Source organism: Phenylobacterium sp. (assembly GCF_037189685.1).
GTDB lineage: Bacteria > Pseudomonadota > Alphaproteobacteria > Caulobacterales > Caulobacteraceae > Phenylobacterium.
Genome location: NZ_JBBCIT010000009.1, coordinates 1 through 54,327, shown reverse-complemented (window position 1 = coordinate 54,327; position 54,327 = coordinate 1). Strand labels below are relative to the sequence as shown.

Below are 54,327 nucleotides of genomic sequence, written 5' to 3'. Positions count from 1 at the left end.
TGACGCAGGTCGGCGTTCACCCGGACTTCGGTCACGGTCACCGACACGCCGGCCAGCACCGGATCGTTGATCTCCTCCTCGCGGAAGATCTCGACGAGGGCGTGGCGCACCAGTTCGCCGGCGCGCAGCTGCCGCTGCGACGGGCCCTTGGGCGCCGCGCGGCCTTGGGATTGGGGTCGTTTCATGGGGGTCCGGCCTCGAGACCTGGCGGACGGATCGGACGCCCGCTCAGGGAAGCGGCGGCTTCTAGTCGCGCGGGGGCCGGGTGTCCAGCCCGCGGGGGCCTCAAGCGTTCGTCCGCTCCCGGAAGAACGCGATCACCCGCTGCTCGGCCGCCTTCGTCGGCCCGTCCTCCCTGAGGTGCAGGGTCAGCACCGAATGCGGGGGGATGAACGCCGGGGCCGCGTCGGCGTCGTCGAGTTCGATGGCCTCGAACCGGTCGCCCAGCTCGCGGCGGTAGGTCTCGAAGCGGGCGTCCGGGACCAGCTTGTCGCTCCGGAACCGCAGGCCGATCACCGACAGGTCCTCGGCCGCCAGCCGGCCCTTCACGCACGACAGCTCCTCGCGGGAGACGCCGATCGTCGGCGACCCCTTCCGGCCGACCGGAAGCGACGGCTGCGAGAGCACCGGCGCCACGACGCTGGGATCGGTCATCATCGCCAGGGCGAAGCCGCCCGTGAAGCACATGCCCACCGCGCCCACGCCCCGGCCCCCGCACTCGGCGTGGGCCTGGCGCGCCAGCGCGCGGAGCCAGTCGACGACCGGGCTCGACCGGTCCCCGCGCCAGACGAGGAATTCGCGCCGCATGCACAGCACGCCCACCATCGTCGCCGTGGTGTAGGCGCGGTCCACCGGCTTACCGGGCTTTCCGAACAGGCTGGGGCAGAAGACGGTCATGCCCGCCGCGGCCACCCGGTCGGCGAACCGGATCACCTGGGGGTGCAGCCCCGGCATCTCGTGCATGACGACCACCGCCGGCCCGGCGCCGCGCCGGTAGACCGGGAAGGTCCGCCCCTCGTGCGTGAAGTCGAACCTCGTATAGGCGCCGAGCGCCGCCTCGTGTCCCATGCCCCGCTCCCTCTCGTCGGCGGGAGCTTAAGCGGATCAGCCGGGCAGGCGCAGCATGGAAAGATCGCCCTCGAAGCCCGAGAGGCGCCAGCGGCCCTCCGGCGACTCGGTGAAATAGAGCAGGCAGGGCCCGCCCTTCTTCGACATGGCGCAGACCCGGCCGTCCGGAACGCGCTTCAGCAGCGTGGACACGGCCATCGGCCCGGGGATCTTCGCGTCGCGCCGGTAGCCGTAGTATTCCGCCACCGCCCGGAAGACGTCCGGCCGCAGGAAGGCGTCGCCGGCCAGGTCGGCCAGGGCGGGCGCCAGAAGGGCCGTCAGGGCGGCGGGCGCCCGCGGGTCGCGCCGGGCTTCGGCCACCAGCCGGGCCTGGACCTCCTGCTTCAGCGCGCGCTTGTCCACGAGGGCGTCGAACGTGGCCCGGTCGCCGTCCCGGATCGAGATCAGCAGGGCGTGGACGTCGGAGGCGGCGTCCAGCTTCTGCACCGTGGCGCAGGCCGAAAGACAGAAGGCCAGAAGGCCGATCAGCACCGCGCGCATGCGTCTCTCCTCATCCTGAAGCTCACGACTGCCAGCCTGAACGCCGCAACCCGAACCGCGGATGAATGGCCTTCGGAATCCGCTCGTCCCCGGTGAGTTCCTATGGCCGACAGGGGGCTCCAACCGATTGGAATTGCCCTTATCACTTCATCTTACACGTGCCACTCATGCCGTATGACTCTCAGTGCTGATCCCGATGTCTCAGCCGGCCGAGCGCGCTGGCAGCATCCGGTCATGGTCACGAGAGACGAGCTCGAACGCCGTTGTCGCGGTGCGATCCTGGCGGGGGTCGAGTTCGACGATCTCCTTCAACGATCGCTGATCCCGACAGACCGGTCAGGGCTTCTCGAGATCACCGGCACACACTCTCTGTTGCTCAGCCTCAACCTCATCGAACGCCTCGACGATGAGATGCATGGCTTCAGCAGGGCGCGCCGAAAACCAGGTGAGAGCGCCATGATGCTGGCCTGCCTGGCGGATCGCAAGACGCTCGGCGCAGCGCTCGACCGCATGGTTCGGTATCTGGCCTTCAGGCAGTCGGCCTTGAGCGCGAAGGTGACGACGTCCAGGCGCTGGATCGACTTCAAGATTGCGGCGCAGGTGCGACGTGATGAAGACTCCAGCGTGCTCGAGGAGAGCCACGCGCAGTTCATTTTCCAGGCGATAAGCTGGTTCACGGGTCAGGCCGCCCCTCTCGTTCACCTGCAGACTCATAGGGCTGACCATCCCCTGCTTGGTCGTCGCCATCCCCTGCTCGGCGTCCCGCTCGTTCTCGGGCGGACGACGGCCCTGCGTTTCCCGATTTCAGCCTATAACCTCCCGAGGCGAACGGTGATCGCGGACAATCCTGTCCTTGAGGCCGTGGACCTCTGGATGAGCGGCGCGCCGGTTGCCTGGCCGCTGGCCCGACGCGACAGCCGCAATGCAGAGATCCTCAGTTCGGCGATCGCCCGGCTTCAAAGCTCTCAAGACAGCCTGGATACGATCGCGGAGAGCCTGGGCTACGCCGAGCCGCGCAGCCTCCGCCGCCTCATCAAGAACAAGACCGGGAAGAGCCCCTCGGAATGGAGAGCCTTGTCGGGCGAAACCCGCGAAAGCATGGGGGCGCTGCTGCATGCCCGTACTCGGGCGCGCGAAATGCTCGCGAGATTGATCTTCTGACGGCGAAAACGGACCGCGTCGCGCGCCAGAAACGGACCTTCCCACCCAGACCGCCGTCAATAGGTTCCCCCGGCAAACAAAAACGGGGGAAACCGAATGAGCCTTCGCCATGCCTCTGCGCGTATTCGGCTGCGCCAACTGCTCGCGACAAGCTCGGCGCTTGTCATGATGTTTGGGGCAGAGACTGCTCGGAGCCAGACGACACAGGAAACCAGCCTCGAAGAACTGGTTGTCACCGCGCAGCGACGTCAGGAGTCCCTGCGCGAGACGCCCGTCGCCGTTTCCGCCTTCGAGGGCGCAACCCTGCAAACGCGCGGCGTGAACAATCTCTCCGACATGAAGGCGATGATCCCGAGCGTGCAGATCGGCGAGAGTCTGTCCGAGACGCGCGTCGCGATCCGCGGCGTCGGCAGCCAGAGCAATCTGCTCGGCGCTTCGCCGGCTGTCGCTTACCACGTCAACGGTGTCTACCTGGAGCGGACGGGTGTCGCCGCGGCCGCCTTCTTCGACGTCGACCGGGTGGAGATCCTGCGCGGCCCGCAAGGCACGCTCTTCGGCCGCAACGCTACGGGCGGCAGCATCAACATCATCACCAACCGCGCCACGCCTGAGTTCGGCGGCTATGGCGCCGTGACGTTGGGGGCCGAGCCCTTCCACTACGGTGTCGACGCCGTCGTGAATGGCGGGCTCGACGCGGACGGCGCGCTCTCGGGCCGGATCGGTGTCCAGCGCCTCTACAACGAGGGCTACACGAAGAACCTGAGCAATGGCGGCCGGCTCGACGACGCCGACAGCTTCACGTTGCGCGCCCAGCTACGATTCAAGCCTAACGATCGGTTCGAAGCCGGCCTGATGGCGGACTACCAGCGGCAGAATACGGCGGGACCGGCCCATTGGCTCAACGGCGGGCCGGACTTTGCGATCACCCCAGCGGAACGCCTCGGCGGGACGCGGCCCGATCGGTCCCGACGCGCCGTCTTCGCGAACCAAGGTTTCAACGACAAGACCTTCCAGGGCTTGACCTTCGATGCGGCCCTGTCGACGGACCTCGGCGATTTCGAATTCCTTGCGGCCGCGCACAAGACGCATGTCGACCTGCGCGTTGACGGCGACGGCACCGAGGTGCTGTTCACGCTCACGGAGTACGATCAAACTGGAAAGCAATACTTCTCGGAACTCATCTTCCGGCCGAACCTCGGTGAGAAGTTCAACGTCCTGGCCGGCGTAAATGCTTTCCACGAACAAGCCAGCCAGCTGATCAGGGTTCCAATCCCGGGCATAAGTCTGAACCGCATCACGATCATCGATGCGGATGTTCCGACCTATGCCTATGCCGCCTTCGCGCACGGCGTTTTCTCGATCGATGACCACTGGGATGTGTTCGCCGGCGTCCGCTACTCCTTCGACAGGAAGACGATCGACGAGTCGAACAACTTCCTCGGCACGGGCGACAATCGAGCGAGCTGGGACGCCGTCACCTATCAGGTGGGGACGTCCTACGATCTCAGCCGCGACCTCAGCGCTTACGCAAGCTATTCGACCGGGTTCAAGGCCGGCGGATTCCAGGCCGGAAGCTTCACGGCGCCTTTCAACCCCGAGACCAACAAGAACCTCGAGGCCGGCCTGAAGGGCTTCTATTTCGATCGCCGGCTCGAGCTGAACATCGCGGCGTTCCGATCCTCGTACCAGGACCTGCAGGTCAATCAGGTCCGGGGCGTCGCCGCCTTCATCGACAACGCGGCCGAGGCGACGATCAAGGGCGTCGAGGTCGAAGGGCAACTGATGCTGCCCCACGGTTTCCGGGCCGAGACGACGGTCTCCCTGCTCGACGCCAGGTTCAAGGAGTTCACCACAACCGACTCGGCGCGCCCGGCATTGGGCGAACTCGACCTCAAGGGCAATCGGCTGCCCAAGGCGCCAAAGGTCGCCGCCGCCGTGGGGCTCTCGCACAGCTCGGAGCTGGAGGCTGGAAAGCTGACCCTTGGCCTGCGCTACAACTGGCAGGACAAGATCTACTTCACCGAGTTCAACTTGCCCGTCGTGTCGCAAGGCAGCGTGGGGCGCTGGGATATTACGGCCGACTTCAAGTCGGCGGACGGCCGATGGACGGCGGCCGTCTATGCCTTGAACCTGACGAACGAGCTCGTCTTCAACAACGTCAACGTGGTTTCGGCGACGCTCGGATCGGCGGCGCTGGCGAACCTGGACGCCGGGCGAAAGATCGGCGTGTCCCTACGTCGCGATTTCTGAGGGCTCGTGATGCGCTTCAGACAAACCGGCGTAGCCGCGATCGCTGCATGGGCCCTGGCGGCCGGCGCGCATGCAGCGCCCTCGCCCGCGGAAGCCTGCAACACGCTCAACGGCGCCGCCGTCAGCGCGCGGGAGATCGGCCTGCCCACGAAAGGGGCCAAGGTCGTCTCCACCGAGTTGATCGGCCCCGGCTTCGATGGCGCGGCGCTCCACCCCGAATACTGCCGCGTGCTCGGGACCATCGATCCGATCGACGCGACTGCGCCTTCCATTCGGTTCGAGCTCGATCTCCCGAGCGCCTGGAACGGAAAGTCGCTGATGATGGGCGGCGGCGGCTTCGACGGAGCCATCCCCCCCGTCAGCGGCGCCTATCTCTATCAGCCGCCCGCGGCGGTCGTTACGCCGCTTCTGCGCGGCTATGCGACCTTCGGCAGCGATTCAGGGCATCAGGCGCGGCCCGAGCTTGCGCCCATACCCGCCGTGGACGGCGCCTTCGCCGCGAACGACGAAGCCCTCCGGAACTGGGCCGGCGACGCGCTGAAGAAGACCTCCGACGCGGCGCAGCATCTCATACGGCTTCGCTACGGGCAGTCGCCCTGGCGTCGGTACTTCGTCGGCGGCTCGAACGGAGGACGTCAGGCGCTCCGTTTGCTGGAGCGTTGGCCGGCGGATGTCGATGGCGCCGTCGCCGCCTACCCCTTCCGGAACGCCGTCGAGAACGCCTTGGCCTACGGCGCGTTCAGCGAAGCCCTCGCGGCGCCCGGCGGGTACCTCGATCCCGCGCGGCAGGCCCTTGTCCAGCAGTCCGTCGTTGCGGCCTGCGACGCCGACGACGGCCTCGCCGACGGCCTGATCTCCAATCTCGGGGCCTGTCGCTTCGACGTCGCGACCTTGGCCTGCCCCGAGGGCGTCGATCGCGCCGACTGCTTGACGCCTCCCCAGCTCGAAGCCTTGCGGCGATACGAGGCGCCGCTCGCATATCGCGTCGGCGCCAGGACGATCACCTATCCGGGCGTTGCGATTTCCGGTGGCGCGGACCTGCGCGGCGCGCAGCAACTGAACGTGCGACCGCCCTCCTCGCCGCCGCAACTCGGCATGCCGACGTTCAGCTGGTTCTGGGACGGGTTCGCCCGATACGCGATCGCACGCGACGAAACGGCGAACGCGCTGCAGATCGCTGCGCAGATCGCATCCGGAAGACGCTATGGCCCCCGCGTGGCGGAACTCGCCGAACTGATCAATGTCGATGCGACGGACTTGTCGGCGTTCCGCGCCCGCTCCGGCAAGCTGATCATCTACCACGGCGCTGCCGACGCCCTGGTCAGCTTCCGCGGTACGGTCGAGTACTGGCGCGAGCTGGAAGCGCGGATGGGCCGCGAGAACGTTAGGACGTTCGCCCGCTTCTACGTGGCGCCCGGCTTCGGTCACGGCGACGGCGGCGCAAACGCCTTCGATCCACAATGGGATCCGCTCTCCCTCCTGGAGCTGTGGTCGGAACGGGGCGTAGCGCCTTCAACACCCACCGCGATCGACAAGGCGCCAGGAAGCACAGACCGCAGCCGCCCGCTCTGCGAATATCCGACATGGCCCCGGTTCGAGGGTGGAAACCCGAACGCCGCGGCGAGTTTCCGTTGCGTGGACACTTCTTCGACCGCGCCCTGAGCTGTCGGCCATGTCGCGATGGACGCCTGCGAACCTGGCCTGCGCAAGATAACAGCGGGAAGGGGGGCCAGCGTCTGCGGCGTTCCTCCCTCGGGCGCCTTTCGTGCGGGCGGTTTTTGCGCCGCCCCGCGCCTCTTCCCTGAAAGTCCCGACGATCACGCCGTCCAGACGTCGCCGTCCCGGGCCTCGACGGGCCAGGGCGTCAGGCGGTCGCCCGCGCAGGGACCGGCCACGCAGGCGCCGTCCATCTCGAACAGCGCGCCGTGCCCCGCGCAGAGGATATGACAGCCGTCGCGCGTCAGGTAGCGGTCGTCCAGCGCGCTGAGGGGCCAGCCGGCGTGGGGACAGGAGTCCACGAAGCCGCGGACCGTGTCGCCCCGGCGCACGACGAAGCCCGCGAACAGCTTCTGGCCCTCGCGGAAGCGGAACCCGCGCGCGCCCGGATCGGCGATCTCGGCCAGGGCGCAGAGGCGCAGGCCGGGCGCGGGCCGCGCGGGATTGGCGTCAGAGCTGGCCAACCGTCGCCCGGAACGGCCGGATCTCCACGCGCTCCCACAGGCCCGCCTTGGTGTAGGGGTCCTCGGCGTTGAACTTCCGGGCTTCCGCGATGTCGTCGGCCTCCAGGATCAGCAGCGAGCCCGCCATGTCGCCGCTTTCGGACAGGATCGGGCCGCCCACCTTGATGCTTGGGCCATAGCCGCGGGCGAAGGCCAGGTGGGCCTCCCGGGTGGCCATGCGCAGGTCCAGCGAGTCGGGCTTGTCCACGCAGAGCAGGACGAAGTGCGGCATCAGTTTTCCTCTCGAAGGGGGCGGGACAGCAGGTCGCGGATCGCCTCGTCCACCTGGACCTCGCCGGCCAGGATGGCGGCCACGGCCTCGCAAATGGGCGTCTCCACGCCGAGTTTCGCGGCGAGCTGGCGGACGGCCGGGGCCGAGGCGACCCCCTCGGCCACCGACAGCTTGCCGGCCAGGGCCTCGGCCAGCGTCGGGCCGCGGCCCAGGGCCAGGCCGACGCTCATGTTGCGCGACTGGGGGCTGGAGCAGGTGAGCACCAGGTCGCCCAGGCCGCAGAGCCCGGCCACCGTCTCGGCCTCGCCGCCCAGGGCGACGGCCAGGCGGGTGAGTTCGGAGAAGCCGCGGGTGATCAGCGCCGCATGCGCCGAGCGGCCGAGATCCCGGCCCTCGACGATGCCGCAGGCGATGGCCAGCACGTTCTTCACCGCGCCGCCGATCTCGGCGCCGATGAGGTCGTCGGCGAAATAGGGCCGGAACGCGGGCGTGGCGATCGCCTCGCCCAGCGCCTCGGCGCAGACCATGTCCGCGCAGGCCAGGGTGACGGCGCTGGGCAGGCCACGCGCCACCTCGCCGGCGAAGCTGGGGCCGGCGAGGACGGCGGCGCGGGCCTGGGGGATGGTCTCGGCCAGGACGTCGGTCATCAGCTTCAGCGAGCCCTGCTCGACGCCCTTCGAGCACAGGACGATGGGCGTCCCCGGGCGGACGCGCCCGGCGAACGCCGACAGCGTGGCGCGCATGTGCTGGGCGGGCGGCACGGCCAGGACGAAGTCGGCGGCGCCCAGGTCGGCCAGGTCGCCCGTGGCGCGGATCGAAGGCTCGAGGCCCACGCCGGGCAGGAATGGCGGGTTCTCGTGACGGGTGTTGATCGCCTGGGTCACCTCGGGCTCGCGCGCCCAGAGCAGGACGTCCCGGCCCGCGCGGGCGCACACCTGGGCGAGCGCCGTGCCCCACGCGCCGCCGCCGATGACGCCGACCGATTGCAGCGGGCCTGATGTCATGCCTTCGCGCCTTTCCGGCCGGCTCTGTGGGTCGGCGCCGCCGCCGCGGCGGCCGCGTCGAGGGGCCAGCGCGGCCGGGCGACGGCGTCCAGCGGATCGGACAGGCCCAGGGCCAGCCGCTCGGCGCCGGCCAGGGCGATCATGGCGGCGTTGTCGGTGCAGTAGGCGAGCGGCGGCGCGGCGAAGCCGAAGCCGCACGACCGGGCGACGGCCTCCAGCTCGGCGCGCACCGTCCCGTTGGCCGCCACGCCGCCGGCGACCACGAAGCGCAGGCCCCCACGGGTCCCCCCGCCGGTCCCCGCGCCGGCGTGTTCGCGGGCGTAGAGGTCCATCGCCCGCGCCGTCTTCTCCGCGAGCTGACCGGCGATGGCGGCCTGGACCGCGGCGGCGAGGTCACGGCGTTGGATGTCGGTGGTCGCCCCCTCGGCCAGCCGGGCGGCGGCGGTCTTGAGGCCCGAGAACGAGAAGTCGCAGTCCTTGCGGCCCAGCAGCATGCGCGGCAGCGCGTAGGCCTGGGCGTCGCCGCCCTCGGCCAGCCGCTCCAGCGCCGGCCCGCCGGGATAGGGCAGGCCCAGGGCCTTGGCGATCTTGTCGAACGCCTCGCCCGCCGCGTCGTCGATGGTGGAGCCCAGGCGGCGGCAGGCGCCCACGCCCTCGACGCTCAGCAACTGGCAATGCCCGCCCGACACCAGCAGCAGCAGGAAGGGATAGGGGATGTCGGCGCCCAGGCGGGCCGAGACGGCATGGCCCTCCAGGTGGTTCACCGCCACCAGCGGCAGGCCCCGCGCCAGGGCCACGGCCTTGCCGAACGACAGGCCGACCATGACGCCGCCCACCAGCCCCGGCCCCGCCGTCGCCGCGACGCCGGTCAGGCCGCCATAGCCGACGCCGGCCTGGGCCAGCGCCGCCTCGGCGATCGCCTCGATGCTCTCCACATGGGCGCGGGCGGCGATCTCGGGCACCACGCCGCCGAAGGGGGCATGGGCGGCGATCTGCGACCCCACGACGGAACTCAGCACCTCGGACCGGCCGTCCGCGCCCAGCCGCACCACCGCCGCGGCGGTCTCGTCGCAGCTCGTTTCGAGGCCGAGGACGATCTGGTCGGAAGGAGGCGTCACGGTCATCCGGTTGCCGGGGATGGCCCGCTCCTGTAGCAGGCCGCTTCAACTCGTGTCCGAGGTAGACTGCCGACCGTGCCCACGCAACCGCCCGGCCTGAAACGTCCGATCCGCATCGGCGCCCGTGGCTCGAAGCTCAGCCTGACGCAGACGGGCCATGTCCGGCGCCTGATCGCCGCGGCCCTGGGCGCCGATCCCGCCGACCCGCTCCAGGTCGAGGCCGTGACCGAGATCGTGGTCATCACCACCACGGGCGACCGGGTCCAGGACCGCCGGCTGCTGGAGATCGGCGGCAAGGGTCTCTTCACCCAGGAGATCGAGGAAGCGCTCGCGGACGGCCGCATCGACTGCGCGGTCCACTCGCTGAAGGACATGCCCGCCGAACTGCCCGAGGGCCTGTGCATCGCCGCCATCCCCGAGCGCGAGGACCCGCGCGACGCCTTCCTCAGCCGCGGCCCCGAGCGCCTGGAGGACCTGCCGCAGGGCGCGCGCCTGGGCACCGCCAGCCTGCGCCGCCAGGCCCAGTCGCTGAACCGCCGGCCCGACCTCGACGTCCGGATGCTGCGCGGCAACGTGGACACCCGCCTGGCGCGGCTCGAAGCGGGCGACGCCGACGCGATCCTGCTGGCCTATGCGGGCCTGCGCCGGCTGGGCCTGGGCCACCTGCCCAGGAGCCTGATCGACCCGCGTGAGGTCCCGCCGGCGCCGGGGCAGGGCGCCCTGGCGATCGAGGCGCGCACGGCCGATCGCGACCTGCCCTGGCTCGCCGCCCTGCGCTGCGAGGCCACCACCCTGCGGGTCACCGCCGAGCGGGGCGCGCTGGCCGCCCTGGAGGGGTCGTGCAAGACGCCCATCGGCGCCCACGCCTGGTTCGAGGGCGACCGGCTGGAGTTGGTGGTCGAGGCGCTCTCGCCCGGCGGGACCGACCGCTTCCGTCGCGCGGGCGCCGTGGACGCGCCGGGCCTGGAGGCCGCCCACGGCCTCGGCATGGCGCTGGGGGCGTCGATCAAGGCCGAGGCGGGCGACGCCATCGTGCTCTGACGCCTGCAGCGTTCCGCATTCCGCATCCTCCCGCGTTCGGCTAACACGCCCAGACCATGGCGGCCCGTCGGCAGAAAATCTGGATCACGCGCGCCCAGCCCGGCGCCGACGTCACCGCCGGGCGGGTCCGGGCGCTGGGCCACGACGCCGTCGTCGCGCCCCTGCTGGCGGTGCGCGCCCTGCCCGACGTGCGGGTCGACCTGGACGGCGTCGCCGCCCTCGCCTTCACCAGCGCCAACGGCGTGCGGGCTTTCGCCGATCTGAGCGGCGAGCGGTCGCTGAAGGTGTTCGCCGTGGGCGCCGCCACCGCCCAGGCCGCCCGCCAGGCCGGCTTCCGCTCGGTCCTGTCGGCCGACGGCGACGTCGAGGCCCTGGCCGACGGGATCGCCGGCCGCCGGGCCGAGCTGCGCGGCGTCGTCCTGCATCCGGGCGCGGCCGAGCCGGCCGGGGACCTCGCCGGCTCCCTGGAGCGGCACGGCGTGCAGGCCCGCCGTCTCGTCCTGTACGAGACGACGCCCGTCGACCTGCCGGCGTCCGAGATCCAGGCGCTGCTGCGGAGCGACGCGGTGCTGCTGCACTCGCCACGGGCCGCCCAGGTCCTCGCGGGCCACCTGAAGGCCACGCCCGCCCCCGACCTGCGAGCCCTCGGCCTGTCCAGGGCGGTGATCCGGCCCCTGGCGCGCGTCCGCCTGGCCGCGCGCGCCTGTCCGCCCTTTCCGCTGGAGGCGGCGTTGCTCAACCTCATCGACCGACGGCCCTGAGAGATGCCGGGCCCGCGGATCGTCTATCTCACGCCCTACGCCCAGGTTCTGTCGGGCGGCGCGAAGATGGTCTACCGGCACGTCGAGGCGTTGAACGCGATGGGGTTCGACGCGGTGGTCCGGCGGCCGGCGCACGTCGACCCGCCCGGCTGGTTCCGCCACGAGGCCCGCAGCGAGGACATGACGTCCCCGCTCCGCCCCGACGACATCCTCGTGCTGCCCGAGGATTCGCCCGAAGCGCTCATCCGGTGCGCGCCCCTGCCCAACCGCAAGGTCATCTTCTGTCAGAGCCTCGTGGCCATGCCGGCCTTCTGGTCGTCCGCCGTGCCGCGCGAGATCCAGGCGCGGTACCGCACGTTCCTGACGGGCAGCGAGGGCATGGCGGGCTTCGTGGCCCGCCACTTCGACTACGACATGATCTCGGTGGTGCCGGTGTTCGCCGACGAACGGCTGTTCCGGCCCGGCCCGAAGGCGAAGCTGATCGCCTGTTCGCCGCGCAAGCGCGCCTATGAGCAGCGGGCCATCCGCTACATGTTCGACCGCCTGCACCCCGACGCCGCCGCGTGGCGCTGGGAGATCCTGGAGACCGAGACCGAAGCCCGGACCGCCGAGGTGATGAGCCGTGCGTCGGTCTTCCTCAGCCTGGCGCGGATGGAGGCCACCTGCCTGACCAACCTGGAGGCCATGGCCAGCGAGTGCCTGATGACCGGCTTCACGGGCATCGGCCCCCGCGAGTACACGAGCCCCGTCAACGGCGTCTGGGTGGACGAGGACGACTGCGAAGCCGCCGCCCATGCGCTGTCCCGGGCCTGCGCCCTCGCCGACGCCGGAGGCGGCGCCGCGGCGCTGATGCGCCACGCCGCCCGGACGACGGCCGCGCGCTGGACCCACGCCGGCTTTCTCGAACGGCTCGCATCGTTCTGGCGCGACCGGATGGGCGTGACCGCATGACGCCGCGCTGGCGCCTTTGCAAATCGAGGCCTTGCGGTTAAAAGCCCGCGTCCCCGGACAGGAGCCGCCTTAGCTCAGCCGGTAGAGCGGCGCATTCGTAATGCGTAGGTCAGGTGTTCGAGTCACCTAGGCGGCACCACTCCTCCCACACTCCACGGGTTCAATGCCGGCGGCGCGGGCGGGCCGGGTCACGCCCGGTGGCGGTCCGGGTTCACGGATTTGTCCGAGCCGGCCGGCCTGGAGGGCCTCGCGCCGATGCGGGGCTCGAGTCCGTTTCCGGAGGGATCGACGATCCCTCCGGCGCCGGTTCGTGTGCACGCGGCCGCGCAGAGTCTGCGCCTTCAGCTCCCGACCGCATGGGGTCGGGGAGACCGTCAGCTCCGGCCGTTCAACGGCGTTCGCTGCCCCAGGCGTAGGCCGCGGTGAGCCGCACCTCGCGCTTGTCGCCCCATACCGAGCGATTGGTGTCGCGGATGGCCTCGTAGGTCCTGTCGAACAGGTTTTCGGCCGACAGCTCCAGCCGCCAGGTGTCGTTCGTGGCGCCGATGGCGCCGCGGGCGAGGCTGATGTTCGAGGCCTTCACCTGGTTGTTGAAGTTGATGAAGCCGGTGAAGCCCCCGCGCTCGGCGCGGTAGGAGAGCGCGGCGAAGGCGCGCCAGTCCCCGGCGACGGGCCGTTCCCAGTAGAGCTGGCCGGTGACCATCCACTCGGGGATGTTCTCGATGGTGAGGCCCTTGTAGGGGCCGCTGGTCACCTCGCCCTGGATCCAGTTCACCGCCAGCGTTCCCGACAGCAGTGAGCCGTCCGACCAGCTCTGCGAGCCCGAGGCCTCGAAGTCGACGCCGTAGCTCTCGGCCGAGCCGGCGTTGTTGCGATAGGCGCGCGAGACCAGGTCCGGGCCGAAGTCCACCAGACCCACCAGCAGCTTGCCGTAGCGGTTGTAGAAGCCGCTGGCGGCGAAGGCGACGCGTCCCACCTCCCACTTGGCGCCCGCCTCGTAGGCCGTGGCGGTCTCCTGGCCGAAGGTCGGCGGGATGCCCAGGTCGAAGACCGAGTTGCCGTTGAAGCCGCCGGCGCGCTGTCCGCGGGCCACGGAGGCGAACACGCGGAAGGTGGGGCCGACCGCGTAGCGCAGAGCCAGCGACGGGGTGAAGCTCTTGAAGGTGTCCTCGATTAGCGCCCGGCCCTCGGTGCAGGCGGGGCCGAGGGCCGGCGCCTGGAACGGCGTCTGGTAGGGGCAGGCGACGGCGCCGGACATCCGGCGCACCACGTAGTTGTCGAAGTCCTTGTCGGATTCGCCGTACCGCAGCCCGACATCGACGGTGAAGGCCTCGGTGACGCGCGCGTTCACGGCGGCGAACACCCCCCAGGTCTTTTCCTTCTCGATGGAGACGGTGTTGTTGTTGAGGGTAGGGCTGGGGGCGAGGTTGGCCGCCGAGACCGTCCGGCCGTCGCTGAGGACGAACGAGCGCGATTCCTTGCGGACGACGTTGGCGCCCACCTGGATGTCGACCCGCTCGCTGAGCGAGGTCTCGTAGCGCAGGTCCTCGCTGTAGATCTCGGTGCGGTCGTAGAAGATCAGCACGCACGACAGCGTACCGCACGAGGCCGGGAAGGCCGGCCCGAATCCGGGAGCCGAGCGGTCCGCGTCCTGAGACCAGTTGGTGTCGCGCAACCGGTAGAGAGAGGTCGAGGTGATCCGGCCCTTGCCGGTGTCGTACCGGATCTCGGTCAGCCAGTTGTTGAGGTCGCGATTGACGTCGTTCGACGCATTGTTGGCGTAGAGGAACGGGCCGTCCGTGTCCGCGGGGAAGGCTTGCGCCGGCGGCAGAGTGCGGTCGTTCACCTGGTTGGTGGTGTTGACGAAGTTCGAGGTCGAGCGTTCGTCAGAGCGGTCGTACGCCGAAAAGACCGACAGTGCCTCGGTGGGCGCCCACTGCGCCGAGACGCGGAAGCCCTCGTACTTCTCCCGGTCGCCGTAGTCCTGGGTAAAGCGGTTGTAGAAGAAGCCCTTGCCCTTATCGACCACCTGGCCGCCGACCCGCAAGGCGAAGGTGTCGCTGAGCGGAAGGTTGCCGATCACGTCGATCGCCGTGCGCTCGATCTTGGGCGAGTATGTGGTCCGCACCAGGAAGCCGGGCTCGGCGCGGGGCCGGACGCTGATGGCCTGCATCACGCCCCCCACGGCGTTCACGCCGTACAGCGACCCCTGCGGCCCGCGGATCACCTCGACCCGCTGCAGGTCGAAGAGGTCCGCGCGCGTATAGACCCGGCCGCCCAGGTTGCCGCCGGTGATGCTGGCGCCGTCGCGCAGGACCGCGACCGGCGAGTCGGCGTTGTTGGTCCGGGTGGTGCCCGCGCCCGCGCCGCGGATGTTGTTCTCGGCGTTGATCGTGCGCGCGTTGGCCAGGCCCACGCCGGGCAGCATGTAGGACAGGTCGGCCACATCCTTGACCCCGCCGCGCTGCCGAAGGGCGTCGGCTGTCACGGCGCTGACGGCGGCGGGGACGTCGCGCAGGGCTTCCTCGCGCCGGCGGGCGGTCACCACCAGTTCTTCCAGATCGGACGCGGCCGCCTGCGCCATCACTTCGCCGCTGACAGTCGCAGACAGGATCGCGGCCATCGTCACGGTCCCGAGAAGACGGGTCTTGTTCATGTGGTTCCTCCCCCTTGACTTTCGGGAAGGCGTAGGGGCTTGCTCGCTTATTGTCAATAATCTACAAAATAGGGATGGAAGCGGGGATGACGGGTATCGTGAGGCGCGCGGTGCTGGCGGCCGCGGCGTTCGCGCCGGCGGCGGGCGCGCGAGCATGGCCGCGGGCGCGTTTCCAGGATGTCGATTCCTTTCTCGAGCGCCTCGTGTCCGGGCGGCGGGTGGCGGGGGCGGCGATCCGCGTGGCCCGCCGCGGCGAGGTGCTGTATCGCCGCAGCCTCGGCCTGGCCGACGTCGCCCACGTCGCGCCTCTGGCGGACGATGCGATCTACCGCGCCTACTCGATGACCAAGCCGGTCGCGGCCGCGGCGATGCTGCAACTCGCCGAGGACGGGCGTCTCGACCTCGATGCGCCGATCGCGAAGCTCGTCCCGGAACTGGCCCACCTCAGCGTGCTCCGAGCCCCCGGCGCCGGGCTCTCCGATGTGCGGCCGGCGGCGCAGCCGGTCACTGTCCGGCGCCTGCTCACCCATACAGGGGGCTTCACCAACAACTGGAGCGGCGGTCCCGTGGCGGCCCGCTACACCGAACTGGGGCTGATCGGCGGCGCGTGGTTCCGAGCCGGCGGTCCCGACGGGCTGCCGGACTTCGCGGCGCGGCTGGCCCAGGCGCCCCTCATGTTCGAGCCGGGACGTGAATGGGCCTATAGCCTGGCCTTCGACCTCTGCGGGCTTGTGGTCGAACGCGCCACGGGCCGCAGCTTCGGCGAGCATCTGCAGCGCCGGGTGTTCGAACCCCTGGGCATGTTCGACACCGGCTTCCACGTCCTCCCGGCTTCGGCGGGACGCCTGACGTCGGTCTATACCCGGAAGGACGGCCGGCTGGTGCTGCACGAGGCCGCCGATGGGTCGCCGTTCCTCTCGCCCCCGCGGGCGGAATCCGGCGCCTCGGGGCTGGTCACGACGCTGGAGGACTACGGCCGGTTCGCCGACATGATCGCCGGCGGGGGGCGGCGGGGCGCCGCCGTGGTCCTGCACGCCGACAGCGTACGGCAGATGACGACGGCGCAAGTTCCCGAGGCCGTCCTGGGCGACGCCCTCGTCCGCTTCTCAGGAGTCGGCTCGGGGGCCTCGGGTGCAGGCCTGGGCTTCGGGCTGGGCGGTTCGGTGGTGGTGGATCCGGGCGCGGCGGGGACCCCCGGCCGGGCGGGCGACTATTCCTGGGGCGGCGCGGCCAGCACCACCTTCTTCGCCTCGCCCGATCTCGGCCTGTCGGCGGTGCTCATGACCCAGCTTTTCCCCTCGGGCCAGATCCCGCTGCACGACGGCCTGAAGGCGGCCGTGTTCGCCGACCTCGGCCTTTCGGCCGCGGCGTGAGCGGCGCGGCCGGCCATTCCTCCCCGAGAGCCTGGGGTCGCCGCGGTCGCCAGCCGGCGGCGGCCCCGTCCTTTCGGCCCACCTTTCCGGCTTCAGTCTGGATTGCACGGGACACCGCAACGGTATGACTTCGACGACTCGCCAGACCGGCCTGACCCCGCTTCCGCTCTTCCTGTTCCTGATGTTCCTGACCTCGACGGCCAACATGGCCGACCGCCAGGTCATCGGGATCGTGGCCGAGCAGATCAAGCTGGAGTTCGGGCTCAGCGACACGATGCTCAGCCTGATCAGCGGCACGGCCTTCGCCCTGGTCTATCCGCCGCTGGGCCTGCCGCTGGCCTGGCTGGCCGACCGTCGGAATCGCCGGAATCTTCTAGTGGGCTGCCTCAGCTTCTGGAGCGCCGCGACGGTCGCCTGCGGGTTCGCGCCCGGGTTCTGGACCCTGTTCCTCGCCCGGATGGGAGTCGCGGTGGGCGAGGCGGGATACGCCCCCTGCACGCATTCGCTGATCGCCGACTACACGTCGGCCGAGCGCCGCGCACGGGCGTTCTCGGTCCTGCTTCTGGGAATATCGGCGGGTGGGCTCTTCGCCTCCACCGTGGGCGGCTTTGCGGCCGAACACTACGGCTGGCGTGCGGCTTTCGTGGCGGTGGGTCTCCCGGGCCTTCTCACCGCGATCGCGATCCTCTGGTTCGTGAAGGAGCCGCTGCGACAGCAGGCCCACGTCGCGCCGCCGCCCGCGCTGGCCACCCTGAAGCGCCTTCTGTCGACGCCGGCCTTCACCTTCTGCATCACGGGATCGGCGGTCCACCTGATGGTGACCTACGCGAAGGCGGCCTGGGCGGTGGCGTTCTTCATGCGCGTCCACGGGCTCAGCGTCAGCGAAGCGGCGATCCTCGTCGGCTCGGTGGGCGCGGTGGCCGGGGCGATCGGGACCGTCGCGGGCGGGTTCATCGGCGACCGGCTGGCCGTCATCGATCGCCGCTGGCTGGCCTGGTGGCCCGCGATCACCGTCCTGCTGGGCTTTGCGGTCGGGGCGCCGGCCTTCCTGACGGGGAACCTGTTCTTCGCCGTCGCGGGCGTCTCGTTGTCGGTGTTCCTGAACGCGCTCTACCAGCCGTCCACCTACGCCCTGGTGCAGACTGTCGCCCAGCCGCGCGAGCGGGCCACCGCAGCGGCGCTGATGATCTTCATCCAGAACATCACCGGCCTGGGCCTGGGCCCGCTGCTCACCGGCCTCCTCAGCGACCGCCTGGCCCCCGTCTACGGCGTGCAGTCGCTGGGCTACGCCCTGGCGGCGGTGTTCGCGCTGAACATCGTGGCGGCGGTTCTCTACTTTTTCTCCGGCCGGGCGTTCGGGCGGGGCTGAGTAGCCGGCCGATGTCGATGATCGACACCGATCGGCCAAGCTTGATTGTCATTAATTTACATAACGAACCAGGGAGGGTTGGATGAACAGGTGGACTTTGGGGCTGGGGGTGTCGGCTCTGGCGGTCCTCGCGGCTGGGAACGGCGCGTGGGCGCAGAACGCGGCGACCGACGTCGAGGAGGTCGTGGTCACCGGCACCTTCCTGGCCGGGACGCCCGAAGGCGGGGCCCAGTCGGTCGACGTCATCACCGCCCAGGAGCTGGAGCAGCGTGGCGCGCCCACGATGGTCGAACTCATCAAGACGATCGGGGCGTCCCAGAGCGTGGTGGGAGAGAGCAACCGGTTCCTCGGCGGCACGGCCGGCGCAGCGACGGTCAACCTGCGCGGCTTCGGCGCGGCGCGGACGCTGGTGCTCTTCAACAGCCGGCGGCTGGCCTATGCGCCCAGCGCCGCGCCTTCGGTCTCCAGCGCGGTCGACATCAACCTCATTCCGCAGGCGGCCATCGGCCGGATCGAAGTGCTGCGCGAAGGGGCGGCGGCGACCTACGGGTCCGAAGCCGTCGGCGGGGTGGTGAACTTCCTCTCCCGCCGGGACCTCGAAGGTCTGGAGCTCGACGCGAGCTACGGGTTCATCCGGGGATCCAACGGCGACTACAGCGTCAACGGCGCCTATGGCTGGCGGAATGACCGGGGCAACCTGCTCCTGACCGCCGGCTATCGCCGCCGCAGCGAGCTGTGGCTCATCGATCGCGACGAATGGTCCATGCAGCCGCCCACCACCAACGCGGCGGGCTGGTCGACGGCCTCGACGCCGGGCGTCTTCCTGACGGGTACGGCGGCGCAACTGGCCAGCGGCGCGTTCGCCACCTCGTTCCTGGACAACGGCTGCGTGGAACTGGGCGGCGTGCTGGCCAACCCCGCCTCGCCGGCGGCCGGGTGCCGCTATCACCCGACGATCAGCGACAACCTCGTCAATGACGAGCATCACTATCAGCTCTATGGCGAGGTGAACTTCGACCTGGCCGACGACCTGGAATTCCACGGCGAGGCGATGTGGGTGCGCCGCGTCGTGCCGCACGAGCGGGTCATGGCGGCCAGCTCCACCACGCAGTTCCCGTCGCCGATCGCGGCGTCGGGCGGTTCGCCGGGCGGCGGCACCTCGCCCTATCCCGCGGTGGGTCTGAACCAGCAGTCGCGCTTCTATGTGCCGAACACCAACCCCGGCCTCGTGGCGTTCCTGGCCCAGAACTGTCCGGGCCTGGGCGCGGCCGTCTGCACGAACGCCGCCGCCAACGGGGTGGTGGCCTCGCCCACCCTGTGGCGGCCGTTGGGATTCGGCGGCAATCCGCTGACGGGCGGTGCGGCGCTTCAGAGGCGCCAGGCCGAGGCGTTCCGGGTGGCCGGCAGCTTCAAGGGCCGCCTGCCCATCCTCAACGCGAAATGGGATGCGGGCGTCACCTACATGCGCGCCGAGGGCTATGCCGAGAACGGTCCCGGCACGTCGGTCAGCCGCCTGCAGCTGGCGTTGAGGGGCCTGGGCGGGCCGGGCTGCAACCCCGCGACGGGGACGCCGGGCGTCGGCCCGTGCCAGTACTTCAACCCGTTCGCCAACGCCTATCCGGGCAATCCGATCACGGGCGAGCGCAATCCGTTCCATGCGCCGGCCGCCGCCAACTCGGCCGAGGTGTGGGGCTGGATCGAGGAGAACACTTTCGTCGAGTCCGTGAACCAGCTCTTCACCGCCGACGCCGTGCTGTCGGGCGAGGCGCCGATCACGCTGCCGGGCGGCGCCGTCGCCTGGGCGGTGGGCGGCCAGTGGCGCTATGACTCGACGCTTCTGCGATCGTCGGCGGACCTGGGCGCCACGCCGTGCGTGGACAGTCTTCCCTACGGCGACGGCCTGCCGCTCTGCACCGGCGGCACCGGACCGTTCACCTTCGTCTCGGCCTCGACGCCGATCGACGTGGACCGCAGGGTGGCCGCAGGCTTCGCCGAGCTGAGGATCCCGCTCACGACCGACTTCGAGATCACCGGCGCGGTCCGTCACGAGCGCTTCGGCGGCGCGTTCGGGTCGACCACCAACCCGAAGCTTTCGGCCCGCTGGCAGGCGACGCCGTGGCTGGCGGTCCGGGGATCGGTGGGTACGACGTTCCGTGCGCCGGACCAGACGGCGCTGTCGCCCAGGTCGACCCGCGGCGTGTCGCTGTTCACCCTGCCCGGCGTGGGCGCGCTGTATCGCACCGTGGACGTGGCGGGGAATCCCGGCCTCACGCCGGAGAAGGCGACGACCTATAATGCCGGTCTGGTGGTGCGGGCGGGCGGCTTCTCAGCCACGGTGGACTACTACAAGATCGCCTTCCGCAACGAACTGACCAACGAGGTCGCGGGCCGGGTGGTCTCGACGATGTTCCCGGGAACGTCTCCGGCCACCTGGGGCTGTGCGAACGCTGTCCTGCGGGCGCGCTTCACGTTCTCGGACGATGGCGACCCGACCACCGACGACTGCACGCCGGCCAAGCTGCTGGGCGTCCGCACCAACCTGATCAACGGTCCCGACGTGGACACCTCGGGCGTCGACTTCAACCTGCGCTACGACATGCCGTTCGCTGACGGCGAACTGTCGTTTGCGGCCGAGGGAACCTACCTGATCGCCTACAAGCGGGGGGATGTGGTCGCGCCGGAGGGCTTCCTCATCACCCCGGCGGCCAATCGCGCGGGGACCAGCGAACTGCTGAACGCCTTCTATTCCTATCCCCGCCTGAAGCTGATCGGCAGCATCAACTACAATCGCGGCGACCATAACCTGCGGTGGGTCACGCGCTTCCAGGAGGGGACCGACAACCTCGTGACCGGCGCGCCCACACTCCGGACAAAGGACGAAATCCAGCACGACCTGATCTATGCGGGGATGATCGGCTGGGACACGCGGGTCACCATCGCGGTGAAGAACATCCTCGACAGCAATCCGCCGTTCGCACGCAGCCAGTACAATTACGACTACACTCAGGGCAGCCCGCTCGGGCGGGTGGTCGAGATCGGCCTGCGTCGGCGCTTCTGACCTGCCGGGGTGACGTCCGGCGCCGGTCGATCGGGCGCCGACGGCGCGGTCTGGGCCGCGTCAGGCTTCGTTCCGCAGGCGCAGGATCTCGTCCAGCGATTCCAGCACGACGCGGCGTCCTTCGGCGTCGGCCGCCTCGGTGTCGCCGTCGCGGACGGCCTGGACGATCCGGGCCCAGGTCTCGGATGACCGGCGTTGGCGGCCCTTGCCGAAGACGCCGGCCCAGGGCGCGGCGATCTCGCGTTCGAAGTCCACCAGGATGTGCGCCAGGTACGAGGCGCGTCCGATTCTGTTGATGATCTCGGACATCCGGCGGCGCACCTGGATGTAGTCGGCGACGGCGCCGTCCGGGTCTTCGGCGATGCGCCGCAGCAGCGCCACGCCGTCGTCCAGGGCTTCCAGGGCTTCGGCCGGGCGGTGCTCGGTCTCCGCGGCCATCCGCATCCCCAGGCCGCTCAGGTCGGCGCGGATGTGGAAGATCGAAGTCAGTTCCTCGGCCGTGAAATCGCGGACCACGGCGCCCGCCCGGCCTTCGAGGCGCAGGAGGCGTTCGCGCTCCAGCAGCTTGAGGGCGTCGCGGACCGGGCCGCGGCTGACGTCGAATTCCGCCGCCAGGGGCACTTCGCGGATCCGTTCGCCGGGCTTGATCTCGCCGAACTGGATCCGTTCGCGCAGGCGATCGGCGATCTGCTGCGCCAGGTTCGGCGAGGAGCGTCGCACGCCAGCGCCGAGGTGGGCGGTCGTCTTGAGGTACCGTTGCGTCTCGCTCATGCCGCGGCCTGGAGCAGAAGCCGCTGCAGGGCGACCCGCTGGAGCAGTTCGCTCAGCCGCGGGTCCTGGGCGCGCTGTCCGAGGCGCTCCAGCTCGGATCGGGTCGCCAGCAACTGGGCGTACCGGTCGCCGCCGCGGGCCGGACCCTTGAAAACCCTGTCCGCCTTGGCCTGAAGCAGGTTCAAAAGCACCTGCCACACCCGCTCGACCTCCTCGATGCGGAAGTCCGATGGCCCCAGGATGGTCGCGCCGCGCCGGGAGCTGAAGCGCACCGCGCCCAGCATCTGCAACCGGTGAATGACGTTGCGGGCAAAGGCGTGGGTGCCTCCGCAGACGCCGGCGACATCCCGCTCGGTCAGCCGCTCGCCGGGCGCGAGGACGCCGCCGAACACCTGCTGGACAATGTATTCCGCCGCATCTTCAGGATCCATGGCTCGGTCGGTCGACGCCTCCTCCGTCGGGCTGAAGTTAGCGGAACCTCCCGCGGCTGCGAAAGGGGCCATTGTCAGGGCGAAGACGACCATCTGCCAAAATCGCGCATTTAAATGTAGATTATTGACAATAAGGGTCGGTCGCCTAGGGTGCCCCTCCGGAGGCGGGCGTGAGAAGCGGATTGGACAGTGGGGCGGGGTTGCCGGCGTTGCGACGGGTCGGGCCGGGATGCGCGATGGCGCTGGGGCTCGGCGCATTGGCCATCGCGATATCGGGTTCCACCGCCTTGCCGGCGCCGCTGCTGGCCCTGGCCGCCGGCGTCCTCGTCCGTCCGATGGCGGGCGGCGTCGATCTCGCCCCCGGCGCCCGTGTGGCGGCCGGCCCCCTTCTACGTGTAGGCGTGGTTCTCCTGGGCCTGCGCATGGACGCCGAGGTCGCGAGCGCCGTGGGCTGGCCGACGGTGGCGCTCCTCGGTGGGTTGATCGCGGCGACCCTGGCCTTCGGGCTCGGCCTGGGTCGGGCGTTGCGCCTGAGTGCCCGGTTCAGCGCCGTGCTGGCGGCGTCCACGGCGATCTGCGGCGCGGCGGCCGCCCTGGCCGTCTCGGCCGTCACACCGGCGTCGCCGGAACGCGAGCGGCAGGCTGCGGTGGCGGTGGCGGCCGCCACCGTCTTCTCGACCGTCGCCATGATCCTCCTTCCGGGCCTGGCGGTCCTGTTCGGATTCGACGCCCGGCAGGCGGGCTTCTTCCTGGGGGCGTCGATCGCCGACGTGGCCCAGGTGGTGGGCGCCGGCTATGCCCTCTCGCCCGAGGCCGGCGACGTCGCCGTGGCGACGAAGCTGACGCGCGTGCTCTTCCTGGTTCCGGTGGTGCTGATGGCGGCGCTGGCGTTCCGCGGACGGGATTCGCTGGGACGGGTGCGCGCGCCGCTGTTCGTGCTGGCGTTCTTTGGGGTCGCCATCGTGAGCATCCTGGGCCTGGCGCCAGCCGCCCTCAGGCCTCCGGGCCAGGCCTTGTCGGACCTCGCCCTGACGGCGGCGGTCGCGGGGCTGGGCCTGACGTTGCCGGCGCGTGCGGTCTTCGAGCTGGGTGTGGGGCCACTGGTGCTCTCGTCCTGCGGCATGGCGTTCATCACCGCTGTTGCGGCGGCGGTATCTTTCCTATGATGTCAATAATCGACGATTTGGCCTGTGGCCGGAGGACGTTCATGAGTTTCAAGGTCGAAGCCCGCACCGCCAAAGGCCCGCGTGTGCGCAACGCGTCCGGCCGCGCCAGCGATTTCCGGCACATCCGCATCCGGCGTGTCACGCCGCTGATCGGGACAGAGATCGAAGGGGTCGACCTTTCGCGGCCGTTGGCCGACGAGGTCTTCACCGAGGTCCGCCAGGCGCTCGAGGACGGACTCGTCATCTTCTTCCGCGGCCAGGACATCACGCCTGAACAGCAACTCGCCTTCGGACGCCGGTTCGGTGACCTGCACGCCCACCCTGCGGCGCCCCATGTGCCGGGCCATCCCGAGCTGATGATCATCGAGGCCGACGAGAACTCCGAACGCGCGAACGGCGAGGGCTGGCACAGCGACGTCTCGTGCGACGAGGAGCCGCCCATGGGCTCGATCCTGCTGATCCGGCAATGTCCGCCCGAGGGCGGGGACACCCTGTTCGCCAACATGTACGCGGCCTATGACGCGCTCTCGGATCGGATGAAGGCGCATCTGGAGGGCCTGACCGCCGTGCACGATGGCGAGCATGTCTACCGTGGCCTCTATGCGAACCTCGGCGTGGCCGACAAGCCGACCTACCCGCGCGCGATCCATCCGGTCGTGCGCATCCATCCCTGGACCGGTCGGCGCAGCCTGTATGTGAACCCGGCCTTCACGACGAGCATCGTCGGCCTGCCCCGGGACGAGAGCGACGCCCTGCTGCGATACCTCTACCAGCATCTCCAGCACCCCCTGTTCCAGTGCCGGTTCCGCTGGGAACCGAACACCATCGCCTTCTGGGACAACCGCTGCGCCCAGCATCACGCGATCTGGGACTACTGGCCCCATCGCCGCTCGGGACACCGGGTCACCATCAAGGGCGATCGGCCCGTCTAGCGGCCGACCCCGCCCAGCTACTGGCCCGGACCCCTTCCGCGCACGCGCCTTTTCCGCCTTCGACCCGCCCCAGGACTCTGCATGCCCGTCGTGCTCAGAGGAAGGCCGCGACATGTCGCAGACGCCGTCGATCGACGACGCCACCCTCCCACGCTGTCCCAGCGCCTTTGGCGCGGAGTCAGTTGGCGCCTTCCAGCAGGCGCCTCGCGATGACCTGGGCCTGGATTTCGCCGGCGCCCTCGAAGATGTTGAGGATGCGGGCGTCGGCCAGGACGCGGCTGATCGGGGTCTCGACCGCGAAGCCGGTTCCGCCGTGGATCTGCACGGCGTTGTCGGCGGCGGCCCAGGCGATACGGGCGGCGGTGAGCTTGGCCATCCCGGCTTCGAGGTCGCAGCGGCGGCCCTCGTCCTTCGCGCGGGCGGCGAACCAGGCGAGGCGGCGCGCGCCCAGGATTTCGGCCGCCATCATCGCCAGCTTGTTGGCCACGCGCGGGAAGCGGGCGATCGGCTCGCCGAACTGCCGGCGGGTCAGGGCGTAGTCCAGGGCCAGGTCCAGGGCGTTCTGCGCCACGCCCAGGGCGCGGGCGGCGGTCTGGATGCGGGCGCTCTCGAAGGTGGCCATGAGTTGGACGAAACCCTGGCCCTCCTGTCCGCCCAGCAGGTTGGCGTGGGGGACCTCGAAGCCATCGAGGCCGATCTCGTACTCCTTCATGCCCCTATAGCCGATGACGGCGATCTCGCCGCCGGTCATGCCCGGGGCTGGGAAGGGCTGGCCCTCGGTCCCGCGGGGCTTCTCGGCCAGGAACATCGACAGCCCCCGGTGGTCCTTCTTGTCGGGGTCGGTGCGGACCAGCAGGGTCATCAGGTCGGCGCGGGCCGCGTGCGTGATCCAGGTCTTGGCGCCGTAGATCTTCCAGACGTCGCCCTCGCGCACCGCGCGCGTGCGCAGGCTTCCCAGGTCGGACCCCGCCTCGGGTTCGGTGAAGACGGCCGTGGGGATGGTCGTCCCGGCGGTGATGCCCGGCAGGAAGCGCGCCTTCTGGGCCGGCGTGCCGTGCGCCAGGATCAGCTCGGCGGCGATCTCGGAGCGGGTGCCCAGCGATCCCGTGCCGATCCAGCCCCGCGACAGGGCCTCCGACACGACGCACATGGCCACCTTGCCCAGCCCCGAGCCGCCCCAGGCCTCGGGCGCGGTCAGGCCGAAGACGCCCAGGTCTCCCAGCTCCCGCAGCAGCGACAGCGGAATCAGTTCGTCGCGCATGTGCCAGCCGTGGGCGTGGGGGACGATCTTCTCCTCGGTGAAGGCGTGGAACTGGTCGCGGATGGCCTCGAGGGTCTCGTCCAGGCCGCTGGCCTCCAGCGAGGGTCCCCCGCGGGCCTGCTCCAGCAGCTCGACGATCCGGTGCTTCACCGCCTGCGACGCGCCGGGCCGCAGCCGGCCCAGGATATGGCTCAGCCGCTCGGCGGGGGCGAAGACGTCGGCGGGACGGAAGATCTCGCCCTGGTTCATCGGCACGCCGCCCTGGAGCTGGCTCAGGTATTCGTGCGCCAGGAGCTGGGCGGGCAGGGCCTCGGCCTCGGTGAGCCGCCCCTCCGCCTCCAGCGCGCGGGCCCAGGCGGCGGTCTGGCGCAGCGTCTCGGCGTAGGCCGCGGCCCAGGCCAGGCCGTGCGCCGCATGCTGTTCGGCGTCGACCGCGGCGCGGTCCACGCGGCCGTCGTGGCGCACCCGCCCCATCACCGCGTTTCGGATCGCGGCCGCCAGGCTGGCCGCCTCGGCGGCTGCATCGTCCAGGACCTGGGTCAGGTCGGGCAGGATCAAGGTCGTCGTCGCGGCGCTCATGCCGGCCTTATGCCACGCTTGCGTTGCGTCAGGTCAGGCCGACGTGCTGCTGTGGCTCCTGAAAAATCCGAGGAAACGCCCCATGCTCGTGGTTCACCACCTGAACGATTCCCGCTCGCAGCGGATTCTCTGGCTGCTGGAGGAACTGGGAACCCCGTACGAAATCCGGTTCTACGCGCGGGACGCGGTCACGCGCCTGGCGCCGCCCGAGCTGACGGCGGTCCACCCGCTGGGCAAGTCGCCCGTGATCACCGACGGAGGGCGCACCGTCCACGAATCCGGGGCGATCGTGGACTACATCCTGCGCCGGCATGGCGGCGGGCGGCTGATCCCGGCGGCCGGCACGGACGCCTACGAAGCCTATAGCCAGTGGCTCCACTACGCCGAGGGCTCGGCGATGCTGCCGCTGATGCTGATGCTCTACACGGGCCGCCTGGGCGAGGCGGCCGCGCCGCTGCAGCCGCGCATCGAGAGCGAGCTGGCCAACCACCTGGGCTACATCGACCGGTCCCTCGCGGGGCGCGACTGGCTGCTGGGCGACGGGATCACCGGCGCCGACATCAACCTGAGCTTCGTGGGCGAGATCGCCGGCGTCTTCGGCCGCTGGCCGCAGCATCCGAACATCGAGGCCTGGGTGAAACGCTTCCAGGCCCGCCCGGCCTACAAGGCGGCCCTGGAGAAGGGCGGCGCCTACAGCTACGCGCGATAGCCCCTTCGGGATCACTCGAACGGCGGGAAGTCGTCCTCGTCGGGAATGCCGTCCAGGAAATCGAAGACCGCCGCCTTCAACGACCCGTGCGGGATGGCCGAGAAATGGTCGCAGCCGGGGAGCGTCTTGCCCTTGCCATGGGGGAAGACGGCGGCCAGTTCGGCCGGGTCGCCCGCCAGGTCGTCCCAGGCGCCGGCCACGACCAGCACCGGCATGGGAAGCCGGCCCAGCGCCGCGCGGTCCAGCGGCGGACTCACGGCGGCCGACGAGGCGGCGAGGGCCTGGCGGTCCTCGCCCTGTTCGTCGGCGAAGTGGCGGAAGCTCTTCAGGAAGTCGTTCTCGATGGTCTCGGGGTCGTCCGTCCCCATGGCCTGGGCCATCGCCTCGGCGGCCCCGGGCCGCGGCGGATCGAACAGCTTTCCGCCGACGCCGCCCAGAACCAGGTTCGAGACCCGGTCCGGGGCGTCCAGGGCGAGCTGCATCGCCGTGCGCGTGCCCATGGAATAGCCGAACACGTCGCAGCGCCCGACGCCCAGGTGGTCCAGCAGCGCCAGGGCGTCGGCGGCCAGGTTCTGGCGGCCGTAGGCGGCGGGATCGTGGCTCTTCTCGCTCTCGCCGTGGCCGCGCTGGTCCAGGGCGATCACCCGCGTCCCGCGCCGTTCGAAGGCCGTGTACCAGCCGGTGCGCTTCCAGCCCTCGGCCCGGTTGGACGCGAAGCCGTGCAGGAGCAGCACGGTGCGCTGCGCGCCGCCCGGCGGGACGATGTCGTCGTAGGCGAGGGTGACGCCGTTCAGGGTGATGCTGGCCATGAGGCGCGACCGTAAGGCCGCTGAGGCCTCGCCGTCCACTGGACGCAACGTCAGGGCGCGCGCCCCGTCCACTCCCAGTGCCAGGGCTCGAACAGGTAGTTCACGAAGCCGAAGCGGCCGGCGTTCGCCACCAGCCAGCCGTAGGCGGCGGTCCCGCTCATGTGGCGGCGGCTGGGCGCGGCGGTGGAATCGGCGCTGAAACCCTCCGCGTGACCGACGTAGAGGTCCAGCGCCATGCCGGTGCGGTGCGCCGAGCAGCGGGCGCGGGCGATCCCGTCGCAGTTCCCCTCGGCCACGCAGCGCGCGGCGTCCAGCGTCGGGCTGCGATAGCCGGAGAAGGGGCGCAGCGCATCCAGGTCGGCGGCGATGGCCGGCTCCTCGTCGCGGGCGGCGGCGACCATGCGCCGCCAGGCGGCCAGCGCCGCGGGATGCGCCCACACGGCCTTGTCGCCCAGGGCCTCGGCGGGCGGGACGGCGGCGATCACCTCGGCGGTCTCGGGACAGTCGCCGGCCGCCACCCGGGCCACGAACGGCCGGGCCGCCTGGGACCGGACGCGGAAGGCCTCGAAGGCCGCGGGCGTCATCAGGCCGTCGGCCGGCAGGCCCTCGCGCTCCTGCCAGGCCGCGAGCGCGGCGGCGAAGCCCTCGCTGCCCGGCGGGCATCGTGTCGCCAGCGCGTGTGACAGCGCCGGCGCATAGGCGGCCCAGCCGGTCTCCGCGCGCCCGAAGGGCGCCCAGGCCAGGGTCTCCAGCGAGCCGGCGTTGACCTCGGCGGCGGCCGTCCAGCCCGGGGCGCGGCACGCCTCGGCCGCCCGCGCCGCGCCGGCTCCGAACACCGCGCCCAGCACGCCGGCCACCACCACGGCCAGCACGGCCGGCACGGCGATGGCGGCTAGGCGCCGGCCTAGCTGCGCCACCGCAGCGTCGCCGGCTTGACGGGATTCTCGAACGGCCGGCCCTCGCGCCGGCTCGCCGCCCATTCGCGTTTCAGCGCCTGGTACCACTTGGCCTGGCGGTCGGCGTCGTCGATCCACAGCAGGGTCGGGTCGTGCTTCAGCCCCTGGTTCTGAAGTTCCACCATGTGCGCGTCCTGGCGCAGGAACGTGCGCGCCATCACGCCCACGACCGGCTTGAGGAGGCCCAGCGCCGGGTGGTCGGACCAGACGATCTGCGTCACCTGAGTTCGTCCGGCGTCCAGCGGCGTCAGGCCGGTGAGGGACAGCACCTGCCGCCGGCCCACGGTCACATGCTCCCAGCGCAGGCCCGGCAGGCGGAAGACGATCTCGGTCTCGGGCCGGCCGCCCAGGATGGCGTAGGCGCGGCTGTTGCTGGACGGGGCATGCCGCACCATGGCGAAACCGGCCTCGCGCGGTTCGAACCGCTTTTCCTTGTCGTGCATGCTGGCCGCCGTCCGCCACCACCACTGGCGATGCACATAGGGGCCGTGCGCCGGGTCCATCAACCCCACCACCGCCTGGTCGATGTGGGCGTCGAAGACCATGCGGTCCACCAGCTTGGGGGCGCCGCCCACCACGCCGGGGAAGGTCGGCGGCTCGTGGTCGGGCTCGCCGTCGGGCGCGCCGCCGGCCCAGACGAAGATCAGGCCCTGGCTTTCCACGACGGGATAGCGGCGCACACGGATGCGGCCCACGTCCATCGCCTGGTCGGCGGTCAGCGAGGGGATCGCCGAACAGGCGCCGTCGGCCCGGAAACGCCAGCCGTGATAGGGGCAGGCGATGCTCTCCACCCCGAAGGAATCGCGGTGGAAGGCGCCGGCCGACAGCGGCGCGGCGCGGTGCGGGCAGACGTCGCGCAGGGCGAAGAGCTGGCCGCCGGGCGAGCGGCCCAGCACCACCGGCTCGCCCAACAGGTCCATGTGGATGGGCCGGCCCGGCTTGAAGTCGCGGCCCAGCGCGGCCAGGTACCAGGTGTCGGTCAGGAACCCCTGGCCGAACCGGGCGTCGGCGCGGACCGTGCGCGGTTCACCGTCGGGCATCTACTTCCATGGGCTGCGGTCGCTCTTGCGGTGAATTCCCGGAACCGGAACGCGGGGCCGAGAGGGCCATTTCGCCACGAAACGGGGGCCGCTCCAAGCCGCTGTCCCCCCGGCCCAACGAAAAGGGTGGCCCAACGAAAAGGGCGGCCGCCTCGCAGCGACCGCCCGTGATCGTTTCGTTTCCGGACGCTACGCCGGCTCGGCGCTGGGCCGGGGCGAGATGGGCACCGCCACCGCAGGACCGGCAGGCTTGCGGACGTCGGCGTCAGTGCGGGTGGGCGCGACGCCGTTCAGCACCTGGACGATCTCCTCGCCGCTCAGGGTCTCGTACTCCAGCAGCGACTTGGCCAGGACGTGTAGGGACTCGATCTTCTCGGTCAGGATGCGGCGGGCCTCGCTCTCGCCGGCCTCCACGAGACCGCGGACCTCCTCGTCGATGATCTTGGCGGTTTCTTCCGAGACGTTCTGGTTGCGCGCGACCGAGTGGCCGAGGAAGACCTCCTCCTGGTTCTCGCCGTATTCCACCGAGCCGAGACGCTCGGAGAAGCCCCACTTGGTGACCATCGCCCGGGCCAGCTTGGTGGCCTGGCTGATGTCGGAGCTGGCGCCCGAGGTGATCTTCTCCTTGCCGAAGATGATCTCCTCGGCCACGCGGCCGCCGAACAGGATGGCCAGGCGCGAGGTCATCTGCTCGTAGCTCATCGAGAACTTGTCGCGTTCGGGGAGCTGCATGACCATGCCCAGCGCGCGGCCGCGCGGGATGATCGTGGCCTTGTGCACCGGGTCGGTGGCCGGGACGTTCAGCGCCACCAGGGCGTGGCCGCCCTCATGGTAGGCGGTCAGCTTCTTCTCGTCCTCGGTCATGACCATCGAGCGGCGCTCGGCGCCCATCATGACCTTGTCCTTGGCGTCCTCGAAGTCGCGCATGGTGACCATGCGGCGGTTCTTGCGGGCGGCCATCAGGGCGGCTTCGTTGACCAGGTTGGCCAGGTCGGCGCCCGAGAAGCCGGGGGTGCCGCGGGCCACGATCTTGACGTCCACGTCGGCGGCCAGGGGCACGTTCTTCATGTGGACGCGCAGGATGCGCTCGCGGCCGTTGATGTCGGGATTGGGCACCACGACCTGGCGGTCGAAGCGGCCGGGGCGCAGCAGGGCCGGGTCCAGCACGTCGGGGCGGTTGGTGGCGGCGATGAGGATGATCCCCTCGTTCGCCTCGAAGCCGTCCATCTCGACCAGGAGCTGGTTCAGCGTCTGCTCGCGCTCGTCGTTGCCGCCGCCCAGGCCCGCGCCGCGATGGCGGCCGACCGCGTCGATCTCGTCGATGAAGATGATGCAGGGCGCGTTCTTCTTGGCCTGTTCGAACATGTCGCGCACGCGGCTGGCGCCGACGCCGACGAACATCTCCACGAAGTCCGAGCCCGAGATGGTGAAGAAGGGCACCCCCGCCTCGCCGGCGACGGCGCGGGCGATCAGGGTCTTGCCCGTGCCGGGCGGGCCGATCAGCAGCGCGCCCTTGGGGATCTTGCCGCCCAGGCGCTGGAACTTCTGGGGGTCCTTCAGGAAGTCCACGACCTCCTGCAACTCCTCCTTGGCCTCGTCCACGCCGGCCACGTCCTCGAAGGTGACGCGGTTCTTGTTCTCGGTCAGCAGGCGCGCCTTCGACTTGCCGAAGCCCATCGCCCCGCGCGCCCCGCCCTGCATCTGGCGCATGAAGAAGATCCACACGCCGATGAGCAGCAGGATCGGCAGCATGTTGAGGAACAGGCTGGTCAGAAGATTGCCGCCGCTGCCCTTGACCGAGATGTCGGCGCCCTGCTGTTCGAGCCGGCGGACGAGGTCGTCCTGGTTGCTGGGCGTGACGGTCGAGAACGTGCGGTTGGACTGGTCGGTCACCTCGACCACCGGCCCGCGGATGATCGCCTTCTTCACCTCGCCGGAATCCACCTTCCGGAGGAGCTGCGAATAGGTGACCTCGGCGGCCTGGGCGCTGGCGCGGCTGCCGCCGGCCATCATGCTGTAGAGGCCGACCAGGGCGACGACGACGACGCCCCAGATGACGAGAGTGCGCATGTTCATAAACGACCGTTCCCAGGTAAGCGGCGCATGTCAGACCACAGATAGGACGCCGACCGACGACATGCCATTCGGCGCATTGACGCCGCGACCCTACACCGCGGCATGACCAGATACGCAAAAAGGGCCGCGCCGGCGGCGCAGCCCTTCAGATAAGCATCATTCGTGCCAGCTTTTAGGCCCGTAGTGGCCCAAAGGACTTACCGCGACGGCTTCTTCGGCGCGGCGATCAGGCCTTCGCGCTGGGCGCGCTTGCGAGCCAGCTTCCGGGCGCGGCGAACGGCTTCGGCCTTCTGGCGCGCGCGCTTCTCGGAGGGCTTTTCGTAGTGGACGTGCCGCTTCATCTCGCGGAACGAGCCTTCGCGCTGCATCTTCTTCTTCAGCGCCTTGAGGGCCTGATCGACGTTGTTGTCGCGGACGAAAATCTGAACCAGAGGAACCTCTCCTGCCTACGCTAGCCGCCCGCCTCCGCCGGCTGAAAGGCGGCGAGCGTGCAAAAATGGATCGCCCGAAGGTGTTACCCTTCGGGTTTGAGGGCGGGCTGATACCAGAAGCGATGGTCGGTGTCCACGGGACTCGCTCTGCGTAGGACCGCCAAAGGACGCGCGGCGGCGAGCGCCGCCTGGAAGGCGGGCGCCCGCGCCGCCGGGGTCCAAAACCCTACTTCCGGGTCCAGGCCCCGCCCGCAGGCTTGTAGTACTCGCCCGGCTTCAGGAGCGACTGGACGACCGTGTTGTAGGCCGATGCGCCCGCCGCGGCCTCGGACACGCCGTTCTTGGCCGCGGCCTCGCGATAGAGCTGGGCGCGGCCGGCGTTGATCTCGGCCACCGCCGCCTGGATCGCGGGGTCGGACGCCGGCTTCACGAAGCCCAGGAAGCCGTCGGCCTGCTCGCCGACGACGCCCTGAGCCTTGGCGGCGTCGACCACGGACTTGCTGTTGGCCGACTGGGCGACCGCCGGCTGTGCGAGGGCGAGGGCGGCCAGGACGGCGGCGCCTACGTTGAAGAAATCGGTCTTTTGCATCTGTCGGTCTCCTCTCCCGTCAGAAGAGGTTGGGGTTCTTCTGGATGAGGGCCTTCACGTCCTCGTCCAGTTGCAGCCGGACGTTGGCGTCCAGCTTCGCATAGATGGTGATGGGCGCGACCTCGACCCGCACGGTCGGGGCGCAGGCCGAAAGGCCCGCGAGCGCCAGGCTGGCCAGCGCGGGGAGGGCGATGGCCTTGGCGGCGGCGATCCTCATGGGGCGATATTCCTCATCATGTCTCCGAATCTGAAGCTTCACGGCTGAACGGGACCTGAACTGCGCGCCTTCTGGAAGTCCATCCAGTCCGAGACGAGATCGTCCAGGTTCAATGTGGTGTCGAGGGTCAGGTTCACGCCGGTCCCCGAGGGCAGCGGCAGTTTGCGGCCCAGGAAGCGGCGCTGGATCAGGTCCATCAGGGTCAGGCGGATCTCCTGCTTCCGCGGAGGATCGTGGCGGCCCACGATATGGAACAGGAGGCCCAGGCGCCCGTCGTCCCGGCTGGCGAGCGTCAGGTCCAGGGTCTGGAAGGCCAGGTTCTCCATGGCCTGGTAGGCGAAGTCGGTGAACGTCTCGTTGGGGTCGGGCGCGCCGGGCGGCGCGGCGCTGGCCGGCGCCCCGCCGGCGGCGACGCCTGTCAGGGCCGCGCGGTCGATCGACAGCCGGCCCGGCTGGTCGGCCTTGAGCTCGCCGCCCGAGATGCGGATGCGCGAGCCGGCCATCTCGAACGGGATTCGGCCGCTGACCTTGGCGTCCAGGTCCACCTTGTCGCCGAACGGCGAGGCCTCGACGATCTCGCGGAGCTGCACGCCCTCGACGATCAGTACGCCTCGGGTCGGCGCGCCCGGGGCCAGCGGCACCTCCAGCGTCTCGACCCGCACCTTGCCGCCGCCGACCGTCGCCTCGCCGCCCTCGACCTTGAGCAGGTTGTCGGCCAGTTCGAAGCGCGCGCGCAGCGCGCTCAGCATGACCATGGACTGGACCTCGTCCACCACCAGCTCCTGTCCGGGCGCGGCCTTGAGCGGCGCCAGGCTGGAGAAGGCGATCTGGCCCCGCAGCCCCTTCACCGGCCCCGCGGGGCTGCGGAAGTCGAGGCCCGGGATGCTGACGACGCCCGAGCTGGCCGAGCCCTCGGGCGACCAGTCGAATCGCCCCGAGAACTTCGCCGACCCGATCGCCGGCGCGCCGACCGCGTCGGCCAAGGGCGAGAGGTCGGCCGGCTGGAGCCCGCCCTCCGAGAAGGCCAGCGTCTCGGTCTCGATGACCGCGACGCCCAGGCCGAGGCGCCCGTCCTGGGTGATCAGGGCCGTTCCCAGCGGCGCACCGTCGGGGCGGCGGAAGGCGAGGTCGGCGCGCCAGATGAACTCGGACAGCGTCACCTGGCCGTCCATCAGGAAGGGATTGAACCGCCGCTCGGGCGCGAGGTCCTCCTGGCGCGCGGAGGTCACGTCGATCCGGGCCGTCACGTCGGCGCCGCGGCCTTCCGCCAGCACCCGGCCGGCCCCGTCGGTCACCAGGCCCTGGACGAAGGGCGCGGCCGCCCGCACCCCTTCGGCGCGGCCCGCCACGCGCCAGCCGCCGCCGCGCATCGCGAAGACCGGCCCGCCCGTTGGGCACAACCGGCCGGCCAGCTCGGTGATGTCGTTGGCGCCGAAATCCAGCTCCGCGGCGCCGATGGCGACACAACGGTCGGCGGCGAAGCTCAGGCTCCCGCCGGCCAGGGTCAGCCGGCCCGAGGCGTCCATCCTTCCCTGCCGCAGGAACCCGAACGAGCCGGCGGCCCGCACCCGGCCATCGAGCACGGCCCCGTCCCCGGTCGACGTCACGCGCGCGACGTCGGCGTCCACCTGCGGCAGGCCGCCGCCCTTCACCGCCAGCACGAAGGCCCCGCCGTCCGGGCCGAAGACGGGCGCCCCGGCGCGCCGGGCGGATAGCCTTGCGACCGCGCCGCTGGCCGAAACGGCCTGGACGGGCTGGTCCAGGGCGACCGTCAGGCGCGCCCCGTCCAGCCGGGCGCGGACCGCCGGCGCGCTCAGCCGGACATCCCGCGCGGCGCGCTTCATCGCGGCGACCTCGGCGCTGTCGCCCGCGACGGCCGGCCCGAGGCCACGCCAGGCCCCCCGGGCCTCCAGCGCGGTGGTCAGGTCGGCCTTCACGCCGCCCGGGGAGGCTTCGACCGGACCCCGGGCCTCGACAACGATCGCCTCCAGGTCGAGGTCGGCCGCCGTGACGCGCCCGGCCTTGGCCTGGGTCACGACCGGCCCGCTCACCTTGTCTCCGCCTGCGCGGGTCCACCGCAGGGCGTCCGATGCGAGAGCGATCTCCAGGCGTTCAGCCTTGCCCTCGGGCGCCGAGACGCGCGCCGCCGCGGCTTCGGCGTTCAGTCGTCCCGCCACGGCCAGGTCCTGGATCCAGCCCTGCGCCCGGCCCGCGAACGTCGCCGTCAGCGTGGCGTCCGACAGCCGACGCCCTGTCCCCTCGGCGGACGCCGCCGCGAGTTCGAGGCGTGCGCTGACGGCCCCGTCGCCCTTGCGGGTCTTGAGGTCGGGGTAGGGCGCCTGGAGGGTCAGGACGACCCGCCCGTCCGCCAGCCCGGCCTCGCCGATCCGGGCGGTGGCCAGCGGCAGGCTGGCCGAGAGGTCGATACGGTCGGCGCGGGTGACCTCGCGCACCGTCCCCGCGCCCGTCGCCACCTCGAAGCCGGGGCCGCGCAGCCGGGCCGGCGCCGTGGTCGCGCTGAGGCTCCGGAGCCGGCCGTCCTCCACGCGGGCGTCGGCCACGGCGCGCACCGGACCGTAGTCGGTGTCCAGCACGAGCACGCCGCCGTCCACGTCGATCCGCGGCTGGGTCGCGTCGGGACGGGGCGGGCGGCTCAGGAATTCCTTCACCAGGGGGTCCAGCGGCCCCATCCGCAACTGGCCGTTCCGGAAGGCCGCGCGGAGCTCGGGCTGGCGCAGGGCGATCGAGCGGACGTTCAGCCCGCCCAGGCCCAGATGGTAGCGGACATCCACCTGGTCCGCGCGGAAGGTGGGCTGCTCGGGATCGCCCACCCAGAGCCGGGCCGCGAACCGGCCGGGGCCGATCTCCTGCACCTCGACCCTGGAGGCGACCCCTTTCGAACGCAGCCAGCCGGTCAGCGCCTCGCGCGCCAGGGCCTTCCGGTTGAGCCAGGTGAGGCCCGCCGCCAGCACGAGCGCCACACCCGCCAGCGCCAGCACGAGGCGCAGGGGCCGGGATTTCGCAGGGGCGGCTTCAGTCAAGGGCGGGCGGCTCGGCGCAATGGTCGAGCCTTGATAGCGCAGTTGCGGCCGATTGGATGCGGCGGGCGCCCGGAAACCCGCGCCGGGGCGGGGTGGACGCGAGGATGCCTACCGGTCGACCCGTCGCCGCGTGGCCCGTGACTCCCCTCCCGGGACGGGACGCAGGGCCTGGGGGACTCAGAGGCCGGGAAGCTTGATGCGGGACTGGCCGCCGCGCTGGATGACGATCGGCTTGTCGCCGGTCAGGGACTTCACGCGCTCGGCCTCGGCGGCGGCGTCGATCGGGGCGTTCGTGCCGTCCAGGCCCGACTGGGCCGGCGCCGACGAGCCGCCGCCGCGCCAGAACATCACCCGGTCGGCGAAGGTCTTCTCCTTGTGCGCGATGCCGCCGAACTCGTCGTCGACCACATAGCGCACCAGCGGGTCGGCGCGGTCGGCGCCGGCCTTGGCCACCAGCAGCTTCTCGCCGTCGGACCGCTGCTCGCCTTCACGCTGGCCCAGCAGGGCGTTGCGCGCGGCGCTCTCGGGCTGAAGCTCCTGAGGGCGCGGCTCGCCGGGCGCCGGCGGACGCAGCGCATAGTCGGGCGGCACCACCAGCGGAGCCTTGGTCACCACCCGGAACTCGTCGGGGGTCACCTTGGACATGCCCAGCGCCTTCTGGGTCGACTGGCACCCGGCCAGGCCGCCCGTTGCGGCCAGGGCGGCCGCGGCCATGCCGGCGGTCACGATCACGCGATTGAAGCTCATGGACCTCGGACGACTCCTGCGGCGCGGACCTGCGCCTTGTTCTTCCAGCCTGCGCCCGTCCCGTGGCCGGAAAACGGCGGTCGGACGCTTTCGTGATTCCGAATAGCGCAACCGGACGCCCGCGCCAACGGCGACCGATGGTCCCGCGCCCCGGCGGTGTTCTTCGGGGCGCTGGCGCGCCTTCAGGCCGGCGGCTCGCGGCGGAAGCTGTCCAGCAGGATCAGGATGACGCCCACGGTGATGCCGCTGTCGGCCACGTTGAAGATCCAGGGGAAGAACCCCAGGCGCGAGACGTCGATGAAGTCGATCACCGCCCCGAACAGCGCCCGGTCGACGGCGTTGCCCAGCGCGCCCCCCACGATGAGGCCCAGGCCGACGGCGGGAAGCCACCGGGTCTGCTTCCGCGCCCAGACGGCCAGGGTCACGCCCACCACGACGCTGAACGCCACCATCGCCCAGCGCATCAGGTCGTGCCGGGCCTGGAAGAGGCCGAAGCTGACGCCCTCGTTCCAGATCCGGGTCCACTGAAGCGGCCAGAAGACCTCGACGGTCGCCCCCACCGGCAGCGCCAGGATCGAAACGATCCAGTACTTGGTGAGCTGATCCAGGATCACGGTCGCGGCGGCGACGGCGTAGGCGCGCCGGCCCCACGCCGTGATCCCGCGCGCGGGTGCGGCGGCCTCGGTCATGCCTGCGCCGCGTCCCTGGCTGCGTCCCTGGCCGCGTCCCAGGCGGCGACGGCGTCGGCGTCGCGCAGCGACAGGTCCGGGTAGCGGGGGTCGGTCCCCACCTCGGGCAGGATGCGCCAGGACCGCGCGCACTTCCGGCCCTCGGCCTTCAGCGGCTCGACGGCCACGCCGGGCGCCTCGGGAAGGCGGAACGCGCCGGCCGGCCCGTCACCCGCGACCAGGGTCGCCTGGCTGGTGCGGAACACCTCGGCGGCGTCCAGCCCCTCGAAGGCGGCCAGCAGGCCGGCGTCGGCCACATGGACGCGCGGGGCGGCTTCCAGAGCGGCGCCGAGGCGTTTCTCGCGCCGCTCGATCTCCAGCGCGCCCGTGACCACGGACGTCACCTTCTGGACCCTGGCCCAGCGGTCGGCCTCGGCGTCGTCGCGCCACGCGGCCGGCGTGACGGGGATGACCCGCAGGGCGTTGGAATGCGCCTCGGGGAAACGGGTCAGCCAGGCCTCCTCCATCGTGAACGGGATCAGCGGGCTGAGCCACGCCGTCAGCCGCTCGAAGGCGGCATCCATCACCGTGCGCGCCGCACGGCGACGGAGCGCGTCGGGCTGATCGCAGTAGAGGCTGTCGCGGCGGATGTCGAAGAACAGCGCCGACAGCTCGTTCTGGCAGAAGTCCAGCACCGGCCGGATCACGTCCTGGAACAGGTAGGCCTCGTAGGCGGCGCGCACCTGGCCGTCGAGTTCCCACAGCCGGTGCAGGATGTAGCGCTCCAGCGGCGGCATCTGGTCCAGCTCGACCGCCTCGTCGGGCGAGAAGTCGGCCAGGGCGCCCAGCATGTAGCGGACGGTGTTGCGCAGCTTGCGATAGGCGTCGGACGTGGTCTGGAGGATCGTCTTCCCGATCCGGCTGTCGTCGGCATAGTCGATCATCGCCGCCCACATGCGGATGATCTCGGCCCCGCTCTCGCGGATCACCACCTCGGGATCGACGGTGTTGCCCTTGGACTTCGACATCTTCTCGCCGTGCTCGTCCATGGTGAAGCCGTGGGTGAGGATGGCGTCATACGGCGCGCGTCCGCGCGTGCCCGAGCTTTCCAGCAGCGAACTCTGGAACCAGCCGCGGTGCTGGTCCGACCCTTCGAGGTAGAGATCGGCCGGCCATCGGGTGTGGGCGCGGCCCTCCAGCGTGAAGGCGTGGGTCGAGCCCGAGTCGAACCAGACGTCCAGGATGTCCTCGACCTTCTCGTAGCGCTCGGGGTCGTGGGCGCCCAGGAAGTCGGTGACCGGGCGATCGAACCAGGCGTCGGCGCCCTCGGCGGCGATGGCCTCGACGATCCGGCGGTCCACCTCGGGATCGTGCAGCGGCTGGCCCGTGTCCTTGTCCACGAACATGGCCAGGGGCGCGCCCCACGCCCGCTGGCGGCTGATCAGCCAGTCGGGGCGGCTCTCCACCATCGCGCGGATGCGGTTCTTGCCCCCCGCCGGATGGAACGTCGTGGCCTCGATCGCCTCCAGCGCCGCCTCGCGCAGGGTCCGGCCCCCGAGCTGCGGCGTCTCCACCGGCTCGTCCATGCGGATGAACCACTGGGGCGTGTTGCGGAAGATCACCGGCGCCTTCGAGCGCCAGGAATGCGGATAGCTGTGCTCCATCCGGCCCCGCGCCAGCAGGCGCCCGGCCTCGATCAGCTTCTCTATCACGGCCGGATTGGCCGGGCCGAACTTCCCGGCCTTCTTGCCCTCGGTCTCCAGCACCTTCAGGCCCCCGAACAGGGCCACATGCGGGTAGTAGGCGCCGTCGGGATCGACCGTCTCGGGGATCTCGCGATGGCCGTGCGCCAGCCAGACCAGATAGTCGTCCGCCCCATGACCCGGCGCGGTGTGGACGAAGCCCGTGCCGGCGTCGTCGGTGACGTGATCGCCCGCCAGCAGCGGCACGCCGAACCGGTAGTGCGGGTCCAGGTTGGCCAGCGGGTGTTCGCAGACCATGCCCTGGCAGTCGACGGGCTCGATCCGGCGGGCCTGCGCGATCTTCGCGGCCTTGAAGACCTCGCCGGACAGCTTGTCGGCGACGATCAGCCGGTCGCCCGGCCGGGCCCAGGGCTCGAACTCCAGCCCCGTCTCCATCGCCTCGACCTCGTAGACCGAATAGGCGACGGCCTCGTTGTAGCTGACGGCGCGGTTGGCCGGGATCGTCCAGGGCGTGGTCGTCCAGATCACCACGCTGGCGCCGCGCGCCGCGTCGCTGCCCTCGGTGACGGGGAATTTCACCCAGACCGTGGGGCTGACATGGTCGTGGTACTCCACCTCGGCGTCGGCCAGGGCGGTGCGCTCCACCGGGCTCCACATGACCGGCTTGGACCCGCGGTAGAGCTGGCCCGAGGCGACGAACTTGTGGAACTCGGCCACGATCGCGGCCTCGCTCGAGAAGTCCATCGTGGCGTAGCGGTTCTCCCAGTCGCCGATGACCCCCAGGCGCTTGAAGCCCTGCTTCTGCACCTCCAGCCAGTGGGCGGCGTAGTCGCGGCACAGCTTGCGGAACTCGGCCTTGTCGACTTCGTCCTTGCGGCGGCCCTTGGCGCGCAGCTCCTCCTCGATCTTCCACTCGATCGGCAGGCCGTGGCAGTCCCAGCCGGGCACGTAGTCGACGTCGTAGCCCAGCAGGAAGCGCGAGCGGATCACGAAGTCCTTCAGCGTCTTCTGGAGCGCGTGCCCGATGTGGATGGCGCCGTTGGCGTACGGCGGTCCGTCATGCAGCACGAACAGCGGTGCGCCCGCCCGCTGCCGGTCGGCGCGCAGGGCGTGGTACAGGTCCTGCTCGGCCCACTTCGCCAGGATCTGCGGCTCCTTCTGCGGCAGGCCCGCGCGCATGGGGAAGGGCGTCTCGGGAAGGAAGACGGTCTCGCGGTAGTCGCGCGCGGTCGTGGGGGCGTCGTCGGCCATAACTCTGTCCAGTGGGTCCGGAGGGTTCGAGGTTGCGGGTGCTACCCGGCGCGCGCTGGAGAAACGTCCGGCGGCGTCACGCCGGGCGGATAATTCGCAGGCTCGTCCGAACCGAAGTCATGGCCCGAGGCTCTAACAGAGACGGGCGTGGAACCCAAGGGCGCCTTCGGTCTCGCGCCCGCCGCGGCCTGCCGGGGTCGCGCGCCCCGGCGTCCCTCGTGGCGGGACATGATCGATTTGATTGGTGCCGACGGTGTTTTTCGCTTAGGAAGATAAAATCAAATTCCGTTTTGGTTCGGTTGCTCTCCACGCTTGTTCTTCGGATCGAGCCCGGACTTCCCACGATCCTCTCCGAAAATTTGATGCCGTTTCCCCCTGGAAGCGCACCAACACTCCTGATCTGAAGGAAATTTCTATGACTATTGGCACTGTGAAGTGGTTCAATCCGGCCAAGGGTTTCGGCTTCATCCAGCCCGAGGACGGCAGCGCGGACGTGTTCGTCCATATCTCGGCCGTCGAGCGTGCGGGCCTCGGATCGCTCGCGGAAGGGCAGAAGGTCAGCTTCGAGCTGGAACGCGACAAGCGCAGCGGCAAGATGTCGGCCGGCCAGCTTCAGTCCGTCTGACCCCGATGGGACGCCGCCGCCCCGCGGCGGCGTCCCGTTGGCGGCGATCCCCACATGACGACGTCCACCATCGAACGCGCCTATCAGCTCGCCCGCGCCGGGGCCGCCCCGGATGTCGTGCGGTTGAAGGAACGCCTCAAGGCCGACGGCTGCCGCGCGGTTGACGCCCTGCTGGCGCCCCGGTCCATCCGGGGCCACCTCGAGGCCATCTGCGCCGCCACCTACGCTGCGCACCGTTCTCCGCCCCCGACCTCGGAGGTTCCGGAGTCCGACACTCCGGAATCCGACTCCCCGGGGGAGGCATGAACGAGCTCCGGCGCACCGGATCCGCCGGGCGCGCCGCGACGTCCGCAGACGTGAAGAGGGCACTCCGGGCGGGTTTCCGGCCGCGCCCGGCCGTCGCCGCCACGGATTTCCAGCCGACCGTCGCGCGCCGCAAGGCCCGCGCCTGACCGGGCTCGGCCCGACGACACTCCAGGAGCCCTCATGGCGAGGAAGCCCAACTACGATTTCGAGCGTCGCGAGCGGGATCGCCTGAAGGCGATCAAGGTCGCGGAGAAGGCCGCCGCCAAGCGCGAGCAGCGCGATCGCGACCGCGCCGCCAGCCCCGATCGGGCCGATTCCCCGGAAGATCCCCCGAAAGATCCCCCGAAAGATCCTCGGGCCGGGGACAGCTGAACATGCCCGACGGCGTCATCTACAGTCACGAAACCGTCGCCCTCGACGGCGAGACCTTCACGGACTGCGAGTTCCGCAACTCCCGCCTCGTCTACGCCGGCGGCGAGCCGCCGGAGTTCCGCGGGTGCAGCTTCATCGGCTGCGACTGGAGGCAGGACGGGGCCGCGGCTCGCACCCTCGCCTATCTCCGGCAGGTGTGGAGCGCCGGCGGCAAGGCCCAGGTCCAGGCGTTGATCAAGGACATCACCGCCGCCCGCTGATGGAGGAGACCGGATGGCCGGCCTGAAGGACAAACGTGGTTTCATAGACCTCGACCGCCTCGATCTCTCGGAGCGGCGGGCGGTCGAATACTGGATGAAGCGCTGGGGCGTCACGAAGGACCAGTTGACGGCGGCCCACCGCAAGGTTGGCCGTCTCACCAAGGACATTGCCGCCGAGCTGGGCAAGCGCCGATAACGGCCTCCCGGGCGCGATCCTACTCCGAGGCCGTGGTCAGCCGCAGGCCCACGGCCCCCGCCATGATCATGGCGACGAAGGCGAGCTGGAGCGGGCCCAGCTTCTCGCCGAACGCGAAGACGCCGATGGCGCCGGCCGCGGCGATGCCCACGCCGGCCCAGATGGCGTAGGCCACGCCCACGGGAATCGTCTTCAACGCCGGCGCCAGCACCCAGAAGCAGGCGGAATAGAGCGCGATCGAGGCCACGCCCCAGTGGACCTTCTCGAACCCGTTCGACAGCTTCAGGAAGAAGGTGGCCGCCACCTCCAGCGCGATCGCCGCGGCGAGGTAGAGCCAGGCGGTCATGCCCGGAGCACGGCCTTCGCCCGTTCCGCGTCCTTCATCACCTGCCCGGTCATGGTCTCCAGGTCCGGGAACTTCTCCTCGGGGCGCAGGAAGGCGATCAGGTCGGTCTCGATGATGCGGTCGTAGATGTCCTCGTCGAAGTCGAAGAGCCAGACCTCGAGCAGGGGTCGCGTCACCCCGTGCACGGTGGGGTTCACGCCGATGTTGGCCACGCCGTCGAACTGGCGGCCGTCCGACAGCCGGGTGCGCGTGGCGTAGACGCCGAACCGGGGGCTGACATAGTCGCCCAGGTCCACGTTGGCGGTGGGGAAGCCGAGCTGGCGGCCCAGTTGCCGGCCGCGCTGGACCGGGCCTTCGATGGCGAACGGCCGGCCCAGGATCTCGGCGGCGACCTCGGGGCGGCCGTCGCGCAGCGCCTCGCGGACCTGGGTGGACGAGAACTTCTCGCCGCGCCCTCCGCCATTGGCCCCGACCGGATCGGCCACCGACACGCCGAAGCCCAGCTCGGCGCCGTACTGGCGCATGGTGTCGGGCGTGCCCGTGCGGCCCTTGCCGAAACTGTTGTCGAAGCCCACGGCCACGTGGCGGGCGCCCAGGCCTTCGTGCAGCACCCGGGTGGCGAACGCGCGGTCGGTCATCCCGGCCAGCTCGGCGTCCAGCGGCAGGACGTACAGGATGTCGACGTTCAGCGTCTCCAGCGCGCGGGCCTGCTGGTCGGTCTTCATCAGGCGGAAGGCCGGCTCGTCGGGACGGAAATAGACGCGGGGGTGCGGGTCGAAGGTGATCACGCCCAGCGGCGCGCCCAGGTCGCTCGCCGCCCGATGCGCCAGTTCGATCACCTGCTGATGGCCGCGGTGGACACCGTCGAAACTGCCCATGGCCACCGCCGCGCCGCGGTCGCCGGGGGGCAGGTCCTTCCAGCCGCGGATGACCCGGATGCGCTTCATGCGCCCCCGCTTGTCACGCCGCGCGGCGAGGCGCAATCACCACGGCCTCGCCATCGACAACCGTCTTGCCGTCCACCTGGCAGACGGTCTCCAGCGTCACCCGGCCCCGGGCGTCGTCCAGGGCCGTCACGGTGGCGCGCGCAACCACCAGATCGCCGATCTTCACCGGGCGGCGGAAACGCAGCGACTGCGACAGGTAGATCGCGCCCGGCCCGGGCAGCTTCATGCCCAGGATGGCCGAGATGTAGGCGCCCGACAGCATGCCGTGGGCGATGCGCTCGCCGAACGGCGTGGCCTTGGCGTAATCCTCGTCCAGGTGGACGGGATTGCTGTCGCCCGACACCTCGGCGAACGCCTCGATGTCGGCGGCCCCCACCACGCGATGCATCTCTGCGCTCTGGCCCACGGCCAGATCCTCGAAACAGATTCCCTGCACGGACAGCTCCCCTCCGTCGTGTGCGTTGCAGCTCTCTTTGATGAGCGCCCCCGATGGCGCACGCCCCCGCGTGCGCGCCCTTTTGACGAGGCCGAACGAACGGTACGCGCCCCGCAGGTTCGCGCCTACCAGACGAGGTCGGCGATGGTCCAGTTCGCGTTGAGCGCGTCTTGTCGCAGGAGGTCGGCGACGGCCCTTGCGTTCAGGGTCCCGTCGGGGCCGACGGTCTCGCCGCCGTGGATGCCATTGGCGACGAAAAGGACGTCCAGGCCGCGGGCGTTCGCGCCGCGGATGTCGGTGGGCAGGCCGTCGCCCACGCACAGGACGCGGGCGGGATCGACCGGTCGGCCCAGTTCGGCCGCCGCCGCTTCCAGCGCCAGCGCGTAGATGGGCGCATGGGGCTTTCCGGCCATCAGGACGCGGCCCCCAAGGCTCTCGTAGAGCTGGGCCAGGGCGCCGCCGCAGTAGATCAGCTTCGACCCCCGCTGGACCACGATGTCGGGGTTGGCGCAGATCAGCTCCAGGCCGCGGTCCACGCACCCCGCGAAGCGGTCGCGGTAGTCGGCCGGCTCCTCGACCTCGTCGTCGTAGGGGCCGGTCACCGAGATGAAGGCCGCCTCCTCGGGTCCGGCGAAGCCCAGGTCAAGCCCGTCGTACAGCACGCCGTCCCGTTCGGGCCCCACGGCCCAGACCGGGCCGGGCGACCGCTCGGACAGCAGGGCGCGGGTGGCGTCGCCCGAGGTGATGAGCTGCGTCCAGGCCGCACGGGGCACCGCCAGGCTGTCGAGCTGCTCCACGATGGGCGGATGCGGCCGGGGCGCGTTCGAGATCAGGATCACCGGCCCCGCCTCGGCGCGGAACCGCGCCAGGGCCGCGCAGGCGTCGGGGAAGCTCTCGCGCCCGTTGTGGATCACGCCCCACACGTCGCACAGCAGCACGTCGTAGAGGCTCGCGACGGACGAAAGCCCGGCGATCGGTGTCGGCGAAGGGGTGGTCATGGCGCGGCGGGTACAGAGCCGCGCCGCCAGCGTCAACGATGGTGCGACGCGGGCGACCCGTCAGGCGGCGCGGGCCTGCTGGCGGGCGGCGGTCGGGGCGCCGGCCTCGGACAGCACGTCGCTCTTGATGGCGCGGGGCTCTCCGAACAGGTGTCCCTGGCCGAACTGGATGTCGAGGTCGAGGATGTCGACCACCTGCCGCTCGTTCTCCACCTTCTCGGCGACGAGGTCCACGCCGTAGCGCCGGGCCAGCAGGGCGAAGTCCTCGGCGGCCAGGTCGGGCATGGAGCGCAGGACCAGGCGGCCGTCGATGTCGGCCAGTTCGTCCAGCAGCGTCTGGGCCGAGATCTTCACGAACTTCACGTCGGCGCGCTGAAGCTCCTGGAGGTCGAGGTCGAGGACCTGCACCTTGTCGAGGCTGAAGCGGAAGCCCAGGTCGGCCAGCTTGGCCATGTTGCGGGCCTGGACCGCGTTGCGGCTGTCGAAGGCGGCCTGGCCCACCTCGAAGACCAGCGCCGGCGCCAGGTCGCGATTGGCGCGCAGCAGGTCGAGGAACTGCGGGAAGAACGCCTCGTCGCCCAGGCTGGCCATCGAGATGTTGCAGAAGATGCCCACCCGGCGGTCCTGGCGCGCGAGGCGGCGCACGATCTGGACACAGCGGAACAGGAGCAGGTTGTCGATGGCCGTCACCAGCCGGCCGGGCTCGGCCACGGACAGGTACTCCGCCGGCATGAGCACCCGGCCGCTGGCGTCGCGCAGGCGCGAATAGCTCTCGTAGAAGACGGTCCGGCGCTGGGGCAGCGCCATGACGGGTTGCAGGTAGAGGTCGACGCGGTTCTCGATCAGGGCCTCGCGGACGATCTCCATCAGGCCCCTCTCGGCCACCGCCTGGGGCTGCGGCGCGGCCTGCGGCTGGCCGTTGCGCAGGACGCCGTTGTGCAGGGGATAGGGCGCCTGCTGCTCGTCGAAGCGCCGGCCCATGTCCTGGACCAGCTCTTCCAGCATGTGGACCTCGTCGGTCAGCGCCTCGGCGCGGCCCAGGTCGGCCTCGACCACGCGGGCCACGTCGGTCACCCGGCCGTCGATGGCCGTCACCTGGTCCAGCAGGATGCGGTGGGCCTCGCGCACGGCCTCCACCTCGCCGCGGATCTCGCGCATCTCCAGGAAGCGCATGATCATGCCGTGGGACGCCAGGCACAGGCCCAGCGCGGCCATCATCGCCGACATCGCCACGCCCCAGCCCAGGCCGTTCCGCCACAGGGTCAGCGCCACGATCAGCGAGAGGCAGAGGTAGGTCGCACAGAGGAGCGCGAGGGTCAGCCGCCGCATGGGTCCTGCATCCGAATCACCTGCGAGTATCCGACGCGGACACCCGGAAGGTCGAATTCATTAACCATGCCCCCGGTTCGGGTTTGGTTAACGCCGAATCGGAAAGAGCCGCCGGAGCGCCGGGTCGCGCAGCCAGAGGCCACCCCAGGCGAACAGGGCCAGATAGGGCCCGAACAGGATGTGGCTGGCCCACGGATTGCCGTTGATGAGCTGGATCGCCGCCGTTCCGCCCATGAGCGCGGCGATCAGCACCGCGCCCAGCAGCGCGGTCCGCGGGACGAGGTAGAGCGCCACGATCAGCCCCTCCACGACGCCGATCGTGAAGCCGCTGCCGGGTGGGATCTGCAGCGCCTGGCTGGTCTCCTCGACCATCGGATGGCGGATCAGCTTGATGCCCACGTCGAAGACCATGAAGGCGGCGAAGAGCCCGGTGAGGATCCAGCCGGCGACGGTCATCGCCCGCGGATTGGTTGTCGTCGTCATCGCTGGGGTCCCGAAAGGCGCCTAGTTCGCCGCCTGGTTCATCGACCACAGGACGCCGAAGGGGTCCGTGCACTGGCCGTAGGTGTCGCCCCAGAACATCTGCTGCGGGGCCATGACCTCGGCGCAGCCGGCGGCGATGGCGCGCGTCCACCAGGCGTCGATGTCGTCCACCTGCAGGGTCAGGGTGAAGGCCTGGGGCTTCTCGAACCCGTGGCCGTATTCCTCGAAGAAGTCCGACAGCATCACCGAACTGCCGTTGACGTAGAGGTGGACGTGCATGGTCCGCCCCTTCTCGTCCGGCGGATAGGCGGCGACGATCTCGCCGCCGAAGGCCTTCACGTAGAACTCGGCCGCCTTCATGGCCCCGTCCAGCGAGAGGTAGGGGGTGACGCCGCCCTTGGTCTCGACCTTGGGCATTTCCGCCGCGGGCGCTTCCGACATGTCGTCTCTCCTTGGGTTCCGTTCTGTTCCGAGGACGTATGGCGCCGGGCCGAGCCGACATTCACCGGGCGCGGGACGCGGAGCCTTCCGTCGGCGGCGCATGGTCGGCGGCGAGGCGGTCCAGATGCTGGCGGATGTGGGCCGCCTCGGCGGCGGTGCCCGCGAGCGCGATGGCCCGGTCGAAGGCGGCCCGCGCCTCGGCGGTGCGGCCCAGCTCCAAGTTCAGGGCGCCCGTTAGGCCATGGTAGTGGAAATAGCCCGACAGCCGCTCGCCCAGCGGCCGGATCATCTCCAGCGCGGCCTCCGGCCCCTGCACCTTCGAGACCGCCACCGCGCGGTTCAGGGTGACCACCGGCGAGGGCGTCAGCCGCTCCAGGCTAGCGTAGAGGGCGTCGATCTGCGCCCAGTCGGTCTCGGCCGGCGTGGCCGCCCGCGCATGCAGCGCGGCGATCGCGGCCTGGACCTGGTAGGCGCCGGGCCGGCGGTGGCGCATCGCCTTGTCGATCAGGGCCAGCCCCTCGGCGATCATGCGCCGGTCCCACAGGCGCCGGTCCTGGTCCTCCAGCAGCACGATCTGGCCGTCGGCGTCGAAGCGGGCCGGCGTGCGCGCATGCTGCACCAGCATCAGGGCCAGCAGGCCCATCACCTCGGGCTCGGTCGGGTAGAGCCGCAGCAGCAGGCGCGCCAGCCGGATCGCCTCGCCGCACAGTTCGGCCCGCGCCGGGTTGTCGCCGGCCGAATAGCCCTCGTTGAAGACAAGGTAGAGCATGGCCAGGACGGCGGCGACCCGCTCGGCGCGCTCGGCCGGCCCTGGCGTCTCGAAGGCGGCGTCGCCGGCGGCCACGATCCGCTTGGCGCGCGTGATGCGCTGCTCCATCGCCGCCTCGCCCACTAGGAAGGCGCGGGCGATCTGCCGCACCGACAGGCCCGAGACGATGCGCAGCGCCAGCGCGATCTGCTGGGTGGCCGGTAGGTCGGGGTGGCAGCAGATGAACAGCAGGCGCAGGACGTCGTCGCGGTAGTCGGCCTGGTCCACGCGGTCGGCGGCGCCGGTTTCCACGTCGTCCAGGTCGGACAGCACCTCCTCGGGCGGCAGCTCGGTCAGGCGCGACCGCTTGCGCACGCCGTCCAGGGCGGCGTTGCGGCCCACCATGATGAGCCATGCCGCCGGGTCGCGCGGCGGGCCGTTCTGGGGCCAGGCCTTCAGCGCCCGCAGGCAGGCGTCCTGGAACGCCTCCTCGGCAGTGTCGAGGTCGCGGAAGTAGCGCAGCAGCGCGCCCACGGCCTGGGGCCGCGCGGCTGTGATCGCCGCGTTGATCCAGGCCAGGTCGGTCACGCCGGGACGCCCGCGCCCTCACCCACGACCAGGGGCGCGCCCGCGTTGTAGACCGCCAGCGGGCGGATCTCGTAGGCGCCGCCGGGGTTGGCCTCGCCCAGGTCCTTCGCCACGGCCAGGGCCTCGTCCAGGTCGGCGACTTCCAGGACGTAGAAGCCCAGGAGCTGCTCCTTCGTCTCGGCGAAGGGGCCGTCGATCACCAGCGGCGGGTCGCTCTTGCGCAGGGTCGTGGCGGCGGTGGTCGGCAGCAGGCGCAACGACGGCCCCAGCTTGCCCTGCCGCTCCAGGCGCTCGCGCACCTCGCCCAGCCGGTCCATGACCACGGTCTCCTGCTCGGCCGTCCAGGACCAGACGGTCGCCTCGTCGTTGTAGCAGAGCAGCGCATAGAGCATCGGCGGACTCCTCGTTCGTTTCCCAGGAACGAACGAGGATGGCAGACGCCGACAGCACCCGGGAGATTTTCCTCCCTCCCCTTCATGGGGAGGGACAGCCCGCGAAGCGGCCAGGGTGGGGAAGTGCGGGCCGGAGTGCGGAGGTCGGGGATGATCCACGCCAACTACAGACGTGGGGAGGATCGCCGCTTCCCCACCCGTCTGTCCCCCGGCCTTCGCCGGGGTCCAGCCACCCTCCCCGTGAAGGGGAGGGATTAGCGCGTCGGGACCGGCTTTTCGCCGCGGTAATCGTAGAAGCCGCGGCCCGACTTGCGGCCCAACCAGCCGGCCTCGACGTACTTCACCAGCAGCGGGCAGGGCCGGTACTTGCTGTCGGCCAGGCCCTCGTACAGCACGTTCATGATCGACAGCACGGTGTCGAGGCCGATGAAGTCGCCCAGCTCCAGCGGGCCCATCGGATGGTTGGCCCCCAGGCGCAGCGCCGTGTCGATGGCGTCGACCGTGCCGACGCCCTCGTACAGCGTGTAGATCGCCTCGTTGATCATCGGCACCAGCACGCGGTTGACGATGAAGGCCGGGAAGTCCTCGGCGTTCGAGGTGGTCTTGCCCAGCGACTGGGCGAAGGCGACGGCGATGTCGTAGGTGTCGGCGTCGGTGGCGATGCCGCGGATGATCTCCACCAGCTTCATGACCGGCGCCGGGTTCATGAAGTGCAGGCCGATGAACTTGCCGGGCCGGTCGGTCGACGAGGCGAGGCGGGTGATCGAGATCGACGAGGTGTTCGACGCCAGCAGCGTCTCGGGCTTCAGGTGCGGGCCGAGCGCCTTGAAGATGGTCTTCTTCGTCTCTTCGTTTTCGGTCGCGGCCTCGATGGCGAGGTCGGTTCCGCCGATGGACTGGAGCTCGGGCGCGGCCTTGATGCGCTTCACGGCGGCTTCCATCGCGTCCTGCGCGATCACGCCCCGCGAAACCTGGCGCACCATGTTCTTCTCGATCTGGGCGATGCCCTGGTCGATCCGGTCGGGGCTCACGTCGTGGAGCAACACGTCATAGCCGCCCAGGGCGCACACGTGGGCGATGCCGGAACCCATTTGGCCGGCGCCGATGACGCCCACCGTTCTGATGTCAACCACAGGCCTCAATCCTCGATGCGTGACCGGACATTTGTGTGGCGGCTTTCTAACACGCGTATGGCGCGCTGCGGCAAGGGGTTTGCTGCGACGCAAAAGGACGCGAGGCGCAATCCCGGCCGACTCGTTCGGCCGGAAGCGCTCAATCGACGGTGAAGGTTTCGACCAGCCGGACGAGCGCGTCCTCCAGCCGGGGATCGGCCAGATGCGGCGACTGCTCCAGGACCGCGGCGCGGATCACGCCCGCCACCGCACGGTCCAGGACGAACGCGTCGAAGGGGTCCATCCTGGGCAGCAGGCGCGTGGTGGCGCGCGTCTCGCGCGCAATTCCCTCGACGCCCTCCTCGGCCATGATCGCCTTCAGGGCGGCCCGGCGGGTGGCGGGGCGGCCGGCCAGGGCGTGGATCTGGTTGCGGATGGCGAGGCGGACGGGCGACTCCCCGCCCGCCCGGACGTGCGCCGCCAGGGCCTCGCGATTGCGCGCATTTTCTTCGCGCGCCAGGGCGGCCAGGATCGCCTGCTTCGAGCCGAAGTACTGGTAGAGCGTGCCGACGCTGACGCCCGCGCGCTGGGCGACCCGGTTGGTGTTGAACCCCGCTTCCCCCTCGGTCTCCAGAATCTGAGTGGCGGCCTCGAAGATCGCGGCGCGTGTGGCGAGCGCCCGTGCCTGGCGGGGCTGTCTCCGCTGGGCTTTCGGCATCGGCGCGGCCCTTCCTTGAAACGCGAGTACCAGAATCCGAGCTTAGCTCGGATTCTGTAGCTCCACATGGAGGAACGCGACTTGACCTGGGCCACCGAACGGCTGCGCGAGATCATGACGCCAGGCTTCGTCCCGCCGCACATCGTGCGACGGCTGGGGCTGGGCCTGCTGGACGACTGGGGTCCTGGCTGGGTGCGCAAGGAATGGCGGCCCGACGCGGAAGACCTCAAGATGGCCGACGGCTCGGTGTTCGGCGGCTACATCTCCGCCCTGGCCGACCAGGTTCTGGCCTTCGCGGCCATGACTGTGGTTCCGGACGACTGCTGGTATCGCACCACCGACTTGCAGGTGCGTTTCGTGAAGGTCTCGCGCAACCATCCGCTTCGGATCGAGGGGCGGGTTCTGGCGTTCACCCGGCGCCTCATTACGGTCGAGGCCGATTTCCATCGCCCCGACGGGGTGCTGGTGGCCAAGGCCTCGGCCCAGCAGATCCTGCTGCCCAAAGGCAAGACCTGATGCGGAAAGGGGCGGGCCTCGGCGGCCCGCCCCTCCAGGTTCTGCGATGGGCTCGGGCTTACTTCCCGGCGGCCGTCAGCGCGCTCATCAGTTCCGGCACGGCGCCCTTGTAGTCGGCGACCAGGCCGAAGTCGGCGACCTGGAAGATCGGCGCGTCGGCGTCCTTGTTGATCGCGACGATCACCTTGGAGTCCTTCATGCCGGCCAGGTGCTGGATCGCGCCCGAGATGCCGATGGCGACATACAGTTCCGGCGCCACGACCTTGCCGGTCTGACCGACCTGATAGTCGTTCGGCGCATAGCCGGCGTCCACCGCGGCGCGGCTGGCGCCCACGGCCGCGCCCAGCTTGTCGGCGAGCGGCTCGATGACCTTCTGGAACTCGTCGGCCGAGCCCAGGGCGCGACCGCCGGAGACCACGATCTTGGCGGCGCCCAGGTCCGGACGGGCCGACTTGACGATCTTCTGGTCCACGAAGTGGGTCTTGGCCGGCGCGGCCGGGGCCGCCACCGACTCGATCGCCGCCGAGCCGCCGTCCGCCGCGACCTTGAAGGCCGTCGGGCGCACCGTCAGCACCTTCTTCGCGTCGGAGGACTGCACCGTCTCCATGGCGTTGCCGGCGTAGATCGGGTGGACGAAGGTGTCCGCCGAGACCACCTCGGTCACGTCCGAGATCTGGGCCACGTCCAGCTTCGCCGCGATGCGGGGGCTGAAGTTCTTACCCTGCGAGGTCGCCGGGGTGAGGATGGCGTCGTAGCCGCCGGCCAGGCCGACGACCAGGTCCGCCACCGCTTCGGCCAGGCCCTGGCCCAGCTCGGCGCTCTCGGCGGTCAGCACCTTGCGCACGCCCGCGATCTTGGCCGCTTCGGCGGCGACGGCGGCGGTGTTCGCGCCGGCGACCAGGATGTCGACGTCGCCGCCGATGGCCTGGGCCGCGGTCACCACCTTGTGGGTGTTGTCCTTCAGGGTCGCGTTGTCGTGGTCCGCGATGACGAGAACGGCCATTAGAGGACCCCCGCGGTCTTGAGGTTGGAGACGAGGTCGGCGGCGGTTTCCACCTTGATGCCGGCCTGGCGCTTGGCGGGCTCGGTGACCTTGACCACCTTCAGCCGCGGCGCGGTGTCGACGCCGAGCGAGCCCAGCTCCTTCACGTCCAGCGGCTTCTTCTTGGCCTTCATGATGTTGGGCAGCGACGCATAGCGCGGCTCGTTGAGGCGCAGGTCGGCGGTCACCACGGCGGGCAGGTCGACCTCGAGGGTCTGCAGGCCGCCGTCGACCTCGCGCGTCACCTTGGCCTTGGAGCCTTCGATCGCGACTTCCGAGGCGAAGGTCGCCTGAGGCCAGTCGAGCAGGGCCGACAGCATCTGGCCCACGGCGTTGTTGTCGCCGTCGATGGCCTGCTTGCCCATGAGGACGACCTGGGGGGCCTCCTCGCCGACCACGGCCTTGAGCACCTTGGCCACCGCCAGCGGTTCGAGATCCTGGTCGGTCTGGACGAGAATGGCGCGGTCTGCGCCCATGGCCAGGGCCGTGCGCAGCGTCTCCTGCGCCTGCGTCGGACCGACCGAAACGGCGACGACCTCGGTGGCCGCGCCCTTCTCCTTCAGCCGAACGGCCTCCTCGACCGCGATCTCGCAGAAGGGATTCATCGACATCTTCACATTGGCGAGGTCGACACCCGTCTGGTCGGCCTTCACGCGGGCCTTGACGTTGTAGTCGATCACCCGCTTCACCGGGACCAACACCTTCATGGGTTGCTAGCGCCTCAAATTGTTGCGGAAAGAATGAGCCGCAGGGGCAATAGCGGTTCCTCGGAGGTTTGCAAGCGCGCGCGCCTCCGAAATGCCGCAGGACGCACTGCTAGTCAGACATGCCTCCCCCTGCGTAAAAGGCTCGGATGAACCCCAATATCGAACGCCTCAAGCTGATCTTCATCGGCATTTTCGCCCTGTCGGCGATCGGCGTGGGCGTATGGCAGGTGGGCTGGGCGATGCCGGCCAAGAAGTGCGCCGAGGCGAGGAAATGGTGGGATCCCTCCGAGCGGGTCTGCGCCACGCCCGTCCTGGTCTCGGACATCACGGGCCGGGTCATCACCGACGAAAAGGCGCTGGCCGAGGCGAAAAAGGCGCTGGGACGCGCCGACGCGGCGGGGAAGTAGTCGTCCGTCAAGGGTCGCCCCCGAAGACGTCCCCCGAAGTGTTCCCTTCGTCGGCGGAGCTGAATCATCGTTCCTCCCCTGCGAAGCGGGGGGAGGTGGATCGGCCCAGAGGGCCGAGACGGAGGGGGCGCAAGTCAGACGCCCAAGCTCCGCCCCTCAGGGCAGGGATCGCGTCGCGCCGGCCTGCCAGAAGACCTCGGCGCGGCCGCCGTCGTTGGCCCAGCGCGCGGCGACGAACAGGAAGTCCGACAGCCGGTTCAGATAGCGCATCGCCGCGCCGCTCACCGGCTCGCCGGCCTCCACGAGGCGTACGGCCTCGCGTTCGGCCCGTCGGCAGACGGTGCGCGCGAGATGCAGGGCCGCCGCCGCCGCGGTCCCGCCGGGCAGGATGAACGACGTCAGTCCCGGAAGCCGGTCGTTGAGCCGGTCGATCTCGGTCTCGAGCCGCGCCACCTGGGACTCGAGTATCCGCAGGGCCGAGCCCTCGACCTCGTCCGCCGCCGGAGGCGTGGCGAGGTCGGCGCCCAGGTCGAAGAGTTCGTTCTGGATGCGGCCCAGCATGGCGTCGATGCGATCGTTCTGGCCCGAATGCAGGCGCGCGACCCCCAGGACGGCGTTCAACTCGTCGACTGCGCCATAGGCCTCGACCCGGCGGTCGCTCTTGGACACGGTCGCGCCGGACGCCAAGCGCGTTTCGCCGCCATCGCCCGTTCGGGTGTAGATGCGGTTCAGAGTGACCAAGTCCTCGCCTCCGTCATCCGCCCTGGGTCGACTTCCACCACATCCCGATCACCAGAAGGGCGATCGCCAGGGCCTGAAGGGCCACCCGCAATCGCATCAGGCGGTTGGACTGGCTGCGCGCTTCGGCGCCCGGCCGCCCCAGCGCCCGCAATCCCAGGGCCAGGGTGACGGCCACCGACAGGATCGCGCCCAGGATCAGGATGTCGAGAATGCTCATGAGCGCCTTCTAGGCCCGGCCGCCCCGTTGCGCCAGAGACACATGCCTCGTCCTGAAATTGCGACCTATTCGCACATGCCCTTGCCACGACGCCTCAAAAGTTATTGAGAAGCGATCGCAAGAACCCGCAAGGTTCTCGCAAGGTTTCTCTCCAGACCGCAGGGGCGCGTTTTCATGACCACCATCCTTTCCTCCCGACGCAAGGCCGCCTGGCTGTGCGGG

56 protein-coding genes and 1 tRNA gene (1 of these 57 only partly in view) are annotated in these 54,327 nt (G+C 70.5%); 20 read left to right on the top strand and 37 right to left on the bottom strand.

Annotated elements, in window-relative coordinates:
* The 3 genes from rbfA to WG212_RS06150 form a co-directional block, all read right to left on the bottom strand.
* Positions 1-185 carry the 5' portion of a 30S ribosome-binding factor RbfA gene (gene rbfA / locus WG212_RS06160; RefSeq protein ID WP_337186200.1) on the bottom strand. 325 nt of this gene lie to the left of the window's left edge, so the window shows 185 of its 510 coding nt (coding positions 1-185); its start codon is at positions 183-185; its stop codon lies off the left edge, out of view.
* Positions 186-285: 100 nt separating this feature from the next.
* Complete coding sequence (locus tag WG212_RS06155; protein WP_337186199.1) at positions 286-1,068, bottom strand: dienelactone hydrolase family protein; 783 nt, start codon at positions 1,066-1,068, stop codon at positions 286-288.
* A gap of 36 nt (positions 1,069-1,104) precedes the next feature.
* On the bottom strand, positions 1,105-1,608 hold the full coding sequence (locus WG212_RS06150) for a hypothetical protein (RefSeq protein WP_337186198.1): 504 nt from the start codon (positions 1,606-1,608) through the stop codon (positions 1,105-1,107).
* A gap of 234 nt (positions 1,609-1,842) precedes the next feature.
* Here WG212_RS06150 and WG212_RS06145 point away from each other — a divergent pair, with 234 nt between their 5' ends.
* The 3 genes from WG212_RS06145 (at position 1,843) to WG212_RS06135 (ending at position 6,681) form a co-directional block, all read left to right on the top strand.
* A complete protein-coding gene (locus tag WG212_RS06145; RefSeq protein ID WP_337186197.1) occupies positions 1,843-2,769 on the top strand; it encodes an AraC family transcriptional regulator ligand-binding domain-containing protein in 927 nt (308 codons plus the stop codon).
* Positions 2,770-2,865: 96 nt separating this feature from the next.
* Complete coding sequence (locus WG212_RS06140; RefSeq protein WP_337186196.1) at positions 2,866-5,019, top strand: TonB-dependent receptor; 2,154 nt, start codon at positions 2,866-2,868, stop codon at positions 5,017-5,019.
* 9 nt (positions 5,020-5,028) lie between these two features.
* Positions 5,029-6,681, top strand: a complete 1,653-nt coding sequence (locus tag WG212_RS06135) for a tannase/feruloyl esterase family alpha/beta hydrolase (RefSeq protein ID WP_337186195.1) — start codon at positions 5,029-5,031, stop codon at positions 6,679-6,681.
* 155 nt (positions 6,682-6,836) lie between these two features.
* Here WG212_RS06135 and WG212_RS06130 read toward each other — a convergent pair whose 3' ends face one another.
* The 4 genes from WG212_RS06130 to tsaD are packed head-to-tail and all read right to left on the bottom strand — an operon-like array spanning position 6,837 to position 9,592.
* Positions 6,837-7,199 (bottom strand): Rieske (2Fe-2S) protein, encoded by a 363-nt coding sequence (locus tag WG212_RS06130; protein WP_337186194.1) that lies wholly within the window; start codon positions 7,197-7,199, stop codon positions 6,837-6,839.
* Positions 7,186-7,470, bottom strand: a complete 285-nt coding sequence (locus WG212_RS06125; protein ID WP_337186193.1) for a YciI family protein — start codon at positions 7,468-7,470, stop codon at positions 7,186-7,188. The genes WG212_RS06130 and WG212_RS06125 overlap by 14 nt, the downstream gene beginning before the upstream one ends.
* Positions 7,470-8,474 carry an NAD(P)H-dependent glycerol-3-phosphate dehydrogenase gene (locus WG212_RS06120; protein ID WP_337186192.1) on the bottom strand — a complete coding sequence of 335 codons (1,005 nt, stop codon included), beginning with the start codon at positions 8,472-8,474 and terminating at the stop codon, positions 7,470-7,472. The genes WG212_RS06125 and WG212_RS06120 overlap by 1 nt, the downstream gene beginning before the upstream one ends.
* Complete coding sequence (gene tsaD, locus WG212_RS06115; RefSeq protein WP_337186191.1) at positions 8,471-9,592, bottom strand: tRNA (adenosine(37)-N6)-threonylcarbamoyltransferase complex transferase subunit TsaD; 1,122 nt, start codon at positions 9,590-9,592, stop codon at positions 8,471-8,473. The genes WG212_RS06120 and tsaD overlap by 4 nt, the downstream gene beginning before the upstream one ends.
* 96 nt (positions 9,593-9,688) lie before the next feature.
* Here tsaD and hemC point away from each other — a divergent pair, with 96 nt between their 5' ends.
* From hemC to WG212_RS06095, 4 genes are all read left to right on the top strand, one after another.
* Positions 9,689-10,633 carry a hydroxymethylbilane synthase gene (gene hemC, locus WG212_RS06110; protein ID WP_337186209.1) on the top strand — a complete coding sequence of 315 codons (945 nt, stop codon included), beginning with the start codon at positions 9,689-9,691 and terminating at the stop codon, positions 10,631-10,633.
* Between the two features lie 56 nt (positions 10,634-10,689).
* Complete coding sequence (locus WG212_RS06105) at positions 10,690-11,394, top strand: uroporphyrinogen-III synthase (protein ID WP_337186190.1); 705 nt, start codon at positions 10,690-10,692, stop codon at positions 11,392-11,394.
* 3 nt (positions 11,395-11,397) lie between these two features.
* Complete coding sequence (locus WG212_RS06100; protein ID WP_337186189.1) at positions 11,398-12,345, top strand: hypothetical protein; 948 nt, start codon at positions 11,398-11,400, stop codon at positions 12,343-12,345.
* A gap of 63 nt (positions 12,346-12,408) precedes the next feature.
* A tRNA-Thr gene (locus WG212_RS06095) sits at positions 12,409-12,484 on the top strand.
* 249 nt (positions 12,485-12,733) lie between these two features.
* Here the strand turns inward: WG212_RS06095 and WG212_RS06090 are convergent.
* Complete coding sequence (locus tag WG212_RS06090; RefSeq protein WP_337186188.1) at positions 12,734-15,001, bottom strand: TonB-dependent receptor; 2,268 nt, start codon at positions 14,999-15,001, stop codon at positions 12,734-12,736.
* 86 nt (positions 15,002-15,087) lie between these two features.
* Here WG212_RS06090 and WG212_RS06085 point away from each other — a divergent pair, with 86 nt between their 5' ends.
* The 3 genes from WG212_RS06085 (at position 15,088) to WG212_RS06075 (ending at position 20,801) form a co-directional block, all read left to right on the top strand.
* Positions 15,088-16,374, top strand: coding sequence for a serine hydrolase domain-containing protein (locus tag WG212_RS06085; protein ID WP_337186187.1), 1,287 nt, complete (start codon positions 15,088-15,090; stop codon positions 16,372-16,374).
* Between the two features lie 124 nt (positions 16,375-16,498).
* Complete coding sequence (locus WG212_RS06080; protein ID WP_337186186.1) at positions 16,499-17,743, top strand: MFS transporter; 1,245 nt, start codon at positions 16,499-16,501, stop codon at positions 17,741-17,743.
* Positions 17,744-17,825: 82 nt separating this feature from the next.
* Positions 17,826-20,801, top strand: a complete 2,976-nt coding sequence (locus tag WG212_RS06075; RefSeq protein WP_337186185.1) for a TonB-dependent receptor — start codon at positions 17,826-17,828, stop codon at positions 20,799-20,801.
* Positions 20,802-20,861: 60 nt separating this feature from the next.
* Here the strand turns inward: WG212_RS06075 and WG212_RS06070 are convergent, their stop codons facing one another.
* A complete protein-coding gene (locus tag WG212_RS06070) occupies positions 20,862-21,572 on the bottom strand; it encodes a GntR family transcriptional regulator (RefSeq protein ID WP_337186184.1) in 711 nt (236 codons plus the stop codon).
* Positions 21,569-22,096 carry a hypothetical protein gene (locus WG212_RS06065; protein WP_337186183.1) on the bottom strand — a complete coding sequence of 176 codons (528 nt, stop codon included), beginning with the start codon at positions 22,094-22,096 and terminating at the stop codon, positions 21,569-21,571. The genes WG212_RS06070 and WG212_RS06065 overlap by 4 nt, the downstream gene beginning before the upstream one ends.
* A 143-nt stretch (positions 22,097-22,239) precedes the next feature.
* Between WG212_RS06065 and WG212_RS06060 the strand changes: the two genes are divergently transcribed.
* Both WG212_RS06060 and WG212_RS06055 read left to right on the top strand, forming a co-directional pair.
* On the top strand, positions 22,240-23,169 hold the full coding sequence (locus WG212_RS06060) for a putative sulfate exporter family transporter (protein WP_337186182.1): 930 nt from the start codon (positions 22,240-22,242) through the stop codon (positions 23,167-23,169).
* Positions 23,170-23,210: 41 nt separating this feature from the next.
* Positions 23,211-24,101, top strand: a complete 891-nt coding sequence (locus WG212_RS06055; RefSeq protein ID WP_337186181.1) for a TauD/TfdA family dioxygenase — start codon at positions 23,211-23,213, stop codon at positions 24,099-24,101.
* A 178-nt stretch (positions 24,102-24,279) separates the two neighbouring features.
* Here WG212_RS06055 and WG212_RS06050 read toward each other — a convergent pair whose 3' ends face one another.
* Positions 24,280-25,941 (bottom strand): acyl-CoA dehydrogenase family protein, encoded by a 1,662-nt coding sequence (locus WG212_RS06050; RefSeq protein ID WP_337186180.1) that lies wholly within the window; start codon positions 25,939-25,941, stop codon positions 24,280-24,282.
* Positions 25,942-26,023: 82 nt separating this feature from the next.
* Here WG212_RS06050 and WG212_RS06045 point away from each other — a divergent pair, with 82 nt between their 5' ends.
* Positions 26,024-26,650: a glutathione S-transferase family protein gene (locus WG212_RS06045; RefSeq protein WP_337186179.1), complete on the top strand. Its 627-nt coding sequence runs from the start codon at positions 26,024-26,026 to the stop codon at positions 26,648-26,650.
* 11 nt (positions 26,651-26,661) lie between these two features.
* Here WG212_RS06045 and WG212_RS06040 read toward each other — a convergent pair whose 3' ends face one another.
* The 11 genes from WG212_RS06040 to ileS form a co-directional block, all read right to left on the bottom strand.
* Positions 26,662-27,459 carry an alpha/beta hydrolase gene (locus WG212_RS06040; protein WP_337186178.1) on the bottom strand — a complete coding sequence of 266 codons (798 nt, stop codon included), beginning with the start codon at positions 27,457-27,459 and terminating at the stop codon, positions 26,662-26,664.
* A 50-nt stretch (positions 27,460-27,509) separates the two neighbouring features.
* On the bottom strand, positions 27,510-28,376 hold the full coding sequence (locus tag WG212_RS06035; protein WP_337186177.1) for a D-alanyl-D-alanine carboxypeptidase family protein: 867 nt from the start codon (positions 28,374-28,376) through the stop codon (positions 27,510-27,512).
* Positions 28,364-29,455, bottom strand: a complete 1,092-nt coding sequence (locus WG212_RS06030) for an aromatic ring-hydroxylating dioxygenase subunit alpha (RefSeq protein ID WP_337186176.1) — start codon at positions 29,453-29,455, stop codon at positions 28,364-28,366. Before WG212_RS06030 ends, WG212_RS06035 begins: the two co-directional genes overlap by 13 nt.
* A 189-nt stretch (positions 29,456-29,644) precedes the next feature.
* The gene (ftsH, locus tag WG212_RS06025; protein ID WP_337186175.1) at positions 29,645-31,531 is read right to left on the bottom strand and encodes an ATP-dependent zinc metalloprotease FtsH; all 1,887 of its coding nucleotides are present in this window, start codon (positions 31,529-31,531) and stop codon (positions 29,645-29,647) included.
* A gap of 197 nt (positions 31,532-31,728) precedes the next feature.
* Positions 31,729-31,962, bottom strand: coding sequence for a 30S ribosomal protein S21 (gene rpsU / locus WG212_RS06020; RefSeq protein ID WP_111275467.1), 234 nt, complete (start codon positions 31,960-31,962; stop codon positions 31,729-31,731).
* A gap of 226 nt (positions 31,963-32,188) precedes the next feature.
* The gene (locus WG212_RS06015) at positions 32,189-32,551 is read right to left on the bottom strand and encodes a YdbL family protein (RefSeq protein ID WP_337186174.1); all 363 of its coding nucleotides are present in this window, start codon (positions 32,549-32,551) and stop codon (positions 32,189-32,191) included.
* Positions 32,552-32,570: 19 nt separating this feature from the next.
* Entirely contained in the window at positions 32,571-32,768 is a 198-nt protein-coding gene (locus WG212_RS06010; RefSeq protein WP_337186173.1) for a YnbE family lipoprotein, read from the bottom strand.
* 38 nt (positions 32,769-32,806) lie between these two features.
* Positions 32,807-35,809 (bottom strand): YdbH domain-containing protein, encoded by a 3,003-nt coding sequence (locus WG212_RS06005; RefSeq protein ID WP_337186172.1) that lies wholly within the window; start codon positions 35,807-35,809, stop codon positions 32,807-32,809.
* A 177-nt stretch (positions 35,810-35,986) separates the two neighbouring features.
* Positions 35,987-36,556 carry a DUF3035 domain-containing protein gene (locus tag WG212_RS06000; RefSeq protein WP_337186171.1) on the bottom strand — a complete coding sequence of 190 codons (570 nt, stop codon included), beginning with the start codon at positions 36,554-36,556 and terminating at the stop codon, positions 35,987-35,989.
* A 182-nt stretch (positions 36,557-36,738) separates the two neighbouring features.
* The gene (gene lspA, locus WG212_RS05995; protein ID WP_337186170.1) at positions 36,739-37,245 is read right to left on the bottom strand and encodes a signal peptidase II; all 507 of its coding nucleotides are present in this window, start codon (positions 37,243-37,245) and stop codon (positions 36,739-36,741) included.
* Positions 37,242-40,178 carry an isoleucine--tRNA ligase gene (gene ileS / locus WG212_RS05990; RefSeq protein WP_337186169.1) on the bottom strand — a complete coding sequence of 979 codons (2,937 nt, stop codon included), beginning with the start codon at positions 40,176-40,178 and terminating at the stop codon, positions 37,242-37,244. Before ileS ends, lspA begins: the two co-directional genes overlap by 4 nt.
* Positions 40,179-40,593: 415 nt before the next feature.
* On the opposite strand from ileS, the gene WG212_RS05985 reads away from it, so the two are divergent.
* From WG212_RS05985 to WG212_RS05965, 5 genes are all read left to right on the top strand, one after another.
* Complete coding sequence (locus WG212_RS05985) at positions 40,594-40,803, top strand: cold-shock protein (RefSeq protein ID WP_337186168.1); 210 nt, start codon at positions 40,594-40,596, stop codon at positions 40,801-40,803.
* Between the two features lie 54 nt (positions 40,804-40,857).
* Positions 40,858-41,109 (top strand): hypothetical protein, encoded by a 252-nt coding sequence (locus tag WG212_RS05980; protein WP_337186167.1) that lies wholly within the window; start codon positions 40,858-40,860, stop codon positions 41,107-41,109.
* A 180-nt stretch (positions 41,110-41,289) separates the two neighbouring features.
* A complete protein-coding gene (locus WG212_RS05975; protein ID WP_337186166.1) occupies positions 41,290-41,481 on the top strand; it encodes a hypothetical protein in 192 nt (63 codons plus the stop codon).
* 2 nt (positions 41,482-41,483) lie between these two features.
* A complete protein-coding gene (locus tag WG212_RS05970; protein WP_337186165.1) occupies positions 41,484-41,741 on the top strand; it encodes a hypothetical protein in 258 nt (85 codons plus the stop codon).
* A gap of 13 nt (positions 41,742-41,754) precedes the next feature.
* Positions 41,755-41,937: a DUF3606 domain-containing protein gene (locus WG212_RS05965; protein WP_293379630.1), complete on the top strand. Its 183-nt coding sequence runs from the start codon at positions 41,755-41,757 to the stop codon at positions 41,935-41,937.
* Between the two features lie 19 nt (positions 41,938-41,956).
* Here the strand turns inward: WG212_RS05965 and WG212_RS05960 are convergent, their stop codons facing one another.
* The 11 genes from WG212_RS05960 to WG212_RS05910 all read right to left on the bottom strand — a co-directional run bounded on the left by WG212_RS05960 (position 41,957) and on the right by WG212_RS05910 (position 50,475).
* Complete coding sequence (locus WG212_RS05960; protein ID WP_337186164.1) at positions 41,957-42,283, bottom strand: SMR family transporter; 327 nt, start codon at positions 42,281-42,283, stop codon at positions 41,957-41,959.
* Positions 42,280-43,230, bottom strand: coding sequence for a bifunctional riboflavin kinase/FAD synthetase (locus WG212_RS05955; protein ID WP_337186163.1), 951 nt, complete (start codon positions 43,228-43,230; stop codon positions 42,280-42,282). Before WG212_RS05955 ends, WG212_RS05960 begins: the two co-directional genes overlap by 4 nt.
* Positions 43,231-43,243: 13 nt before the next feature.
* Positions 43,244-43,666, bottom strand: a complete 423-nt coding sequence (locus tag WG212_RS05950) for a MaoC family dehydratase (protein ID WP_337186162.1) — start codon at positions 43,664-43,666, stop codon at positions 43,244-43,246.
* 125 nt (positions 43,667-43,791) lie between these two features.
* The gene (locus WG212_RS05945) at positions 43,792-44,664 is read right to left on the bottom strand and encodes a TIGR01459 family HAD-type hydrolase (RefSeq protein ID WP_337186161.1); all 873 of its coding nucleotides are present in this window, start codon (positions 44,662-44,664) and stop codon (positions 43,792-43,794) included.
* A gap of 60 nt (positions 44,665-44,724) precedes the next feature.
* Positions 44,725-45,993, bottom strand: coding sequence for an EAL domain-containing protein (locus WG212_RS05940; RefSeq protein WP_337186160.1), 1,269 nt, complete (start codon positions 45,991-45,993; stop codon positions 44,725-44,727).
* 87 nt (positions 45,994-46,080) lie between these two features.
* Positions 46,081-46,476 (bottom strand): DoxX family protein, encoded by a 396-nt coding sequence (locus tag WG212_RS05935; RefSeq protein ID WP_337186159.1) that lies wholly within the window; start codon positions 46,474-46,476, stop codon positions 46,081-46,083.
* Between the two features lie 21 nt (positions 46,477-46,497).
* Entirely contained in the window at positions 46,498-46,917 is a 420-nt protein-coding gene (locus WG212_RS05930) for a glyoxalase/bleomycin resistance/extradiol dioxygenase family protein (protein WP_337186158.1), read from the bottom strand.
* 61 nt (positions 46,918-46,978) lie between these two features.
* Positions 46,979-48,253 (bottom strand): RNA polymerase sigma factor, encoded by a 1,275-nt coding sequence (locus tag WG212_RS05925; RefSeq protein WP_337186157.1) that lies wholly within the window; start codon positions 48,251-48,253, stop codon positions 46,979-46,981.
* Positions 48,250-48,645, bottom strand: coding sequence for a YciI family protein (locus WG212_RS05920; RefSeq protein WP_337186156.1), 396 nt, complete (start codon positions 48,643-48,645; stop codon positions 48,250-48,252). The genes WG212_RS05925 and WG212_RS05920 overlap by 4 nt, the downstream gene beginning before the upstream one ends.
* 254 nt (positions 48,646-48,899) lie before the next feature.
* Positions 48,900-49,778, bottom strand: a complete 879-nt coding sequence (locus WG212_RS05915; protein WP_337186155.1) for a 3-hydroxybutyryl-CoA dehydrogenase — start codon at positions 49,776-49,778, stop codon at positions 48,900-48,902.
* A gap of 139 nt (positions 49,779-49,917) precedes the next feature.
* Positions 49,918-50,475 carry a helix-turn-helix domain-containing protein gene (locus tag WG212_RS05910; protein ID WP_337186154.1) on the bottom strand — a complete coding sequence of 186 codons (558 nt, stop codon included), beginning with the start codon at positions 50,473-50,475 and terminating at the stop codon, positions 49,918-49,920.
* 81 nt (positions 50,476-50,556) lie between these two features.
* Here WG212_RS05910 and WG212_RS05905 point away from each other — a divergent pair, with 81 nt between their 5' ends.
* Positions 50,557-50,991: a PaaI family thioesterase gene (locus WG212_RS05905; protein WP_337186153.1), complete on the top strand. Its 435-nt coding sequence runs from the start codon at positions 50,557-50,559 to the stop codon at positions 50,989-50,991.
* A gap of 58 nt (positions 50,992-51,049) precedes the next feature.
* On the opposite strand, the gene WG212_RS05900 is transcribed toward WG212_RS05905, so the two are convergent.
* The gene (locus tag WG212_RS05900; protein WP_337186152.1) at positions 51,050-51,994 is read right to left on the bottom strand and encodes an electron transfer flavoprotein subunit alpha/FixB family protein; all 945 of its coding nucleotides are present in this window, start codon (positions 51,992-51,994) and stop codon (positions 51,050-51,052) included.
* Entirely contained in the window at positions 51,994-52,740 is a 747-nt protein-coding gene (locus tag WG212_RS05895; protein ID WP_337186151.1) for an electron transfer flavoprotein subunit beta/FixA family protein, read from the bottom strand. The genes WG212_RS05900 and WG212_RS05895 overlap by 1 nt, the downstream gene beginning before the upstream one ends.
* Positions 52,741-52,886: 146 nt before the next feature.
* On the opposite strand from WG212_RS05895, the gene WG212_RS05890 reads away from it, so the two are divergent.
* Positions 52,887-53,147, top strand: a complete 261-nt coding sequence (locus WG212_RS05890; RefSeq protein WP_337186150.1) for a hypothetical protein — start codon at positions 52,887-52,889, stop codon at positions 53,145-53,147.
* A 156-nt stretch (positions 53,148-53,303) separates the two neighbouring features.
* On the opposite strand, the gene WG212_RS05885 is transcribed toward WG212_RS05890, so the two are convergent.
* Both WG212_RS05885 and WG212_RS05880 read right to left on the bottom strand, forming a co-directional pair.
* Positions 53,304-53,888, bottom strand: a complete 585-nt coding sequence (locus tag WG212_RS05885; protein ID WP_337186149.1) for a cob(I)yrinic acid a,c-diamide adenosyltransferase — start codon at positions 53,886-53,888, stop codon at positions 53,304-53,306.
* Between the two features lie 13 nt (positions 53,889-53,901).
* Complete coding sequence (locus tag WG212_RS05880; protein ID WP_337186148.1) at positions 53,902-54,105, bottom strand: twin transmembrane helix small protein; 204 nt, start codon at positions 54,103-54,105, stop codon at positions 53,902-53,904.
* Between the last annotated feature and the right edge of the window lie 222 nt (positions 54,106-54,327).

Excerpts from the sequence above, each read along its gene's own strand:
- WG212_RS06155 (WP_337186199.1), bottom strand. The coding sequence starts at position 1,068 with ATGGGACACGAGGCGGCGCTCGGCGCCTATACGAGGTTCGACTTCACG.
- WG212_RS06150 (WP_337186198.1), bottom strand. The coding sequence starts at position 1,608 with ATGCGCGCGGTGCTGATCGGCCTTCTGGCCTTCTGTCTTTCGGCCTGC.
- WG212_RS06145 (WP_337186197.1), top strand. The coding sequence starts at position 1,843 with ATGGTCACGAGAGACGAGCTCGAACGCCGTTGTCGCGGTGCGATCCTG.
- WG212_RS06140 (WP_337186196.1), top strand. The coding sequence starts at position 2,866 with ATGAGCCTTCGCCATGCCTCTGCGCGTATTCGGCTGCGCCAACTGCTC.
- WG212_RS06135 (WP_337186195.1), top strand. The coding sequence starts at position 5,029 with ATGCGCTTCAGACAAACCGGCGTAGCCGCGATCGCTGCATGGGCCCTG.
- WG212_RS06125 (WP_337186193.1), bottom strand. The coding sequence starts at position 7,470 with ATGCCGCACTTCGTCCTGCTCTGCGTGGACAAGCCCGACTCGCTGGAC.
- WG212_RS06120 (WP_337186192.1), bottom strand. The coding sequence starts at position 8,474 with ATGACATCAGGCCCGCTGCAATCGGTCGGCGTCATCGGCGGCGGCGCG.
- WG212_RS06105 (WP_337186190.1), top strand. The coding sequence starts at position 10,690 with ATGGCGGCCCGTCGGCAGAAAATCTGGATCACGCGCGCCCAGCCCGGC.
- WG212_RS06100 (WP_337186189.1), top strand. The coding sequence starts at position 11,398 with ATGCCGGGCCCGCGGATCGTCTATCTCACGCCCTACGCCCAGGTTCTG.
- WG212_RS06090 (WP_337186188.1), bottom strand. The coding sequence starts at position 15,001 with ATGAACAAGACCCGTCTTCTCGGGACCGTGACGATGGCCGCGATCCTG.
- WG212_RS06085 (WP_337186187.1), top strand. The coding sequence starts at position 15,088 with ATGACGGGTATCGTGAGGCGCGCGGTGCTGGCGGCCGCGGCGTTCGCG.
- WG212_RS06080 (WP_337186186.1), top strand. The coding sequence starts at position 16,499 with ATGACTTCGACGACTCGCCAGACCGGCCTGACCCCGCTTCCGCTCTTC.
- WG212_RS06075 (WP_337186185.1), top strand. The coding sequence starts at position 17,826 with ATGAACAGGTGGACTTTGGGGCTGGGGGTGTCGGCTCTGGCGGTCCTC.
- WG212_RS06070 (WP_337186184.1), bottom strand. The coding sequence starts at position 21,572 with ATGAGCGAGACGCAACGGTACCTCAAGACGACCGCCCACCTCGGCGCT.
- WG212_RS06065 (WP_337186183.1), bottom strand. The coding sequence starts at position 22,096 with ATGGTCGTCTTCGCCCTGACAATGGCCCCTTTCGCAGCCGCGGGAGGT.
- WG212_RS06060 (WP_337186182.1), top strand. The coding sequence starts at position 22,240 with ATGGCGCTGGGGCTCGGCGCATTGGCCATCGCGATATCGGGTTCCACC.
- WG212_RS06055 (WP_337186181.1), top strand. The coding sequence starts at position 23,211 with ATGAGTTTCAAGGTCGAAGCCCGCACCGCCAAAGGCCCGCGTGTGCGC.
- WG212_RS06050 (WP_337186180.1), bottom strand. The coding sequence starts at position 25,941 with ATGAGCGCCGCGACGACGACCTTGATCCTGCCCGACCTGACCCAGGTC.
- WG212_RS06045 (WP_337186179.1), top strand. The coding sequence starts at position 26,024 with ATGCTCGTGGTTCACCACCTGAACGATTCCCGCTCGCAGCGGATTCTC.
- WG212_RS06040 (WP_337186178.1), bottom strand. The coding sequence starts at position 27,459 with ATGGCCAGCATCACCCTGAACGGCGTCACCCTCGCCTACGACGACATC.
- WG212_RS06030 (WP_337186176.1), bottom strand. The coding sequence starts at position 29,455 with ATGCCCGACGGTGAACCGCGCACGGTCCGCGCCGACGCCCGGTTCGGC.
- ftsH (WP_337186175.1), bottom strand. The coding sequence starts at position 31,531 with ATGAACATGCGCACTCTCGTCATCTGGGGCGTCGTCGTCGTCGCCCTG.
- WG212_RS06015 (WP_337186174.1), bottom strand. The coding sequence starts at position 32,551 with ATGCAAAAGACCGATTTCTTCAACGTAGGCGCCGCCGTCCTGGCCGCC.
- WG212_RS06010 (WP_337186173.1), bottom strand. The coding sequence starts at position 32,768 with ATGAGGATCGCCGCCGCCAAGGCCATCGCCCTCCCCGCGCTGGCCAGC.
- WG212_RS06000 (WP_337186171.1), bottom strand. The coding sequence starts at position 36,556 with ATGAGCTTCAATCGCGTGATCGTGACCGCCGGCATGGCCGCGGCCGCC.
- lspA (WP_337186170.1), bottom strand. The coding sequence starts at position 37,245 with ATGACCGAGGCCGCCGCACCCGCGCGCGGGATCACGGCGTGGGGCCGG.
- ileS (WP_337186169.1), bottom strand. The coding sequence starts at position 40,178 with ATGGCCGACGACGCCCCCACGACCGCGCGCGACTACCGCGAGACCGTC.
- WG212_RS05985 (WP_337186168.1), top strand. The coding sequence starts at position 40,594 with ATGACTATTGGCACTGTGAAGTGGTTCAATCCGGCCAAGGGTTTCGGC.
- WG212_RS05980 (WP_337186167.1), top strand. The coding sequence starts at position 40,858 with ATGACGACGTCCACCATCGAACGCGCCTATCAGCTCGCCCGCGCCGGG.
- WG212_RS05975 (WP_337186166.1), top strand. The coding sequence starts at position 41,290 with ATGGCGAGGAAGCCCAACTACGATTTCGAGCGTCGCGAGCGGGATCGC.
- WG212_RS05970 (WP_337186165.1), top strand. The coding sequence starts at position 41,484 with ATGCCCGACGGCGTCATCTACAGTCACGAAACCGTCGCCCTCGACGGC.
- WG212_RS05965 (WP_293379630.1), top strand. The coding sequence starts at position 41,755 with ATGGCCGGCCTGAAGGACAAACGTGGTTTCATAGACCTCGACCGCCTC.
- WG212_RS05960 (WP_337186164.1), bottom strand. The coding sequence starts at position 42,283 with ATGACCGCCTGGCTCTACCTCGCCGCGGCGATCGCGCTGGAGGTGGCG.
- WG212_RS05955 (WP_337186163.1), bottom strand. The coding sequence starts at position 43,230 with ATGAAGCGCATCCGGGTCATCCGCGGCTGGAAGGACCTGCCCCCCGGC.
- WG212_RS05945 (WP_337186161.1), bottom strand. The coding sequence starts at position 44,664 with ATGACCACCCCTTCGCCGACACCGATCGCCGGGCTTTCGTCCGTCGCG.
- WG212_RS05940 (WP_337186160.1), bottom strand. The coding sequence starts at position 45,993 with ATGCGGCGGCTGACCCTCGCGCTCCTCTGTGCGACCTACCTCTGCCTC.
- WG212_RS05935 (WP_337186159.1), bottom strand. The coding sequence starts at position 46,476 with ATGACGACGACAACCAATCCGCGGGCGATGACCGTCGCCGGCTGGATC.
- WG212_RS05930 (WP_337186158.1), bottom strand. The coding sequence starts at position 46,917 with ATGTCGGAAGCGCCCGCGGCGGAAATGCCCAAGGTCGAGACCAAGGGC.
- WG212_RS05920 (WP_337186156.1), bottom strand. The coding sequence starts at position 48,645 with ATGCTCTATGCGCTGCTCTGCTACAACGACGAGGCGACCGTCTGGTCC.
- WG212_RS05910 (WP_337186154.1), bottom strand. The coding sequence starts at position 50,475 with ATGCCGAAAGCCCAGCGGAGACAGCCCCGCCAGGCACGGGCGCTCGCC.
- WG212_RS05900 (WP_337186152.1), bottom strand. The coding sequence starts at position 51,994 with ATGGCCGTTCTCGTCATCGCGGACCACGACAACGCGACCCTGAAGGAC.
- WG212_RS05895 (WP_337186151.1), bottom strand. The coding sequence starts at position 52,740 with ATGAAGGTGTTGGTCCCGGTGAAGCGGGTGATCGACTACAACGTCAAG.
- WG212_RS05890 (WP_337186150.1), top strand. The coding sequence starts at position 52,887 with ATGAACCCCAATATCGAACGCCTCAAGCTGATCTTCATCGGCATTTTC.
- WG212_RS05880 (WP_337186148.1), bottom strand. The coding sequence starts at position 54,105 with ATGAGCATTCTCGACATCCTGATCCTGGGCGCGATCCTGTCGGTGGCC.